We start from the raw sequence: 57671 nt of genomic DNA, 5'->3' as shown, positions 1-57671 counted from the left end.
TCAAGTCGTAACCATCAAGCCATGGGAGATTGAGCGGGTCCATCGTGAATTGGAGCTTCATGATTATGACAAGCTTTATCAGCAATATCAGCACCTCAATCAAGCGTTTCAGGAGGAAGTCAATGACTCAACCACAGAAAATGATTCCGATCTTCTTCGGGATCGATGATAAATACGCGCCGTACTTATCGGTGACCCTGCAGTCGCTGCTGAGTAATCGCGGCGCGGACACGAGTTATCAAATTACGGTTTTGTACCAGACACTGTCTCTTGAAAATCAAGAGAAATTGCGGGCCTTGGTGCCGGCCAGTTGTACGATTGAATTCGTTGGGTTGGCCGCCGATCTGTATGATCGCTTTGACGGCGACAAAAACACATTACGGGCGGATTATTTCACCCTTACGATCTACTACCGCTTGTTCATCGCGGATCTCTTTCCGCAATATCAGCGGGCCATTTATTTAGACGCCGATACGATCGTGACTCAGGATCTGACGCCGTTGTTTGAGACGGATCTGGGCACAAATGTGATCGGCGCGATTCCAGATGCCTTTATTTGTAATCATCCTGAGCCGCGGCGTTACGCGGAGCAAGCCATCGGCGTTGATCCCGATCATTATGTCAATTCCGGCGTGCTGTTGATGGACCTGGCCGCTTTGCGGGCGCAGCATTTTAGCGCCAAGTTTCTCGCGTTACTCAATCAATATCATTTCGAATTGATCGCGCCTGACCAAGACTACCTCAATGCCATCTGCGCTGGCAAAACCCTGTATCTCTCACCAAAGTGGAATGCCCAGACTGAATATATTTTGGCGGAAATCAAATTAGCGTTGCCGGCGATTATTCACTTCAATTTGTTCGGTAAACCTTGGTGTTATGACGAAATTCCGTTTGAGGATGAGTTTTGGAAATACGCGAAAATGAGTCCCTACTACGAGGAAATCGCGGCGTTCAAGGCGAACTATGCCGCCCAGAAGATCAAGCACGATCAAGCCAAGAAGTCACTCTTAGTTGAACGGATCAGCAGTATTCCCGCCACCCCTGTGACCTTCACGAAAGTTGCCGCAGAGGGAGGCGCGATTCGATTATGATTATTGGCGGAAACAAACAGGCGGTGATCAATAATATCGAGCAAGCCGTGGCGGAAGGTCGGTTCAACGATAAGGTCGAAGTCGATGATCCCCAACTAAGTCCGGCCGCTGAGAATCAGCTGCTTCAGGATTATCTCGCCGCCTTACCCACAAGTAAATATCATTGGAAAAACCATCTAGGCCGTGCCTTCATGCGTTTGGCGACAAATTGGTTGAATCGGCAGACAGAAGTCGTTGGTCTCGCTAATCTCAAACAAATCAGCGGTGGGGGCATCATCACTAGCAATCATTTCAATCCTTTGGACAACACCGCGGTGCGCAAGGCGGTCTATCGCGGTAGTCACGCTCGCTTATTCGTAGTCAGCCAACCGACCAATTTGCGGATGACTGGCCTGATCGGCTTCTTAATGAATTATGCCGATATTCTACCGATTGGCCAAAGTTTGCACTATATGGGCCGCACGTTTCCTGGCTTGTTGCAGCGGATCTTTGAACAAAATAACCTGGTCCTGATTTATCCTGAGCAGGAAATGTGGTTCAATTATCGGCGCCCGCGGCCGTTGAAGCGCGGGAGCTATTACTATGCGGCGCGCTTTCAGGTGCCGATTATTTCGCTCTTCGTTGAAATGCAGGATTTGGGCAAACCAGATAATGATGAATTCAACCAGGTCCGCTATGTGGTTCATGTGTTACCGCCAATTTACCCCGATCCCGCCAAATCCATTGACGAAAATAGTCAGGCGATGATGGCCGAAGACCACCGTCAAAAAGTGGCTGCCTATGAACGAATCTACGGGGAACCCATTGACGCGCCATTTACGTCGGCCGACATTGTCGGGTGGCGTGGCGAAAAATAATTTTTCCTCCGTGTCGTCCTTGCTAGCCTTTATTTTTTTGAATCGAACCTCATTTTGAATCTTATTGTGATTGCACTTATTCGATCAGCGGCTGCGTCCGCTGGTTTTTTTATTCGTGTGACAGGCGACTGACTGCCCCACTTTGTTGGTCGCGGCGTGATGCTGTCAATAGTCGGCTCTTCGTTGCGGGAAACCTGGCCACTTTGTCCGTTGGTAAAGTTTTGAGTGGGGGCGTGCAATTCGCTGACGACGAGGACGCTTCATCATCTGGTCACGGCGTCCCCTGTTTTAAGCGGGCGTTTTATGGTAAAATTGAACGTATTATAGAAAGAGGCAAAAGCGATGCGAGTCATATTTATCGGCGATGTCATGGGCGAAATCGGCCAACAAATGCTGACAACTTATTTACCGAAATTGAAGAGCAAGTACCGGCCCCAGTTGACCGTTGTCAACGGGGAAAATATCGCGCGTGGTAAGGGAATCACCCGCGCGCTTTACAAACTGATCTTACAGGCAGGCGCCGACGTGGTGACCATGGGTAACCACACGTTCGATAAGGATGAGATCTTTGATTTTATCGACAGTGAGCCCAAATTGATCCGACCGGCCAATTATCCGGCGCAGACCACGCCCGGACGTGGCTTTACGACGATCAAGGTCAATCAAACGACCGTGGGCGTGATCAATTTGCAGGGGCGGGTCTTCCTCGACAATATTGATGATCCTTTTGCCAAGATTGACACGATTTTGGCAGAACTGCAAGCAAAATGTCAGGTGATTCTCTTAGACTTTCACGCGGAAACGACCAGTGAGAAATTGGCGATGGGCTGGTACACGGATGGGCGCCTGTCCGCTGTCTTGGGGACGCATACTCATGTTCAGACCAATGACGCGCGGATTTTGCCGGAGGGGACCGCTTATTTGACCGACGCTGGTATGACGGGGCCTTACAATGAAATCTTAGGGATGCGTCGTGACCGCGTGATCGAGCGTTTTCGCACGAATTTGCCAACGCGTTTCGAAACACCGACCAGCGGACCAGGCCAGTTGAATGGCTGTTATTTGGAGATTGACGAACAAACGGGTCACGCTAAACAAATCAAACTGATCAGCATTACACCTGATCGACCACTGATGGACTAGTTAGGGGAGTGTCTATGCCACAGAAAACCAAAGATACGCCAATGATGCAGCAGTATTTGGCGATCAAGAAAGATTATCCGGATACGTTTTTATTTTATCGGATCGGTGATTTTTACGAATTGTTTTATGATGATGCGATCAAGGGCTCGCAGATTCTAGAATTGACGTTGACCGCCCGAAATAAGAGCGCTCAGGATCCAATTCCCATGTGTGGCGTCCCCCACCACGCAGCCCAGAACTATATTGATATTCTGGTCGATAAAGGCTATAAAGTCGCAATCTGCGAGCAAATGGAAGATCCTAAATTAGCTCAAGGCATGGTCAAACGTGAAGTCATTCAATTGATCACGCCGGGGACCATGATGGATCAGGATCCCAGCGCGGCCAAACAAAATAATTATTTGGCCGCGCTCCACGTTGCCAACGGTCATTACGCGTTAGCTTATGCGGATCTGACGACGGGCGAAGTGCGCGTGACCCAGCTGCGCCATTTCAACGAAGTCCTCAACGAGGTCCTTAATTTGAATTCCAAGGAGATCGTGATCGATGCGACGGTGCCCGCCGCTGATCAGGCCACGTTCACCAAATTAGGTCTCTTATTATCCGAGAATACTCAGGTCAAGAATTCCAGTGAATTTAGTTATACGGCCCAGCGCTTGACCCTGCCGGCGGAAAAAAGTGCGCTTAAGGCGTTGATCAGCTATTTATTAGCGACGCAGAAACGGTCGTTAGGGCATTTGCAGATTGCCGAGGCCTATCAGGTCGATCAATTTCTGCGGATGGATCACGCCGTCAAGGCCAACTTGGAAATTTTTCAATCCCTGCGCACAGGTAAGCGGGATGGCACCTTGCTTTGGTTATTGGACAAAACCAAAACAGCCATGGGAGGGCGCCTGCTCAAACAGTGGCTGAATCGGCCCTTGTTGGACGAGACCGAGTTGAACGCGCGGCAGGATGCAGTCCAAGTGTTGATCAATCATTATTTTGATCGGATCGCCTTGCAGGAGGCGCTCCAGAAGGTTTACGATCTGGAACGTTTGGCTGGCCGCATCGCCTTTGGTAGCGCCAACGGTCGGGACCTGATTCAATTGCGCAATTCTTTGGCGCAAGTACCGCTGATCATTACCCAGTTGCAAAAGCTTCGGGGGACAGCGTTGGATCATTACCGCGACCAGTTGGATGACTTGCCCGAGATCCGGGGTCTGATCACCGACGCGATTGATGAGGATGCGCCAATTTCAATCACGGAAGGTCATGTGATCAAGGCGGGCTATAATGACCAATTGGATCAATATCGTGACGCGATGGAAAACGGCAAAGGCTGGCTGGCTGAACTTGAGGCCAAGGAACGCAAGGCCACTGGAATCAGCACGCTGAAGGTCGGTTATACCCGCGTTTTCGGCTACTATATTGAAGTGACCAACGCCAATAAACAGTTGGTGCCAACGGATCGCTATCAGCGTAAGCAAACCTTGGTCAACGCCGAACGCTACATTACGCCTGAACTAAAAGACCACGAAGCTTTTATTTTGCAAGCGCAGGAGCAATCGACACAATTGGAACATGAACTCTTCGTCGATGTGCGTGAGCAGGTCAAAGCCGCGACAGAGCAGATCCAAGATTTGGCTAAAGTTTTGGCTGCCTTAGACGTGTTACAGAGCTTCGCGGTCGTGAGTGAGCGGGAACATTATGTGCGGCCCACGTTGACCATGACGGATCAGAACATCAACATCGTCAAAGGCCGGCACCCGGTAGTTGAGAAAGTACTGGGCGCCAATGGTTTTATCCCCAATTCTTTGCAAATGGATGAGGCCACCACAATTCTTTTGATCACGGGGCCCAATATGTCCGGAAAAAGCACCTATATGCGCCAAGTTGGGCTGATCGTGATCATGGCCCAAATCGGTTGCTTCGTGCCGGCAGATCAGGCGGAACTCCCCATTTTTGATCAAATTTTTACGCGGATCGGCGCGGCGGATGACCTGATTTCCGGGGAAAGTACCTTCATGGTCGAAATGAAAGAAGCTAATCATGCCCTGAGCCAAGCCACATCGCGCAGTCTTTTGCTGTTTGATGAACTGGGCCGCGGCACGGCGACTTATGACGGCATTGCTTTGGCTGACGCGATCATTGAATATATTCATGACCATTTAGGCGCGAAAACACTATTTTCAACGCATTACCATGAACTGACTCAGTTGGCCGAGCGGTTGTCGCGCTTGCGCAATGTCCATGTTGGCGCCACTGAAGATCACGGTCGCTTGATTTTCTTGCATCAAGTGCTGCCAGGACCTGCGGATAAATCCTATGGGATTCATGTGGCACAGTTGGCCGGTCTGCCAACGGCGGTGATCAAACGTGCCAGTAAAGTCTTGCAAGTGTTGGAGGCGGAAGGCAATGACTTGGGCGGCGACGGTGTGGTGGCGACCCAGATCCCGCTCTTTAATTTGGCCGATACTGTCGCCGAGCCAGTGGTTCAGCCGCAACCAGCGGCCATTCCAGTCGCGCTCCAGAACTTGCAAGCCGAATTAGCGGCGGTGGACATCAGTGAGTTAACACCATTAAAGGCGCTGAATCTAGTTGATCATTGGCAACAATTGGTGGCCACACCCAACAACGATCAGGCTGAGACCACGGACGGCGACGGATCTCACCACTGATCATTAGCCGATGTTGCCGATAGTTTCGGCGGTCCAGCTACAATTTTTTCGAGAAAAGTCATTTTAGTAATCGTCATCATTTTAGCAATGCGGCAATACGGCAACACGAATGAAGCGAGGGGTGTAAATGGGAAAAATCCATCAATTATCAGCCTTATTAAGTAATCAAATCGCGGCTGGTGAGGTTATCGAGCGGCCAGCGTCGGTCGTTAAAGAATTGGTTGAGAACGCCATTGACGCCGGCGCTACCAAGGTTCAAGTTTTCTTAGCAGAGTCAGGTTTGAAACAGATCCAGGTGATCGATAATGGCTCGGGTTTCGATCCAGAAGACTTGCAGATCGCCTTTTTGCGACACACCACCAGTAAAATCAGTTCTCGCGAAGACCTGTTTAAGATCCATTCGTTGGGCTTTCGCGGTGAGGCCTTGGCCAGTATCGCTTCAGTCGCCCGCGTGACTTTAACGACCAGCAACGGTGCGGTTGCCGCGGGCCGGCGGATGACGATCACCGGTGAAGATGGTCAAATCGAACCGGCGAGCCATCCTCAAGGAACGACGATGACGGTGGCTGATTTGTTTTACAACACGCCGGCGCGCTTGAAGTATTTAAAGTCACTGGCGACGGAATTACGTCATTCCGCGGATATCATGAATCGGATTGCCTTGAGTTACCCCCAGGTCGCCTTCACCTTGGTCAATGACGGCCGTGAGTTGGTGACCACGACAGGCAGTGGTGATCTTCAACAAGTGATCGCCGGACTTTATGGGCTGCCCGTCGCCAAGGAATTACTGCCGATCCAAGGCAAAAATCTCGATTTTACTATCAGTGGGTACATTTCGCGACCGGCTGTGACCCGGTCGAGCAAGAATTATTTGTCTTTTCTGATCAACGGTCGGTATATTCGCAATTACGAATTAAATAAAGCCCTGATCAAAGGCTACGGTTCAAAATTGATGGTCGGTCGTTATCCGGTGGCGGTGATCGCGATCACGATGGATCCGCTCCTAGTCGATGTCAATGTTCATCCGACCAAGCGTGAGGTCCGGCTCAGTAAAGAACCTGAGTTGACTAATTTGGTGACGCAAACCGTTCGCCAAGTTTTAGGGTCGGTCGACTTGATTCCCGATGCTTTGACTAATTTGCGGAGCCATCAGCCTAAAGTTGACCTTGAACAGTTACAAATCGATTTGCAGCGCGCTAGTCAAACCACTGGATTCGAAGACCGCGGGAAGGCATCAAAGACCCAACCAACAGATTTCCCGTCAGTCACGCCAGCAATGCCTTCCACGCCAACGGCATTGCCAACGGGCAGTTCCCGGCAAGCGGATCAAGTTGACCCCACCAAAACGGACAAATCTGAGCCACAGGTTTCTGAGAGCGATCCGGCTTATCAAGCTGATCAGGATCAAGTGCCCTCGACCGAAGCGACCAGCGCGGCCACGACGCCGGCGGATCCCGCACCGACCAGTTTTGGCGCGGCAAAATTAGACACCAGTGAACCGGTCAGCAATATTTTCCAAAATCCAACGGCATTAGCGCGTTGGGATGCTTGGCTCCAAGCAGATGAGCAGCCGCGAGCGTTCGCGGCGACAGGAACGCAACCGAACCAGCGCCATCAGAACTCAACGGCGGCGGCGTTTGTGCCAACAACTGAGGAAAATAGCGGACACACCACCGACACACCACCAGTATCCGCAACGATTGGCGCCAAATCAGCGCAAACAGTGCCCACAGAACCACCGGCTGCTACTCAGCGTCGTTTCCCGGAGTTGCGTTATTTGGGGCAGATCCATGGCACCTATTTAGTGGCGGAAAGCGATGATGGTTTCTATTTGATCGACCAACACGCCGCCCAAGAACGGATCAAGTACGAGCAATTCCGAGTCAGTTTCGGGCAAGTGGCGCAAGACCAACAGAATTTGTTGGTCCCACTGGTGTTGACTTACCCCGCCAGTGATTATGTTCAGATCAAGGCGCATTTAGCGCTGCTGGCGGATGTTGGGCTAGCGCTGGAAGATTTCGGTGAAAATACCTTTATTTTGCATAGCCATCCCGTCTGGTTCCAATCAGGTCAAGAGGAGAAGTTGATTCGGGAAATGATCGACTACTTCTTAGGCGATGGGCAGATCAGCGTCGCCCATTTTCGGGAGAAGGCCGCGATCATGTTGTCTTGCAAGCTGTCGATCAAGGCCAACCATCATTTGGAGCCGATTCAGGCCAAGCAACTGCTTCATGACCTGGCGCAAACGGAGAACCCCTTTAATTGCCCACATGGCCGCCCCGTCCTGGTCCATTTCAACAATCAAGATCTCCAGAAAATGTTCAAACGAATCCAAGATCCACATCAATCCTGGTCCGGTGATTAGCCAAATCCGACTGGACCGGCTGGCAAGTCGCACCCCAGGTTGCGCAGGTGGCGACCAAGCTGCTTTTGCCAGCAGTCTCAGAAATCGACGCCCACATCCTCACCACGACTGGGCTTGTGGTCACGATTTCTTTTGTGCTACAATGCTAAGACTAGCAAGGTCAACAGAAAAGTAGGGATCACATGTATGAGTATTTAACTGGCCAGGTCACCGTGATCAAGCCGGAGTATTTAGTTTTGGAACTGGGCGGCGTGGGCTATCGCTTGTTAGTCGGCAATCCGTTCAAGTATCAGTTGCAGCAGACGGCGACAATTTACGTTCAGCAAGTCATTCGCGAAAGTGAACAAGTTTTGTACGGCTTTGTGGATGAGGCGGAAAAGAGTTTGTTTGAACGGCTGACCAGTGTTTCAGGTATCGGTCCGAAAAGCGCGATGGCGATCTTGGCGGCGGATGATCACAGCGGTTTGTTGAACGCTATTGCCAATGAGGATGTCAAATTCCTGACGAAATTCCCTGGTGTTGGCAAGAAGACCGCGCAACAGATCATTCTGGATCTGAAGGATAAAATCAAGATCACGCCAGAAATGACCACTGATTTGAATCAGGACTTGTTTGCACCCACCAATGATCAAACTTTGCAGGATGGTTTAGCCGCCTTACAAGCGTTGGGCTACTCCGCCCGTGAGTTGCAACGGATCGAACCTAAATTAGCGTTACTTAATGCGAAAACACCGGATGTTTACGTACGCGAAGGACTCCGGCTACTCAGCAAATAAGAAATGAAATGAGTTTTGTAGAAAGGAGTTGGCGCTAGTGGGAGATGAACGCTTGGTCGATAGTCAAGCCGAAGATGCTGTGGAAGCGGCAACCGAATTATCATTACGCCCCCATTTTTTGAACGAATATATTGGTCAGGACAAGATCAAACGCGAGCTGACGGTTTATATCGAAGCGGCCAAAAAACGTCAAGAGGCCCTGGATCATGTCTTACTGTTTGGTCCGCCGGGGTTAGGGAAGACGACATTAGCCTTTGTGATCGCCAATGAGTTGCAAGTCCACCTGCGGACAACTTCCGGGCCGGCCATTGAGAAATCTGGCGACCTGCTGTCCGTGTTAAGTGAACTGCAACCCGGGGATGTTTTGTTCATTGATGAGATCCATCGGCTGCCGCGGGCGGTGGAGGAGACCTTATATTCCGCCATGGAAGACTTTTACGTGGATATCATTGTCGGGCAGGGACCGACGGCGCACCCTGTCCACTTCCCGCTACCACCGTTCACTTTGATCGGCGCAACGACGCGGGCGGGCTTGTTATCAGCACCATTGCGTGATCGTTTCGGGATCTTAGCGCCGCTGGACTTTTATCAAACGGCGGCCTTACAGGAGATCGTGACCCGGTCGGCGGCGGTTTTGCAAACAGCGATCACTACAGATGCTGCCCATGAGATCGCCTTACGGTCACGGGGGACGCCCCGAGTGGCCAACCGTTTGTTGAAACGGGTGCGTGATTTCGCCGAAGTGGCCCACCAAACTTCGATCGACCAAACATTGGCGGATCAAGCGTTGACTCAATTAAGCGTTGACTCGGAAGGATTGGATCAAGTCGATCGCCGTCTGTTGGTGATGATGATCGAATTATATCAAGGTGGTCCAGTCGGACTGAAAACGATCGCCGCCAATATCGGCGAGGATGTTGAGACGGTCGAGACCATGTACGAGCCGTTTTTGTTGCAACAGGGATTCCTGAAACGGACCAGTCGCGGGCGTATGGTTACCCCCAAGGCGTTTCAACACTTGCACCGGCCGATCCCTGAAGATTTCAAGTAGAAAAAAGAGGCAGACAAAAGAATGTTAACAACTGAAGATTTTGATTACGATTTACCGGAAGAATTAATCGCGCAAACGCCGATTGCTAAGCGGGATGAATCCCGTTTGTTAGTTTTGGACCATCGGACTGGCGAAATGCAAGATCAGCATTTCTATCAGATCATTGATCAACTTAATCCTGGCGATGCCGTGGTCATGAATGATAGCAAAGTCATGCCCGCGCGCTTATACGGCATCAAGCCGGAAACTGGCGGCCATGAAGAAGTCTTGTTGCTGCGGAATACCGAAGGCGATGACTGGGAAACTTTGATGAAGCCGGCGCGACGAGCACCGATCGGCACTAAGGTTGTTTTTGGCGATGGCGAATTGACTGCGACGGTCACCGGCGAATTGGAACACGGCGGCCGGATGATCCATTTTGATTATGACGGGATTTTCTTAGAGATCTTGGAAAAGTTGGGCGAAACCCCATTACCACCCTATATCAAGGAGAAGTTGGATGATCCCGATCGTTATCAAACCGTTTACGCCAAGGCATTAGGGTCCGCGGCGGCACCGACAGCCGGGCTACACTGGACCAAAGAACTTTTGCAAAAGGTTCAAGATAAAGGCGTCAAGCTGGTTTATCTAACGCTTCATGTTGGCCTCGGCACCTTCCGCCCTGTTTCTGAGGATAATATTGAAGATCATCAAATGCACAGCGAGTTCTATCAATTCAGTCCTGAAGCGGCGGCGACTTTGAATGAGGTCAAGGCTAACGGCGGGCGGATCATCGCGACAGGGACGACCTCGATTCGAACTTTGGAAACGGTAGCGACCAAATTCGATGGTCAGCTCAAGGCCGATAGCGGTTGGACCGACATTTTCATCAAGCCAGGGTACCAATGGAAGGCGGTTGATGCCTTTATCACCAATTTCCATTTGCCAAAATCGACTTTGGTGATGCTGGTGGCCTCATTCACAGGTCGCGAGACAATTCTAAACGCATATCAACACGCCATTAATGAGCGCTATCGTTTCTTCAGCTTTGGCGACGCGATGTTTATCAAGTAAATAGTAAATCAACTGTCAGAAGAAACAAACGCACTTAACCCAATATAGCCAAGGGTTAAGTGCGTTTGTTGATTTGTGGGTCTTGAATTCTTGTTGTTTGTTTGGTTTGATAAAATCCGAGATTTCTGGTTCTTGATCGGAACGGCTGTGGGACCTATTCGTTTGGCATCGTGGCGCCATTCAATCACTTACGTATCCTCGCGGCATCAGTTAGAATCAATTTTATCTGAGTGTCAGCGATCAATCAGGTAGATTTAATGGCCTGCTAGTACACGGTTCCATCAATTGGTTTTTCTATTCGTTCTTGATGTTCAAATTAATTCTAAAGAAAACTGTCAAAAAATGATGGTGTTTTTTAGGTGAAGATCTTAGTCTTTATTTGAAACTCGTTCTGCGATTGCTTCAGTTAGGGTTTGCGAGAAGTTGATGCGCAGTTTCCTACCCGCCTGGTCCGCCCACTTAGGAATCGTGAGGGTTTTTTTGACGGGTTCCATATCACTGAGATATTTGGATACATCCACATAGACCAAAGAAATGAATGATTTAGAAAGATCATAGGTTGCAAAGCCAGGGTCATCTTTGAAGGGGTCATCACCAGCTAACGACAAGTTGTTGATCGTTGATGGGACTGGCAATGGCTGGTCATCTTCAATCATTGAAGCAAGCATCATGCCCAACCAATCAGACGCCATAAACATGGCGTCTGAGATATCTTTGCCTTGAGTACCAGTGCTGTCAAAATCGGGGAAGTGAACGAAGTATTTCATCAATTCTGAATCATCGTAATAAAATAAAGCGGGATAAGTTGCTAACATGATAAGCTCCTTTCTGGGCAGGAAGAAGCCAGCTTATAGGCCAGCTTCCTTTTTGATTCCACGTTCGGTATACTTGTTGAGTTCTCCGTGCGGAATCGTGATTGGTCGCTTGCCAGACTTTTCCATTTTGACATGGGAGCCCTTGCCGCCGCTCGTTTGAGACCAGCCGTGGCGAGTAAGCAACTTAATCATTTGTTTTTGTGTCATGGGCATGTGCACGTACCTCCCGACAAGAGATAGTATAACACGTGTTACACGTGCTTACAAGCAAAGGATGCGAAAAATGTCTCGAGATTTATAGGCGATTACGATTGTCAATGCAATTACGATTGAGGTAGGATTTTTTGTTTTTCTGGTATATACTATTAGTTGCGATTATTTTAGGATAGGTTGGCCCGCGTGATCGGTCAATATTACTATTTTAGTCAGTGAGAAGTAAGAGATGGCACCAAAGTAGTACTTACACTGCCTTTAGCTGAGTTATCAGCTTTGGCGACGCGATGTTTATCAAGTAAAGGAGCACTTCATGACTTCACCGATTCAATACCGATTGATCAAAACCGAAAAGCACACTGGCGCTCGGCTAGGCGAACTGATCACGCCACATGGGACTTTCCCTACGCCGATGTTTATGCCTGTGGGCACGCAGGCCACCGTTAAGTCGATTTCACCTGAGGAACTAGATGAAATGGGCGCGGGGGTGATTCTGTCCAATACCTATCATCTCTGGCTGCGGCCTGGCCCGGAAATCGTCAAAGAAGCTGGCGGTCTCCATAAGTTTATGAACTGGGACAAGGGAATTTTGACTGATTCCGGCGGCTTTCAAGTCTTTTCGTTGGCCAAGATCCGTGATATCACCGAAGAGGGCGTTCATTTCCGCAGCCACTTAAGCGGGGAAAAGTTGTTCCTCTCTCCGGAAAAAGCCATTGGCATCGAGAACGACTTAGGCCCGGATATCATGATGAGCCTTGACGAATGCCCGCCGTATTATGAGAGTTATGACTATGTTAAAAAGTCGATCGAACGGACTAGCCGGTGGGCGGAGCGTGGGTTGAAAGCCCATCGTAATCCGGATACGCAAGGTTTATTTGGGATCGTTCAAGGAGCCGGGTTCAAGGATCTGCGGAAGCAAAGCGCCGCTGATTTAACTTCGATGGACTTCGCCGGTTACTCGATCGGCGGCTTATCCGTTGGGGAAAGCAAGCCTGAAATGAATGAGATGTTGGAATTCACGACACCTCTGTTGCCGACCAATAAGCCACGCTATTTGATGGGCGTAGGTTCGCCCGATTCCCTGATTGATGGGGTGATTCGCGGCGTGGATATGTTTGACTGTGTCTTGCCGACTCGGATCGCCCGCAATGGCACATGCATGACCTCCGCCGGACGCGTCGTGATCAAGAACGCGATTTATGCCCATGACTTCCGACCATTGGATGAGGAATGCCAATGTTATACTTGTCGTAATTACAGTCGCGCTTATTTGCGCCACCTGTTCAAGGCTGATGAAACATTTGGTTTGCGCCTGACCTCATATCATAACCTTTATTTCCTGTTACACTTGATGCAACAGGTCCGGGAAGCGATCATGGACGACACACTTTTGGATTTCCGTGAAGAAGTTTTCGAGAAATATGGCTTTAATCAGAAAAATGCCCGCAATTTTTAAGTTGAAAGCGCTGGAACTTCTGGCCCAGCTTTGGTACAGTATATAGTAGTTTATTAATAACGAGGTGGAGAATTGAATAATTTACAAATTTTTGCGGCAAGTTCCGCAGGTGCTGGTGGCTCAGGCTATTTCATCATTATGATCGTTCTGATGTTCGTCGTAATGTACTTTACGATGATCCGACCAGGTAAGAAACAACAGAATCAACGTCAAGAAATGCTTAAAGGCATGAAAAAAGGCGATGACGTGGTGACGATCGGTGGCATGCACGCCAAGATCGATTCAATCGATGACGCGGCAGGCACAGTAGTTTTGGATGCGGACGGGATTTTCCTGACCTTCAATCGTTCAGCCATTCGGACAGTCACGGCGGCTAAGGCTGAAGTGACACCTGATGAAACGACAGAGGAAGCAACCGCGTCAACCGAAACGACGGTTGACAAGGAAGCGGCCGTTGATGACGCCACTAAATCAGTTGAAGATGGGTCAGACAAGCACGATGACTCAAATCCAGACGATTCCGATCAGAAGTAAGTCGATCAATAGCGTGACCAAGAATTTTTTTCTTGGTCAACGCTATTTTTTTAGTGAAAACAAAGCAAAATAGGTGTATCATCATTTTATTGATCCGCTTACAAAATCATGAATTGGCGCCAAAACAGTCGGGAAAATCTGTTTGGTGACAAACTTGAAACGCTTTATTTCCCCGTTGGTCAAACAAATTCTTTTTGCGCAATCATCGCTGAATGCCTTGGTATCACTGAAGCGACAACTCACAACCAAACTTTTTTGAAAATCGGTGAATCATTTCACAGAAATCTATTTACTTTTGGCTCAGAATAGTGTAATATAATTTTTGTGAAATGGATAACGAAAATGTGAAAAACATTAGGAGGATATCAAATGCCTACAAAAGTTGCACCTAAACCAGAAACTGAAGTTAATGAAGTTCAAGTCATGGTCGATGGCTTAGTTAAAGAAGCCAACGAAGCCCTCAAAGTCTTAAAGACTTTCGACCAAGAAAAAATCGACCATATCGTTCACCAAATGGCGATCGGTGGGTTGAATGACCATATGAAATTGGCTAAATTAGCCGTTGAAGAAACTGGCCGGGGCGTTTACGAAGATAAAGCGGTCAAGAATATGTTCGCGACTGAAGAAATCTGGAACTCGATCAAACATGACAAGACAGTCGGTATCATCGAACGTGATGAAGAACACCGCTTGGTTAAGATTGCTGAACCTCTGGGTGTTTTAGCTGGGGTTACCCCAGTTACCAACCCAACTTCAACAACAATGTTCAAGGCCTTGATCGCAATCAAGACACGTAATCCAATCATCTTCGCCTTCCACCCTGGCGCTCAAAAGAGTTCGGCCGCTGCCTTGGAAAGCTTGAAAGCTGCTGCAGTCGAAGCGGGCTTGCCTGCTGGCGCATTGGGCTATATCCCAACACCAAGCATTGAAGCGACGCAAACATTGATGAATCACCCAGGCGTTGCTTCTGTTTTAGCAACTGGCGGCCCTGGCATGGTCAAGGCAGCTTATTCAACTGGTAAGCCAGCCTTGGGCGTTGGTTCTGGTAACGTGCCTGTTTACCTAGAAAAAACCGCGAACATCAAACAAGCAGTCAACGATTTGATCTTGTCGAAATCATTCGATAATGGCATGATCTGTGCTTCAGAACAAGCGGTGATCGTTGATGAAGAAATCTACGACCAAGTTGTTGCTGAATTCAAGGCCCAACATGCCTTCGTTCCAAACAAAGCGGAAGTCAAGAAGATCTCCGATGTTGTGATCAGCAAAGAAAAACATGCGGTCAACCCAACGATCGTTGGTCATTCCGCAGTTGAGATCGCTGGCAAGGCTGGCATCAAGGTTCCCGATGATACCGTTGTGATCATCGCTGCGATCGATGGTGTTGGCGACGAATACCCATTATCACGGGAGAAGTTATCACCAGTTTTGGCTTTGTTGAAAGCTCATTCAACTGAAGAAGCCTTCAAGTTGGCTCACGAAATGTTGCACTTAGGCGGGATGGGTCACTCTGCTGGGATCCACACTCGTAACGAAGATTTGGCTGTTGAATACGGCGTGGAAATGGAAGCTTCTCGGATCTTGGTCAACCAACCAACTTCTGTTGCCGGTATCGGTGACTTATACAACAACATGATCCCATCCTTGACCTTAGGCTGTGGTTCATGGGGTCATAACTCGATCTCTCATAACGTTGGGACGTTCGACTTACTGAACATCAAAACAGTGGCAATGCGCCGGAACAACCTGCAATGGGTAAAGTTGCCTCCCAAAATCTATTTTGAAAAAAACTCCATCACCTACCTTGAAAAAATGGAAGGCTTGAAACGCGTTTTCATCGTAGGGGACCCTTCAATGGATAAATTTGGTTATGTTGACATGGTCGAACGGACTTTGCACCGTCGCCAAGAACCTGTCACAACCCAACGGTTCGTTGACGTTGAACCAGATCCTTCAACCAACACTGTTTTCAAGGGCGCTGAAATGATGCGTTCCTTCAAACCAGACGCGATCGTCGCTGTTGGTGGTGGCTCTGTCATGGATGCTGCTAAGGGGATGTGGTTATTCTACACGGCACCAGACGCATCATTCTGGGGCGCTAAACAGAAATTCATGGATATCCGGAAACGGACTTACAAGTTCCCTAACTTGGACAAGGTCAAGTTGATCTGTGTACCAACAACTTCTGGGACTGGGTCTGAAGTAACACCATTCGCCGTTATTACCGATAGCGAAACCAACATCAAGTACCCTTTGGCTGACTATGCCTTGACACCAGATGTGGCGATCGTTGATAGTAAATTCATCGAATCAGTTCCAAAGACCGTTGTCGCTGACTCTGGCTTGGACGTCCTTTGCCACTCACTGGAAAGTTTCGTTTCAACCATGGCTTCTCACTATACTCGTGGTTTAAGCTTGCAAGCCGCTAAGTTAGTTTTCGAAAACTTGAAAGCTAGTTATGATGGCGACCAAGAAGCCCGTGAAGCGATGCATGATGCTTCAACGATGGCAGGGATGGCCTTTGCCAACGCGCTGTTAGGGATCAACCACTCGATCGCCCACAAACTTGGCGGGGAATTCCATCTCCCTCACGGCCGGGTAATCACGATCACAATGCCTCACGTCATTCGTTACAACTCCTTAGTACCAACAAAACGTGCCGTTTGGGCGAAGTACAACTACTTCCGCGCTGACGAAGATTACGCTGAAGTTGCTCGTTATGTCGGCTTGAAGGGCAATACAACCGCTGAATTAGTTGATGCTTTGATCCAAGCAATCATTGAATTAGCTGAAAGTGTTGGCGTTAAGATGTCCTTGAAGGAACAAGGCGTCACGAAGGAACATATCGAAAGCGCAGCAGATCGTTTGGCTGAATTGGCTTACGAAGATAACTGTACGATCACGAACCCTAAAGAACCATTGATCGCTGATATGGCACAAATCATCCGCGATGAATATGAGGGTCCTAAATCAAGTTTCGATCCTAAATAAGTTCGACTAGCGTCAAGCTTAAGTCATTAGCATGACGAAAAGACCACCTCATCCGAGGTGGTCTTTTCTAGTGGGCTGAGCTGTCCAAGTCGCGCTGGCCATTCAGGTCATTAGTGCTGATCATTCATATTGGGACAATTGTTTGATCAGCGCCAACGGTGAACGACTGGCCCAAACACTGGTCAAGCGCTGCGGTTGAGCTTCCAAGTAATGGATCACCGCGAATAATTTACGGAACTCGGGGTCCTTGAGGTCTTGCTGTTTGATCGCCAATAAGATCACCAACTGAATTGCCTCACCCTGCCACTGAACGGGTCGCGCTAAGGTAGCGATGGACAACGTGGAAATCTTGACCTCGTGGGGGTCGCCATGGGGCAGGGTGATCAGGGGCGCGACATTGGTGCCGCCTCGTTGATCCCGTAACAAAACCGAGTGGGCAAAGGCGCTGGTGGCGTAGTTGTTGTCCACAAGGTTTTGCGCCAGCTTCTTGAGAATTTCCTCGGGCTCAGAGAGCTCAAGTTGAGGAAAAACCAAACTTGGCGCGGTGAAATGGGCCAGATCGAAAGTTTGCAGATGTTTTTGCGGGACGTGTTCCAGCAAGTATTTCGTCAAGATGCTGAGGTCCTGATCAGTGATCATGGGTGAAATTTGCACAACTGGTTTGCCTGGATCGGCTAAGGGCACAGTACTAATGATCAGATCGATCTGGTCCAGGTGAGGCCACTGTATGTGCGGCTGATTTTCTAAGATATCTTTGATCTGCAGTTCTGGTAGTTCTCGTTGTAAACGGGCCTCAATAAAGGTGGCCATGGCCTTCGAATAGCCCGTGACCAGCAGTGCCTGATAGCGATTACTTTTCTGATGATCTTGGCGTTCTACCGCCGCTTGGAAGTGAATCGTTAAGTAGGCGACTTCCTCAGCGGGTACGAACAGGTCGGACTTCTGAAAGAAGTTCTCTAAGCTTAACTGAATGACCAGAAACAGTTGGGGATAGGTGTTGAAAATCGTGGGTGTCAGGGGATTGGCAATGGGTAGGCCATAATTGAGCCGGAAATAACTGGAGGAAAGGTGATTGATCAAATTCTGGCGGAGGCTGGGATCGTCGCTTAGATCTAAGGCCAAGAGTTGTTGGACCTGGGCAATCAAATAGCTGGTCAAGGCCTGGGCCTCCGGTTCGAACCGGCCGGTTGCCGGGGAATTGGCGAAGAAATTAGCGAGACGTAAGGCCAAATAATTGATTTCATCGGGCGAGAAGGCCAGGGGATAGATGTCCGCCAATTGGGCCAGAATTTGGCCGCTGAGGGCTTGCGCCGGTGAATCAGCCACCGCCGCATTTTCTTCGGCGCTAAGTTGCACCGTCTGGCCTTGTTTCATGCGCTCCAACATGAAATAGACGTGGATATCCACGTTGGCGACTTCAGGTGGGAGCGGCAATTGCCTGGCGTTAAAGGTTTCGCGAATCACATTTTGGACCACTTGAAACTGCTCCGGGGCGAAGAAATGTTGCAAGGTTGGGGCCTGCGGATCATTGGCCTGAATCTGGCGCAAAGTTTGCACCAGTAGTTGCCGTTTCTGTTGTTCGTGACCGGCGATATAGGTGCCTAGCCGCGGCTTGGAAATGATCTCCAGCCCATTCTTTTGCGCGAAGGGTTGTAATTGGGTCAATTCGTGGCGAACGGTGCGGCGATTGGCGAAGACTTTCTCCGCCAACTCCTCGATACTGATGGGAACTTGCACGCGCAACAATTGAAAAATCAATAATTGCTGCAAACGGGCGTGATCTTGATTGTTAGTCGCGGTGCCGTTCAGGCTAGCTTGGAGTTGCTGTTTGGCGCGCGGGGTCCCGACTAAACGAATGCCGGTTCCTTGTTTACGCTCAAGGGTCAGGCCGGTTTGCAGTTCGGTCAGGTACGCGGAAATCACGTGGAGGTCGTTACGCAGGGTCCGTTCCGAACTTTGTAACTGATCAGCCAATTGTTTGGTGGTCAGAAAGTCGGGATGGTTGGCCAGTGCAGTAAGCGCAATTCTTTGACGCTGATTCAAGGGGATGACTCCTTTCCGGGGTTGAGGTCTGTCGGTCTGCTGAACGGGGATGATTGCTTGGACGCAGCCGCAAAGTGATCAATCATCGACTGAAAAAAGACTGACACCACTCTATTATGAGCGTTATCAGTCTTTTTTGCATGGGTTTAGCTATTTATTTGCAATGTGTTTTTGAACAACTTGATTGTTCGTCCAGCAAGACTGACGCTTGACCTCAGTTTTGGCAACCGCCGCTGGTATTACATTTCGCGGAGCAGATCTTGGATGGTCGCTTTATCTGGCGCGGCCATCAACGCGGCGCGGAAGTCATCGTCCATTAATTTGCGTGAAAGCTTCTGCAGGATTTTCAGGTGTAGGTCACCTTGACTGGCTTCGGGCACAGCAATCAGGAAAATCAAATGGGCAGGTTGGCCATCCAGTGATTGCCAATCGACACCTTGTTCGCTACGGGCAAAGGCCAAAGCAGCTTGTTTAACGGCGGCGGACTTACCGTGGGGAATGGCGATGCCCATGCCAATGCCGGTGGTGCTTTCCGCTTCGCGATCGTCAATGGCCTGTTTGAAGGTGGCGAAATCAGTGACATGACCGCTGTCGGTCAAGCTTTGAGCCATTCGTTGGATCACCTCATTTTTGGAAGACAAATCACCGTCCAACAAGATATTATCCGGGGTCATTAAGTCATTGATGGAGAAATCTGGTTCAGCGGCTTCTTCTGGTGCTGTTGGGGCAGCGGTTGGGGCAACCGTTGCGGGATCAACGGCTTTGGTTGCGGTCGCCGCTTCCGGTGCCGCACTAGCGGTTGCCAGTTCAGGTCCAGCGTTTAGATTGGGTTTAAGAATCTGCAGCATCAGCATTGAGATGGCGATACCGATGATCACGGCCACGAAGAACATGCCAACATGATCAACCGCGCCCAGAACAGCGACGATCGGACCACCATGGGCCACGTGGTCAGTGACGCCAGCCAGCATCGCGACGACACTACCGGACATGGAGCCAACCATGATGCTCGGAATCACACGCAGGGGATCAGTGGAAGCAAATGGAATCGCGCCTTCAGTGATCCCGAAGAGTCCCATAGCCAAGGAAGCTTTCCCGGCTTCGCGTTCTGCGGCTGAAAATTTGTTTTTCAAAACCAGAGAAGCTAACCCTAAACTGAGTGGGGGAATACAGATTGCGACGGCGATTGGGCCCATGATCGAAAAGTTGCCTTCAGCGATCATGCCGGAACCGAAGAGGAAGGCCACCTTGTTGAAAGGACCACCCATATCGAAGGAAATCATCGCGCCTAAGATCAGAGCCAAAATGACTTCACTGCCACCTTGCATGCCCGCCAAGAAATGACTGAGAGAGGTGAACAGCCAAGCGACCGGTGAGCCAATCACGTAAATGAAGAATAAACCGACGATCAATGAGCCGAGAATGGGGATAACAATGATCGGCATAATCGATTGTAAGGCTTTCGGAACCGGGATTTTCTTGATACCCAGCGCGACAAAACCGGCGATGAAGCCGGTGATGATCCCACCTAAGAACCCAGCGTTGGCATTACTGCCATACAGAGAACCGTTGGCTGCCAGCATCCCACCGACAAAACCAGGCACTAAGCCAGGTCGATCGGCGATGTTTTGCGCGATGAATGCTGAAAGAATCGGGATCATCAAGTTCATGGCGATGCCGCCGATGGTGTTGATCGTCGCCCAAATCGTGCCTTCAGGAATCTTGATCCCAGACGCTGTTGGGGTGCCTCCCAGTGTGAGCGAGATGGCGATCAGTAACCCACCAGTGACCACGAAGGGTACCATGTAGGAAACGCCACTCATCAGGCTCTTGTACATCTTTTTGCCCCAGCCTTCTTGCTCTTCAGGGGCGGTTGCCGCAGTTGCGCTGGTGGCGGCGCTGCCTTGATAAGGGCGCGCTTGGCCAGCTAAAACGTCTTGGACCAGCTCGTTAGCTTTGCGGATGCCATCTTGAACGCCGACCTCGATCAAAGGCTTCCCGGCAAAACGCGCCTTGTCAATATTTGTATCGGCGGCGATGATGACCCCAATCGCCTCGTTGATGTCCGCCGCACTTAATTGGTTTTCGACCCCAATGGAGCCGTGGGTCTCGACTTTGACCTCAACGCCTAAAGCTTGCCCAGCTTTCGCTAAACTTTCGGCGGCCATGTAGGTATGCGCGATGCCCACAGGACAAGATGTAATGGCAACGATTTTTTTCACCATAGTTCCTCCTCATATCCTCAAACTCAAATCCTCAAAGTTGGTCAAGACCCTTGCTTCGACCATTCATTAACTGACTAACCTCATCATAACGAATCTGTTCGCCAAGATTAAGGTCAGAATTTTGCCGGAGTAGCCGCAACTTCTGCTTTTATTCGGAAAGGCGCTCATTGAGTCTGCTGCGCCTCTGAAAATCCGTGGTGATAAGTTGATTTTGTTACCGGTAACAGAATCGGTTGGCGTCGGCAAAACAGCGCTTCTAGGTGCTTGCCGCCACTTCCGGATGATTGCCTAAAAAAGGCCGCGGGAATTTGTGCAGTTTTTGTAGCAGGGATGATTGACTAAAAAATTTCAACATGGTAGGGTCATGAAGGTAAACGTTGTCATCAGGAAAAACAGTTGGTCGGCGGCGTTGTTTATCGTTAAATCAATGAAGGAGTTTATTCAATGAGTAATCGCTTACTTGACCATCAAGTTGACGGTCAAAAAATTCAATTCCAATTCCAAACTGGGTCACTCCAGTTGACGATCCTGACCCCAGAAATCATCCGTGTCTTGGCGGATGCGACCAGTGGGGATCATTCTTACGCTATTGAAGGAGATAAGACTCAAAAAACGAGTTTCACGGTGACCGCGACAGCCGCTGACGTCACCCTAACCACAAGCGGGTTAACGATCGTGGTCGGGGCTGATCAGCGCCTAGATGTTTTCAACGCGGCTGGGGCGCCCCTGGTTCAAGATTATTTGGGCCAGCGACGGCCATTAGCGCGGGGAATGGACGCCCAACAAGCGGCCTTGGCCAGCGCTGAAGGGCATGAGTTGACCGGGCAAGGCGCGCCTGGTCACGGCTATCACGAGGTTTTGAAGCAATTGGCCCCTGACGAGCAATTCTTCGGTCTCGGTGACAAAACTGGTTTCATCAACAAACGTGGTTATGAGTTTGATAATTGGAACACTGATGATCCCGCGCCGCAAATGGAGAACTTCACGCGATTATATAAAAGTGTCCCCTTCCTTTTGGGACTGAAAAACGGCGCACCTTATGGGCTATTCTTCGATAATACCAACCGCAGTCATTTCGATTTGGGGAAGGAAAGCGAAGACTATTATTTCTATTCAGTTGAGGCGGGAGTCTTGGATTACTATGTGATCGGCGGCGCTAGTTTGGCGGCGGTGATCCAGAATTACACTTATCTGACCGGTCGGACGCCTTTGCCACAGAAGTGGACTTTGGGCTACCAACAATCACGCTGGGGCTATCAGGACGCGGCGGAAATCGCCTTGATCGCGCAGAAAATGCGGGACTATCACTTGCCGATGGATGTCATTCATTTGGACATTGATTATATGGACGGGTATCGCGTCTTCACTTGGGATCCGCACAAGTACCCCAACATGAAACAATTCTTAGCGGATCTAAAGGCCCAGGGCGTCAAAATCGTCACGATCATTGACCCGGGTGTTAAGGAAGATCCTGGCTATCCGATTTTTGATGCGGGGGTGCGCAATAATTTCTTCGTGAAAACACCGGAGGGCTTCGATTATGTCAATCGGGTCTGGCCAGGCGAGTCGGTCTATCCTGACTTTGGTCGTCAACAAGTGCGTGATTGGTGGGCTGACAATCATCAGAAGCTGACGACTGCTGGGGTCGCGGGAATCTGGAACGATATGAACGAGCCCGCTTCTTTCAATGGGCAAATTCCGGATGAGATTATTTTCTCGGATGAGGATCGTGCCGCGACCCATGGCAAGATGCATAATGTCTACGGCCACAATATGTCCCACGCTACTTACACTGGCTTGTTAGCGCAACAGGCGCGCCGACCGTTTGTGATCACACGGGCCGCTTATGCCGGGACCCAGAAATATGCGACGGTTTGGACGGGGGATAATCACTCGTTGTGGGCGCATTTGCAAATGATGATCCCGCAGTTAAGTAATTTAGGCTTGAGCGGCTTTGCCTTCGCCGGGACTGATATTGGTGGTTTTGGTTCGGATACCACCCCAGAACTCTTGATTCGTTGGCTGGAGGCGGCGATCTTTAGCCCCTTACTGCGGAATCATAGCGCAATTGGGACGCGGTTCCAAGAACCGTGGGCGTTTGGTGAGCCGACCTTGTCGATCTATCGGCGATATTTGCAACTCCGCTATCATTTGATTCCATATCTGTATGACCTCTTCGCTGCTGGGGAAACCACTGGACTGCCAGTGATGCGCGCCATGGTTTTGGCGGATGAGCAAGATCCGCGTTTACGAGAAATCAGTGATCAATATATGGTGGGCACCGCGCTTTTGGTTGCGCCGATCGTGCAAAAAGGGCAAACAAAACGGTTGGTTTACTTGCCAGCAGGCCAATGGATCGACTTCTGGACCGGGACTCGTTATCAGGGCCAACAAGATATTGTGGTGACGGCGGAGTTGGCGCAATTACCAATGTTTGTCCGTCAAGACAGCTTGTTGCCATGGGCGGATGAGCGTGAATTTGTTGCCGAGGCGCCCGAGCAACATCTGACCTTCCGCCTCTTCGGAGAGACCGGACAGTATGATCATTATCAAGATAATGGGTTGGATCTGGCCTATCGTCAAGGCGAATACAATCGTTATCAAATTGTGGTCAAGGCGGATCAAGCACAAGTCATTTTGCAGCATCATGGCTTTGCGCCGGTTTATCGAACGATTGATGTTGAAACCACCGCGGGTCCGCAGCGTTTTGTTTATCAAGCGGCCACGGAATCTTATCAAGTTCTCAACTAAGCACTTTGGTCTCAGTGCAAGCTATTAAAGTCGCCGTAATGGCGGCTTTTTTAGTGTTACTTGGCGGTGAGCTACTTTGATCCCACAACTTTTTCCCATATTTTCAGCCAAATCGGCGAGATTGCGATCGATTCACAAGGAAAAATATTTAAGGTTTGGCCTGAGATAGTGTAGAATAACAATTAGTAAGTTGAACAGGTCATAATAATGAGGAAGAGGTCTAGGCCTAACATGAATGAGAATGAAAAACGTGTTTTAATGGTTATTTTCGGTGGGTCGGGGGATCTAGCTCATCGGAAACTTTATCCAGCTTTATTTGAGCTTTACTTAAAAGGTCAATTGGACCAACATTTCGCTGTGATTGGCACGGCGCGGCGTCCATGGACCCATGACTATTTCCGCCAAACCGTGGCGGAGAATCTACAAGCGGGCACGGCGGCGCAGCAGCAGGCGTTTGTGGCCCACTTCTATTATCAATCTCATGATGTTCAGGACGCGGATCACTATATTATCTTAAAGAAGTTAATAGATACGCTTGATGAGCAGTATCAATTACAGGGGAATCGAATCTTCTATATGGCGATGCGGCCGGCCCTATTTGGTACGATCGCGGCGCATTTGAAGTCAGAACATCTGTTGAGCGCTAGTGGTTTCAATCGCTTGATCATCGAGAAACCTTTTGGTCACGATTATCAATCGGCGCTGGCGTTGAATGACGCGGTGATCAGCACTTTCGCGCGGGATCAAGTTTACCGGATCGATCATTACTTAGGAAAAGAAATGGTTCAGAACATTCCCTACCTGCGTTTCGATAATCCACTGATGGCGGCTGTTTGGAATCATGATTACATCGATAACATTCAGATCACTTTGGCGGAAAAGCTTGGTGTGGAAGAACGGGGCGGATATTATGAAACCGCTGGCGCGTTGCGGGATATGGTTCAAAATCATATCATGCAGATCATCGCGATGTTGGCCATGCCACGTCCCGCTGATAATACGGATCAAGCCATCACCGCGGCGCGTCGGGAAGTATTCACCCACTTGCATCAATATGACGCCACGGAGATTCCTCAGAAATTCATTCGGGGTCAATATGGTCCCAGTGAGGATGGTTCAGCGCTAGGCTATCGGCAAGAAGATAAAATCGACCCGAAATCCAACGTGGAAACGTTTGTGGCTGGTGAGATCCAGTTGGATTTACCGCAGTGGCAAGGCGTGCCTTTTTACGTGCGGACAGGCAAACGCTTGCCCTTGAAGAAGACGCGGATCGATGTGGTCTTCAAGGCCGCGGCTCAAAATCTTTTTGGCAGTGAGACATTAGCGGCGCCAGTATTGACCATCGAAGTCGAACCTGAGATGGGCCTGACTTGGCACCTTAACGCCAAAGAAGTTGGTCAAAGTACCAGCGCGATCCAACGGCCGTTGCACTTTGCCTTGAGTCAGACAGAGGCTGGCCAGGTTCCTGATGCGTATGAGCGCCTGATTCTAGAAGCAATCAACGGTCGGCGCAGTAATTTCGTTAGCTGGCAAGACATGAGTGGCGCTTGGCAGTTCATTGATGGGATTCGCCAAGTTTGGGAAGAATGCCAATGCCCGCAGTTCCCAAATTACCCCGCAGGAACAATGGGACCGGCTGCTTCTGATCAACTCTTACAAGCCAGTGGTCGCCATTGGATCTTTACCAACTGAGTTAAAGTTTCAGGCAAACCCGCGGACGCGCGATTGCTAGGCGGGGCAACAATTGAAAAGGTTAGCCTAATTCAGGTCATTGATGGTGACCTGAATTTTGTCGTTTGCGGCGTCTTGAAACTTTAGGCGGCGCCGCTGGTCGAATCATCGGGCTAACAATGGTGGAGACAGTCAGGAGGTGGCTGATGACTGAGTGGTTGGAGATTCCGTTACAATATCATACCCAACGCCGAATCATTCACGTGGATATGGATGCTTTTTACGCGTCAGTGGAGATTCGCGAACAGCCGCATTTGCGCGATAAAGCGGTCGTGGTTGCGCCGGACCCGCGCCAAACAGGTGGCCACGGCGTCGTGACCACCGCCAATTACGTGGCGCGTCGATTTGGGGTTCATTCGGCGATGCCCGCCGCCCAAGCCTTGAAGCTGGTACCGCGGGAGCAACTGGTTTTTGTGCCACCTCATTTCGACTTGTACCGTGAAACTTCTGGCCAGATCCATCAACTTTTCCACCAAATCACAGATGTGATCGAGCCGATCTCGCTGGATGAGGCTTTCCTAGATGTCACCGTTAACAAATGGCATGAACGCAATACGGTCAAGCTGGCCCAGTGGTTACAACAAGAAATTTTGAAAAAAACCCGCTTGACTTGTTCTGTGGGCATCTCCTATAATAAATTCTTGGCGAAAGTGGCCTCGGATCACAACAAACCCATGGGTCGGACGATTGTACGCCCGGAAATGGCGCAAACCTTTCTGGCCAGCCTGCCCATCGAAAGTTTCTTCGGCGTTGGTAAAAAGATGCAGGCCAGTTTGCATGAACGCGGTGTCTTTAGCGGCGGTGATCTGCAAAAAATATCGCAAGCGGAGTTGATCCAACGTTACAAGAAAATGGGGTTCATGTTGTACCAGCATGCTCGCGGTGTTGACGACAGTCCCGTCTCCAATCAGCGCGCGCGTAAGTCGATTGGCAAAGAAAGCACCTATAACCCGCCTTTGACCAGCGAGGAAGCGGTAGCTCGCCAGTTGGCTCAACTCAGCCAACAAGTTGCCGCCACGTTGCAACGACAACAGGTCCACGGTAAAATCGTTGTTTTAAAAATCCGCGATCGTGAGTTCAACACCGTCACCAAGCGTCAAAGCTTCGACCATTATCTTTATTCAGCCCAAGAGATTTTGCAACAGGCGAGCTTGATCTGGCAGCGTTTCGGGGATCTAAGTCAGGGGATTCGGTTATTAGGTATTACCATTACCGATCTATTCCCGCTAACTTATGAGAATCTGACCTTACCCTTGATTTTCTAAGGTAACCGATTAGAATAGTTTTTTTATTTTTCCAATAGATTTTTGGTGGCAATAATTGTATAATTAATGTATATTGTTAGACAGAGCAAGATCAAGGCAGAAAAGATGCAAGTCGTTGACAAGCGACCTCAAGATAGTGAAAGTTGGGGCAGCGATCATCTGGCGCGGCCGGATCGACATTTTGATAGATTGTAAGAGTGGCCATTATTGGCAAGCAGAGTGGTACCGCGGGGAATCCGTCTCTAGAATTTATAGGGGCGGTTTTTCTTTGGTATCGCGGAGGAGGAAATTATGAATGTAAAAGAGAATGTGATCGCGAGCTTGCACCAAGTATTAGCGTCCGAATTGACCCCAGCGGAGATTGGACCGTTACTGGAAGTTCCGAAATCATCGAAATTAGGGGATTACGCGTTTCCAACTTTCATTTTAGCGAAGACTTGGCATCGCGCCCCTCAACAAATCGCGGCGGAACTGGTTGAGCGGATTGATGCTAGCGGCTACGAGCAGGTGGTTGCCACTGGCGCTTACGTTAACTTTTTCTTGGACAAAGGGGCTTTCGCGCAACAGACGGTGCAAACGATCTTGGTCCAGGGTGCGGCTTATGGAGATAGCACGCAGGGGCAGCAGGCGAACATCCCGATCGACATGTCCTCACCGAATATCGCCAAGCCAATGTCCATGGGGCATTTGCGCTCGACGGTCATCGGCAATTCCTTGGCGAAGATCTATGCCAAATTAGGATTTCACCCGATCAAAATCAATTATCTTGGCGATTGGGGCACACAATTCGGCAAATTGATCGTGGCCTATCACAAGTGGGGGAGCGAGGCGGAAATCAAAGCTGATCCCATTGGCAATTTGTTGAAGTACTATGTCCATTTCCACGAAGAAGCGGAGAAAGATCCTAAACTCGATGATGAGGGTCGGGCTTGGTTCAAGAAGTTGGAGGATGGCGATCCAGAAGCGACCCACCTTTGGGAATGGTTCCGGGGTTTGTCACTGGCTGAGTTCAAGAAGATCTACGACCGCTTAGGCATTACCTTCGATTCGTACAATGGTGAGGCTTACTACAATGACAAAATGGCGCCAGTCGTTGCCGATTTGGAGCAACAAGGCTTGCTGCAAGAAAGTCAGGGCGCGCAAATCGTTGATTTGACCGCTGAAGGCTTGAATCCTGCCTTGATCAAGCGCTCGGATGGGGCGACCTTGTACATTACCCGTGATCTGGCGGCGGCGATCGATCGTTATCAGAAGTTTCATTTTTCCTTGTCTTTGTATGTTGTCGGCGCTGAACAGACGGAACATTTCAAGCAATTGAAGGCTGTTTTGACCAAAATGGGCTACGACTGGGCCGCGCAAATCGTCCATGTGCCGTTTGGGCTGATTACCAAGGATGGCAAGAAATTGTCCACACGCAAGGGCAATGTTGTTTTGCTGGACCAGGTTTTGGATGAGGCCGTTAGCTTGGCGCAAGCGCAAATCGCCGCTAAGAATCCCCAGTTAGTCAACGCGGCCACTGTGGCACATCAAGTTGGGGTCGGCGCGGTTATTTTTCACGATTTGAAGAACGACCGCTTGGATAGCTTCGACTTTAACTTACAAGACGTGGTCCGCTTTGAAGGCGAGACAGGACCGTACGTTCAATACACCAATGCTCGGGCCCAAAGCATCTTACGCAAGGCTGATTTCAGCGAGGACCTGACCAGCGCGACGGTGCCGTTAACAGATCCACAGGCATGGGATGTGGTCAAATACTTGGCCGACTTCCCCAATGTGATCCAACGGGCCGCGGCGGCGTTTGAACCGTCAGTCGTCGCCAAATACGCGTTACGTTTGGCGAAAGCGTTCAACAAGTATTATGCCAATTCCAAGATTTTGGTGGCCGACGAGCAATTGGCGGCGCGTCTTGGTTTAGTTACGGCTGTTAGTCAAGTTTTACAATCAGCGTTAGCATTATTGGGTGTTGCTGCCCCAGAAGAAATGTAGGAGTGAAATCATGAAGAAAAAAGAACGTCAAGCTATTTTAACGAAAATCGTCCGTGAACATTTGGTTCATACGCAAGAGGAATTGCAGGAGTATCTGCACGAATATGGTGTGGGGACAACTCAAGCGACTCTTTCGCGGGACCTGCGGGAATTAAAAATCACGAAAATGCGGGATGAATATGGTAAGTCACGTTATATCAAACTGACGACTGAAACCCGAGGTGACGCGAAGCAACGTCTCTATTCCGCCCTTAAGACCGTGACGAAATCGATCGAAGTTTTGGAGTTCTTGGTGATCATTCATACTAGCCCTAGTTATGGCAACTTCTTGGCGGCCGCTTTAGACGAGCTACGCCACTCAACCCCAATCGAAATCTTAGGCACCCTGGCTGGTCATGATACCGTTGTCGCCTTTTGCCGTGATGCCGCTCAAGCTCAAGAAATGGCCGATTACCTTTCTTCACGCGTTTAAAATGCGCTCCAGTTTATTTGGGCATTTTGCGGATGCCAGTCAAGCCCGTCAGCGTCTGTTTAGTCCCGTAGATGGCACCGTGATCCCCTTGGAGAAGGTTGCCGATCCAATTTTCGCTCAGGGCACCTTGGGCCGAGGCTTTGCGGTGGAACCTACCGCTGGCTTACTGTACGCGCCAGTTCTCGGGCAGGTCACGCTGATCGCGACCACGCAACATGCGATCATCCTCCATCAAGCGAATGGATTGGACATTATGCTCCACTTTGGTCTGAATACCGCGCCACTTCACGGTGATCCCTTCCGCATTCATCTGCGCGATGGTCAGCAAGTTCGCGGTGGTCAGCGGATCGGCTTCATGAACCGCAGCAAAATCAAAGCAGCGGGGCAGCAACCCACGGTGGTGGTCGTGATCACGAACACGGCCGAGGCTTTAGATCGGCTAACTGTTGATTTCGGACCGACGATTGGCGGTCGACCGGTGGGTGAGCTGGTGGCGCGCTCGTAGCCCAAAATCCAACGAATTCGGAAGTCGCGGTTGGTTAAGTTTCTGAAATATCTCAATTTTTTTCGATATGGCTTACTTTTCCTCAACTCGTTGGGGAGACGTGAGCTTTTTTGATAGGCGGGAAAGCCCTTACCTGACAACGTTTGTGCCCATAGGCAGAAAAAAGTTGAAATTTATTGTTCGGATTTTGCAAAAGCAATTGACGTTCTGACCAGAAAGCGCTATCATGTTCTTAGCGAGTTAGTTGCCCTTTTCAAAAAATTGGGCCGTACCGCTTCTGGCAATGGCTGTGACTTTTCGCGATAGGTTTTCCATTTCTGACTTGTCTGGTTAACAGTTTGAAGAAAGCGCTAAAAATTTAAACGATTCCTGAGTTCTTCGGCGTATTTCATGATATACTTGTTATCAAATAATTTATTCGCAACTTCAACGAATGATCAGGCGTCATTGGTGGTAGCAGAAAGACGAATAAATCAATCATGAGGGCGCTTTCTAATTAGCAAACTTATCCTTGCGTCGCCCTAAACAAAGCGATTTCTTACGTGATTTCGGTTTGACAGAGGCTAACATTTCTGATAACTTTTAAGAGAATTGTTCGCAGATTACGTCATTTTCGCCACTTTTCCTCGGGCATGCGTTTTTGGCCCCGCTCCTGAGTTATTTCTCCTACATAACTCATGTTCAGATCGGTTTCAATAATCTCCAATTGGTTATTCTAACAAACTTTTTTAGGAGGGCTTTAGGTAATGAAGAAGGCAAAAGTTTTCACCATGGGTATTTTAGCAGCGGCAGTGGTGTTGTCGCTGGCAGGATGTTCAGGCAAGAAATCAGCGACAACGGACACTGGTAGTAAGGATTCAGGGAAGACAACGACGAAGACCGTTGCCTTGATCACTGATACTGGTGGTGTGGATGACCGTTCATTCAACCAATCCGCTTGGGAAGGCTTGGAAGCATGGGGCAAGACACATGATTTCTCACGGGGAAATAAAGGTTTCCAATATTTCCAATCAAAGAGTGAGTCTGATTATGTTGCCAACATCAACTCAGCCAAGGCAGCTGGTTTCAAGACAATTTTCGGGATTGGTTACAAGTTGCAACCAGCCATCGAGCAGTCTGCAAAGAAGAACCCTAAATTGAACTTCGTCATCATTGACGACTCAATCAAGGGCTTGGATAATGTTGTTTCTGCGACCTTCAAGGATAACGAATCTTCGTACTTGGCAGGGATTGCGGCAGCATATACCACTAAGACTAACATTGTTGGTTTCGTTGGCGGTGCTAAAGGTGACGTTATTGACCGTTTTGATGCTGGTTATGCTGAAGGTGTTGCGGCAGGTGCCAAAGAGTTAGGTAAGTCTGTTAAAGTCATCAATCAATATGCTGGTGATTTCAGCGCTCCTGATAAAGGTAAATCAATTGCTCAGGGGATGTACCAACAAGGTGCAGATATTATCTTCCACGCTTCTGGTGCGACTGGTAATGGTGTCTTCCAAGAAGCTAAAGCAATTAACCAAGCTGGTTCGAAGAAGGTCTGGGTTATCGGTGTTGACCGGGATCAATCCGATGAAGGTAAATACACGACTAAAGATGGCGATTCTGCTAACTTTACTTTGACTTCAACGCTCAAGGGTGTTAACAAGGTTACCGAAGATTTGTCCGAGAAAGCATTCAAAGGCGAATTCAAGGGTGGCCAACACATCATTTATGGCTTGAAAGACGATGGTGTTGGTTTGGCGAAGGGCCAACTTTCTGCTAAAACACAGAAGGCTGTTGACCAAGCTAAACAAGATATCATTGATGGTAAAATTGAAGTTTCAGAACATCCGGCCAAAAAATAACGGCGATCATGACGATATGGAATGCTCCTTCGCTCAGTAGGCTGGGCGAGGAGCATTTTTTCTAAAAAAGGTCGGAATTAGAAAGCGGGGATACAATGGCAAATTCAGAATATGTCATTGAGATGCGAAAAATCACCAAAGCTTTTGGTGCTTTTAAAGCCAATGATCAGGTTGATCTGCAGGTCCGCCCAGGCGAGATCCATGCCCTCCTAGGCGAAAATGGCGCGGGTAAATCAACTTTGATGAATGTGCTCTCCGGATTATTGGAACCAACTTCCGGACAGATCTATCTCAATGGAAAACCAGTGAAGATCGATAGTCCTAACAAGGCAAATAGCTTGGGAATTGGGATGGTCCATCAGCATTTCATGTTGATCGATGCCTTTACCGTTACCGAAAATATTATTTTAGGTAGCGAGCCTAATCATGGTGGTGTCATCAATATTCACCAGGCTGAAAAAGACATTCAGGAATTATCGGATCGTTACAACCTTGATGTGGATCCCACAGCGAAGGTTGCGGACATTTCGGTCGGGATGCAACAACGTGCTGAAATCCTTAAGACGTTGTATCGTGGCGCTAATGTCTTGATTTTTGATGAACCAACAGCCGTCTTGACCCCCCAAGAAATCGAAGAATTGATCGAGATCATGAAAAACTTGGTCAAAGAAGGCAAATCGATTATTTTGATTACCCATAAATTATCGGAGATCCGCCAAGCGGCCGATCGTTGTACCGTTATTCGTCGGGGCAAGACGATCGGGACCGTTGAAGTGGAAGGAGCTTCAAGTGAAGACTTGGCCACGATGATGGTTGGTCATAGTGTTACTTTTAAGATTCCGAAGCAACCAGCCAAATTAGGACCGACGACCCTGCAGGTTAAAGATCTTCATGTCAATGAGAACCGGGGGATCCCGGCGGTCAAAGGCGTTGATTTCACCGTGAAATCGGGCGAGATCTTAGGAATCGCTGGGATCGATGGTAATGGTCAAACCGAGTTGATCGAAGCGTTGACTGGTCTGCGCAAGATCGTTTCCGGCGAGATTTTGATCAAGAATCATGAGCGTGCCAATGCGACACCGCGGAAGATCACGGAAACTGGGGTGGCCCATGTACCGGAAGATCGGCAGAAGTATGGCCTGGTTCTGCAATTGAGTCTGGCCGAGAATTTGGCGTTGCAAACTTATTACCGCGCGCCAATCAGCGAACATGGTTTCTTGGACTATGGCAAGATGCGTGAACACGCGAAACGTTTGATCAAGGAATATGATATTCGGACGACTAACGAACAACTGCGGGCTGGTGAATTATCAGGTGGTAACCAACAGAAAGCAATCATTGCCCGCGAATTGGATCGTGACGCTGATCTGATTATTGTCGCGCAACCGACTCGGGGCTTGGATGTTGGGGCGATCGAGTACATTCACCGTCAATTGATTGCCCAACGTGATGCCGGTAAAGCGGTTCTGTTGATCAGTTTTGAATTGGATGAAATCATGAATCTTTCCGATCGGATCATCGTGCTTCATGATGGCAAGATCGCTGGGGAAGTTCGCCCAGAAACAACTACCGAGCAAGAGTTAGGCCTGTTGATGGCTGGCCAGACCCAAGCGGAAACAGCAAAGGAGGAGATTTAATTGATCAAAGTCAATAGTACGACTCGAAAAATCTTGATCCCGTTATTCTCGATCCTAGCTGGTTTCCTGGTTGGCGCGATCATCATGTTGTTTTATAGCTACAATCCGCTCCAAGCATACGGGTCAATGCTCCAAGGTGCCTTAGGTAGTTCCGTCAGTATTGGCGAGACCTTGCGGCAAGCGACACCATTGATTTTCACTGCACTAGGGTTCTCCGTGGCCAACTCTGCCGGTTTCTTCAACATTGGTCTTTCTGGCCAAGCCTTAGCCGGTTGGGTCGCAAGCATTTGGGTTGCTTTGGCGTTTCCTAATTTACCAACATTTGTCTTATTACCATTAGCTATTATTGCCGGCGCTTTAGCTGGCGCGATCATGGGGGCGATTCCTGGATTCCTGCGGGCTTTCTTTGGAACCAGTGAAGTTATCGTCACGATTATGTTGAACTATGTTGCTTTGTACCTCAGCACTTATTTGATGCAAGATGTCATGCCAGCACATTTCAGAACTAGCCAGGATGCAACCAAGATGATTTCGCACCATGCCACGTTACACGTTGAATGGCTGAGTCATATGTTTGGGGATTCTCGCGTCCACTTTGGTCTTTTCTTAGCCCTGATTGCGCTAGTAGTTGTTTGGGTCATCATGAAGAAGACAACTTTAGGCTTTGAGATCCGTTCCGTTGGGCTGAACCCCTTTGCTTCCGAATATGCGGGGATGAGCTCGAAAAAAACAATCATTATGTCGATGGTTATTTCCGGTACTTTGGCTGGGTTAGGTGGCGTTATGGAAGGTTTGGGGACTTATCAAAACTTCTTCATCCAAACAGCATCGATGTCCATCGGGTTCGACGGGATGGCCGTCTCCTTATTGGGTGGCGGTAGTTCCTTAGGAATCCTGTTATCGGCGTTACTCTTCAGTATCTTACAAATTGGTGGTTTGGGTATGCAGACTGGTGCCGGAGTGCCTTTCGAAATCGTCAGCATCGTCACTGCCAGCATCATCTTCTTCGTCGGGATCGATTATGTCATCAGCAAACTCTTCAAGAACAAAGATAATGCCAACAAGGAATTACCAAAAACTCCGATCGCGAAGGAAGTTGTGACCGAAGAAAAAGATGCGCAAGAAGGGGGTCGTTTATAATGAACTGGGTCAGTATCGTTGCAATCATCATTTCCTCAACCTTAGTTTATTCCACACCGTTGATCTTTACCGCACTAGGTGGTACTTTCTCTGAGCGCGGCGGAATCGTCAACGTTGGATTGGAAGGTATCATGGTTATGGGTGCTTTCAGTTCAGTTGTTTTCAACCTGACTTTTGCTGGGAGTCTAGGCAAGGCCACACCATGGATTGCTGCCTTGGTTGGTGGTGTTGTCGGGGTGATCTTCTCTTTGCTTCACGCCGTGGCGACCATCAATTTCCGTGCAGACCACATTATCAGTGGTACCGTAATGAACTTAATGGCACCAGCGCTAGGTGTGTTCTTAGTCAAAGCAATGTACGCTAAAGGTCAGACTGACAATATTGAACAGAACTTTGGCTATTTCTCCTTCCCAGGCCTGTCCAAAATTCCAGTGTTAGGTCCGATTTTCTTCAAGGACACTTCATTGATGGCCTATGTCGCGATTTTGTTCGCGGTCTTTGCTTGGTGGTTAATGTTCAAAACCAAGTTTGGCTTGCGTTTGCGGTCTGTCGGTGAGAACCCCCAGGCAGCTGATACATTGGGCATCAATGTTTACGGCTATCGTTATGCCGGCGTCTTGATTTCTGGTTTTCTTGGCGGGATCGGCGGGGCTGTCTTCGCCCAATCCATTTCTGGGAACTTCTCTGTTGGGACGATCGTTGGTCAAGGGTTCATTTCCATGGCGGCGATGATCTTTGGTAAATGGAATCCAATCGGTGCCATGGGCGCTGCTTTGTTCTTCGGGTTCGCGCAAAGCCTGAGTATCATTGGTGGTCAATTACCTGGTATCAACAAGATTCCATCTGTTTATCTTTTGATTGCCCCTTATATTTTAACGATTTTAGTTTTGGTCTTCTTCCTAGGCAAAGCAACCGCACCAAAAGCCGATGGGACCAACTATATCAAATCCAAATAAGTTCGATTTCCTCCTTCAAATCAAGTCGACAGCGTTGTTCCGGCCATGCCGGGACAACGCTTTTTTTTGATAAAGGAGTGCGGAGAGGTGCGGTTAGACCGTGAGCATTAATCTATCTGATTGACTAAGCTGCGCAGCAGATTGGGCAAGCAGATACTTTAAGGCGCAGCGGTCTGCACCGCGCAGCACGTTTCAAAACAGAGTGCGGAACGCAACGGGTTGACTTTGAGTATTAGCTTAGCAAGAATTTTTGAAGCAGGCCTAGCTTTTCAGAAGCCTTGCGTAGCTAGGCACAGAAAGCAGCCTTGCGCAGCACGTTAAAAAAAGGCAGCCGGGTCGCGGCTGCCTTTTCTGCATAAAGATTGTGGTCCGCTGGGTCATTGGTCATCGCGGCGGCGCCTGGCGGTATTGGCTTGATCGCTAGGGTCAATTCAAATCACCTGTCGGGAAATAGGTGGGCAATGGGGCAGTGACGGTCACCAAGTTAGCGCTAAATGGTTGGTAGAAATGGAGCTGGGCACCGTGAAGCAGCATGGGCGCTTGCGGGTCGGCCTGGGGGTCATACAGGGGGTCGTTGATGATCGGATGCCCCAGCGCCGCCAAATGGACTCGCAGTTGGTGAGTGCGTCCCGTGGTCAACTGCAAGGCAACCAGGCTTCGGTGCTCTTGATAACACTGGACTTGATAATTAGTTTGGGCGGGGAGTCCGGTTTTGAAATCAATCTGACGTTTCCGGCGATCAAGCGGATCTAAGCCAATTGGCAAGTCGATCGTCCCTGTTTGCGGCAGTTGATGCTGGTCGTGGACCCAGGCCAGATAGTCGCGCCCCATGGTTTTCAGACTGAGTTGACGATTGAAGATGGGCACCACCGCTGGGCTGGTGGCGACCAGTAAGGCGCCGCTGGTTTGTTGATCTAAACGATGGACCATGAGTGGTGGCACCGTTAGTTGTTGGCTGAGGATGTTCAAGACGCTCCCAGTTTCGGTGGGCTTATTGGGATGGGTCTTCAGCCCACTAGGCTTGTTGACGATCACGGTCGTTTCATCCTGGTAAAGTAGGGGGAGGTGCCCCAGACTTGGCCGATAAGGTTGCGTCTCTGCGGCCAGGAAATCGAAGTTCAAACTGATTTGATCGCCGGGACCGACTAGCTCATTGAAGTAGCGGTAACACCCATTGACTTGGACTTTCTGACCGACACGCAAGAGGTGCTGCCACTTCCAAGGAATCAGCCAATCCTGTAAGAGTTGACGCAGGGCCACGGCCGGTTGCGTTGCGGGTAGGATCATATTGAAATAATTAACGGGTGCGCTCAAAATCAGGATCACCTTTCTGGTTTGTTTGACCACCAATGATCCCAAGCCGCAGGAATGCTAAAAAAGCATTAAATGCGGCGCCAGCCTGATGGAATTTCTTGGTTTCATGGTAAAATATGGATTATTGGTGGTTGATAAATAATGAAACGTAAACACGGGACAAAAGAGGCCAAAACGCCGCGACAGCCAGAGGGTAGTCGTTTTTGGCAAGGTTTTCGCAGGTGGTGGCATCGTTGGGAATTAACGCGCTGGTTGCTGTTGATTTTATTAACGGCCTTTTTGTCATTATCCGCTTTTTACACGGTCAAAGCAAAGGTAGCCGATGTGGAGAGTCTGAAAGCCTCCTTGAAGCAAACGCGCTCGACGGTCTATGATCAAAATCAGAAAGTTGCTGGCACATTATACTCGCAAAAAGGGACTTTCGTGGAACTCAACGCAATTTCGAAGCATGTGCAAAACGCCGTCATTTCTACCGAGGACCGCTCGTTTTATCGTAACTTGGGCTTTAGCATCAAAGGAATCGCGCGCTCGGCGCTGAATTATGTGATCCATCATGGCCAGATCATGGGTGGCGGCAGTACGATCACCCAACAGCTGGCCAAGAATATGTTGCTGTCGCAGCGCCAGACGCTAAGTCGAAAAATGGCCGAGATTTTCCTCGCTGTAGAAATCAATCGTGTTTATAGCAAAGCTGACGTTCTGACGATGTACTTGAATAACGCCTATTTTGGCAACGGTGTTTGGGGCGTGCAAGATGCTTCGCGCCGTTATTTCGGGCGCAATGCCAGTGATTTAACGGTGGCTCAGGGCGCGACTTTGGCGGCGATGCTGCGTAACCCCACCTTCTATGATCCAATCAAGCAACCGAAGAACGCAGTCAGTCGGCGCAATCTGGTGCTAGATTTGGAGACCCAGACTAACATGTTGACGGCCAGCCAGGCAGCGCAAGCCAAGCAAGAACAATTGGTGATCACCAATACTTATCAACAAAGTAATGGCTATCAATATCCGTACTATTTCGATGCGGTGATCAGCGAGGCAATCAATGATTACGGACTTTCGGAAACGGATATCTTGAATAAGGGTTATAAGATCTACACCAGCTTGGATCAGAACTATCAGACCCAGATGCAACAAGCTTACGATCAAAGCTGGGCCTTTCCAGCAAACGCCGCAGATGGGACCATCGCTCAATCCGGTTCAATTGCCTTGGAGCCGGCGACTGGTGGCGTCGTGGCCGTGGTTGGTCGCCGCGGTGATCATGCCTTTCGGAGTTATAATTATGCCACGATGGCCAAACGTCAACCTGGATCGACCATCAAGCCACTAGCGGTTTACGCGCCGGCCTTGGCCAATGGTTATCATTATGATTCAACTTTGACGGATAAGGATATGACTTTTGGCAAAAATAAATATCATCCCACCAATGCGGACAATCAATATTTGGGTCAGGTGCCCATGTATCAGGCGTTGGCGCAAAGCCGCAATGTCCCAGCTGTTTGGTTATTGGATCAGATCGGCGTTAATAAAGGGGTCGATTCGGTGGAGAAGTTCGGCATTAAAGTCGATGCGGCCGACGCGAACTTGGCGCTGGCTTTAGGGGGGCTGTCTACGGGGGTTTCGCCGCTGCAAATGGCTCAGGCCTACACGGCTTTCGCTAATCAAGGCCGCATGACCAGCGCCCATTTTATCACGAAAATCGTGGATGCCACTGGCGCTGTTATTGTGGATAATACTAAGACGAAATCACGGACAATCATGAGCGCCAATAACGCGAAAATCATGACCAGCATGTTACTAGGGGTCTTCAACGAGGGGACCGGGCAAAGCGCCAAGCCTGCGGGATATGCGGTGGCTGGCAAAACCGGTAGCACTGAGGTTCCTCGAAGTTATGGTTATGGCACCAAAGACCAATGGATCGTTGGTTATACCCCAGATATTGTTGTCGCGACTTGGGTTGGTTTTGATAAAACCGACGCCAGCCATTTTCTCCAGGGAACCAGCAGTCAAGGCGCTGCCGCGATTTTCAAACTGGAAATGACCAAGATGTTGGCTTATAGTCCGAAAACCAGTTTCGGCACGGATGACGCGGCCAGTATCGCTAAGCAGAAGGAGGACACGACGACCGGTAGCGCTGATTGGTTTGATGATCTGCAAAGCGGTTTGAATGATACCTGGGAAAAAGCAAAAGATGGTCTGGGAAACGCGAAGAATAACCTCGATCAATGGTATAATAATCTCAAAGGTCTTTTCGGCCAATAAATCAGCAAAAGGAGTCTTACAATGAACCCCAATATTTATGACAACGCTAACGAAATGGCAACAGTTTTGCGCAAAACGCAGCAATTCACCGCGCTCCAAGCAGGTTTTGGCAAACTAAAAGCTGATCCGATCGCTTATGGACTGTTCCAACAAATGCAACAAATGCAAATGGAACTGAGCCAGAAACAAATGTCAGGTCAAGAACCTGGTGAAGAAGACATTAAGAAAATGCAAGACTTGAGTGCTCAATTGATGAAAATCGATGTGGTCATGGCTTTAATGGAAAATGAACGGGCGATGAATGATTTGATGGACGAAATCAACCAAATCGTGTCCAAACCGATCACTGATCTTTATCGCGGCTAAGCCAGCAGTTGGAAGTGAGCCACTATCTGAACGTTTTTTCCAGATAGGCGAAGGAGGCTAATGGCACGTGACAGTACATTTAAGTGACTTAAAAACCGGTGAATCTTTTAATATTGTGGCTTTGATCAAGCAAGCGGATGTCCGGATCGCCAAAAACGGCAAGCGTTTCATTTCGCTGACTTTTCAGGATCGAACCGGTGATATTTCTGGGATGCTTTGGGATGCTCATGATGAGGATATCGCCCAGTATAGCAGTGGGCAGATCGTCCATTTGTCCGGCCAACGGGATTTATATAATGGTCAACCTCAGGTGAAAATCACCGGATTGCATTTGGCGAAAGCTAGCGAAGGTTTTCAGGTGGGCCAATTCACCACGCAGGCGCCGCTAACTGCGGAACAAATGGCGACGGAGATCAATCAGGAAGTTTTCAATATCGACAACGCGAAATGGAATCGGATCGTCCGCTTTCTGTTGCAGAAGCATCAGGCAGCTTTTTATCAGCATCCCGCCGCTAAAAGCAATCACCATGATTTCGCCGGCGGATTAGCGTTCCACACCTTGAGTATGATGCGATTAGCCAAACAGATCAGCCAACAATATCCGCAGATCAACTATGCCTTGCTATTATCAGGGGTGCTGTTGCACGACTTAGGCAAGACCATTGAGCTTAGTGGTCCCGTCGGCACAGAATATACGTTACCTGGTAATTTGATTGGCCATATCGTGCTGATCGATGAGGAAATCGTCTTGGCCTGCACGGCGCTGAAGATCGATCCCGCTGACGAAGATGTGATGCTTTTGCGTCATGTGGTTTTGGCGCATCACGGGTTGCTCGAATATGGTTCTCCTGAGCGGCCTAAACTATTGGAAGCCGAAGTGTTGCATAGTATTGATGAGATGGACGCTTCGATCAACATGATCACCAAGGCGCTGACCAAGACCGCGCCCGGTGAGTTTAGCGAGCGCATTTTCGGGCTGGATAATCGCCGTTTCTATCGACCTACGAGCCAAGCGGATATTCATCTTTAGGCTGCTAAGGACCAGATGGAAATCACCAACAGACAAATACGGCCTTCAGCATCTTCACGCTGAAGGCCGTTTTTAGTTGTGATATCTTCGCGCTAGTCAGGTGTGGGTGCTAATTGTTGTGGCTAGACCGATTTGCTGCAATGGTCGTTTTTGAGTAAAATGAAACAGCGTCAAACTGAGGTTAGACGCTGCCAGCCAAGATTATGGATGATGGATAATTGACGGAAAAATCTTGACAAGTTATTTATACCACAAAAAGGGTAGCATTTGTTACGTCCTGCGCTTAATTTTCGTTCCCTCAGCGTGCCTAGAAATGAAATGAATAACCAAAGAGGGCTAAGAAAGCGCTTTATAAATGGCCGCGTACATGATTAGCTCGCCAAGTTTATTTGATATTTTTTCAATAATTTTAGCGGATGCCGTGGATTGGATGCCGGCTGGAGCGCCGCAGGTAATCAGATGGGTTCACAGTCGCAAAGGAAATCAAAAAAACAGGCCGAAGAAACGACCTGTTTTTGAAATTGACTGATGATTGATCAGCTTATTTTGAAGATGAGCTGGATGAGCTGCTAACGTAGGTTGACAAGACGTTTTGCAAATCCTTGTCCTTAATGTCAACGTTGGCTTTCTTGATAACCTTGGCCAAAATTTGTTGCATGACCGTGGAATCAGATAACCAAGTGGTATAAATCTGTTCTTTCAGATCTTTCGTGTGGTCAGCCATCTTACCTTTACCAGGGTTCTTGATCATCTTGATGATGTGGTAGCCGTATGAAGTCTTGACCGGTGTTTCGGTATACTTGCCTTGGGCTAACTTGAAGGCCGCTGCCTTGAAAGTGCTGTCCAATGAAGTGTCCGTGTTGTCAAAGGCGGTTAATTTGCCACCGTCTGACTTCGTCGCTGTATCCGTGGAATACTTCTTCGCTAACTTAGTGAAATCGCCGCCATCATCCAATTGCTTGATGATATCTTCAGCAGTGGCTTTCTTTTCAACTAAGATGTGAGCAACGGTAACTTTAGGTTCGTAGCTGGCCCATTGTTTCTTCAATTGCTTGTCAGAAACCTTCTTGAGATCCTTCAAAGCAACTTCAGTCAAGAAATTCGTTCGAATATTGTTCTTTAAGTCGGTGGTGGTCATGTTGTTGCTAGCCAAAACGGAAGACAATTGTGAACCGTATGACTTCTTGAACTTCTTATATTCCTTGGTGACCTTATCCTTGGAGACCTTGCTACCATATTGTTGTTCCAACGCCTTGGTAATGATCATCGTTTGCAACGTCGATTGGCCTGAAGAAGACTTCTTCATTTCGTCGTAGAATTCTGACTCGGTGATCTTACCGCCCTTCATGGAAACAACAGTCTTGCTACTGCAGCCTGCTAGTCCCACGACTGCCAGCAAACTAGCGGCCGCTAAAACAAGCTTCTTCATTGATTTTTTCATAATACTGAATCCACATCCTATTCAAAGTCCTAGATAAAAACTCAACACTCTTAGTAATATACCATAATTACCGCGCAAATAAAAACAAACCAGCAAATTTAATGGAATGTTCAAGCCTTTGTGCTAAAAAAATCCAATTCGCCACAAAAACTTCATATTTCGCGGCGGTGGTTACTGCGGTGCGTCTTGGTCAGTCGTTGTCGGGGTTCCCGTCGCGCCGGACAACTGATTCAAATCGGCCTGCAACTGGGTGGTCTCGCGGTCAAGCGCCCGCAAGCGTGGTTGGGCTTGAAATTCAAAATCGGTCATATCTTGTTTGATCGCGCTCACGGTCGGCGCCGCGTTGTCACTGAGCTCTTGATGCAGTCGCTCCAGTGACCGGCGTAATTTGCGCACACTCTGATTGACGTTATCAGTTGCGGTGGTTAAGCCGTTAAGATAGGCGCTAAATTCGTTGCGGCGCTGGGCACCGCTCTTCTTAGAGGTGAGCAGTGCGGTGGTGCCGCCGATCAAGGCGCCCCACAGCAGTCCTTTTCCAAAATTAAGGCGTTTCTTCTGTTTCCGCTGACTCATTTAGGCGTCCTCCTCGGCTAAAGCAGCCTTGATCTTCGCGGCAATCGCCGTTAGACTGGCGTTATCGTACTGATCGGCATTGTTGGCCCAGTGCATCTTGAAGCCATCATCTGTGCTGTAACGCGGCACAAAATGAATATGGGAGTGAAAAACAGATTGATAGGCCAATTCGCCGTTATTATTACAGATATTTAAACCTTGGGCATCAGGAAAAGCGGCCTTCAGCGCTCGGGCGATTTCGGGCACGTGGCCGAAGACGCGCGTAGCCAATTCGCTGTCGTAGGCGTAAATATCAGGAACGTGTTTTTTAGGCACTAAAAGGGTATGACCAGGTGTCACCTGAGAAATATCCAGAAAGGCCAGCACATCCTCATCCTCATAGACTTTGACACTGGGGATCTCCCCGCGAATGATTTTACAAAAAATACAATTATCCAATAGATTCACCTTCAATAATTATGATTGAATATTCCAAACTATCCATTTCATGCTATCATATTAGTAACTAAAAAAATAGTAAGGACCGTTGAAACTCGGATTCTTTGTCCCTACTATCTGCTGGGCTCAAGAAAGGAACTTAAACGATGCTAGAAGTCGCGCACTTAACAGGTGGCTACCAACACTTGAAAATTTTGAATGACGTTAGTTTTTCCGTCAATAACGGGGAAGTTGTCGGATTGATCGGATTGAACGGCGCCGGTAAATCAACCACGATCAAACATATTTTGGGTCTATTACAGCCGTTATCGGGGACGATGACGATCGATGGTCTGCAACAGGCCACCGACTTGGCCGCTTATCGGCAACAGATCGCCTTTGTGCCGGAAACGCCGATCCTCTATCCTGAACTATCCTTACGGGAACACTTGGAATTAACGATTTTGGCCTATCAGTTGGACCCGGCGGCGACTTGGGAACGGGCCAACGCCTTGCTGAGGACCTTCCGTTTAGACCAAATGTTGGATTGGTTTCCCGTTCATTTCTCCAAAGGGATGCAGCAAAAGGTGATGATCGTCAATGCCTTTATGACCGATGCCAGCTTGTTGATCATCGACGAGCCCTTCACCGGCTTAGATCCATTGGCGGTGCATAACTTGCTGGATCTAATCGCCGCGAAAAAGGCCGCTGGTACTGCTGTCTTGATGACCACCCATATTTTGGCGACGGCGCAAGCGCAAGCGGATCGCTTCATCTTGTTGAATCAGGGCCAGATTCGCGCCAGTGGCACTGTGACAGAATTGGCGGCGGATTTCCACGTGACGCCAGATCATTTGGATGATATTTATTTGACAATGGCAAAGGAGAATGGCGATGTCTGATTTTGCGCAAATGTGGGCGCAACGTCGCCGTAAATATCTGGTCAAGCAAAGTAAGTACTTACAGTATGTCTTTAATGACCATTTGATTCTGGCGTTTGTTTTCTTAGCGGGCGCCTTGGCCTACTGGTATAGCAACCAGTTGAAAACAATCAAAACACCATTGACTTGGGCGCCGTTGTTACTCGGTGTGATTCTGATCGCGATGGTGACAGTAGGGCAGTTGTCAACCTTGGTTGTCAATGCGGACCAAGTGTTCTTGTTGCCACGAGAAACAGAAATGAAAACCTATTTGCGCCGGGCCCGCTGGTTCAGTTTGATCTTGCCAGGGGCGTTGATCCTAGCAGTGGGGGTCGTCTTGATGCCTTTCGCTTTGCGCGCGACCAGGTTCGATCTCTTACAGTGGTGGCTCTTGGTGATTACCGTGTTGATTTATAAGGACTTAGATCTTTGGCGCCAATATTTAGCGAGTTTCGCCATTGTGACCGAGAAATTGCAGCGCGATCTGATGGGCGTCGTTTACTTGGGATTATTGCTTAGCCTGGCTTTGGCCTTTCTGCTGTCAAGTTGGTGGGGCCTGCTGGTGGCCATCTTGCTTGAAGTGGGACAGATCTTGGTGCAGCGCCGCTTGTCTTTACAATCGCTAGCCTGGTATCAAGTGATCGCCAAAGAAAACGTTCGCCAGGTCCGGCTTTTACGCTTTTACAATTTGTTTGTGGATGTGCCGGAAATTGGGGGCCACGTGGTGCAACGTCGGTGGCTAGATTCGCTGATCCGTTTCTGGTCCCAACGCCAACCAGGAGCCTACCATTACCTACTGATCCGGGCTTTCCTACGGCGCACCGATTATAGCAATATTTGGTTGCGTTTCGTGGTGATTGGCGCCGTTTTATTGGCGTTGATCAAACAACCGGTACTCTTGCTGATCCTGACGCTGTTGTTCTTATATCTGACTGGCTATCAGCTCCTACCGCTGTACCATCATTTCGATCACAACGCCTTGGTGAAGTTGCTGCCGACCACGGTGAAGCAACGCCAACAGCAGTTTAACGGGGTGTTGGCACCACTTTTAGCGATTGAATGGCTGGTGGATAGTGTGACCATTTTGTTCAGTTTGGGTCTTTCCGGTTTGCCTTGGTCCCTGCTGATTATCGTGGTATCGTTCGCGTTCCTAGTCCTATTTACAAAAATTTACGTACCCCAGCGCCTGAACGCTGGTAAGAAGGGGAAGAAATAAATGCGTCTGCGCAACAAACCCTGGGTGCCAGAATTAATGGCCACCCATCCTGAACTGGTTGTTTCAGCTCAATCTGGCCTGAAGGGGCACTGGGCCCAACGTTTCACGCAACCACAATTGCCGATCCAATTAGAGATCGGTTCCGGTAAAGGCCAGTTCATTATCGGCATGGCTCAGGCTCATCCTGAATTGAATTTCATTGCCATGGAGATCCAAGCCTCGGCGTTAGGCATGATCTTGCAAAAGCAGGTCACCTTACAATTACCGAATCTGCAACTATTCTTGGGCGATGGCGCCGCGGTCACTGAGTATTTTGCGCCCCAGGAAATCAGCAATCTCTACTTGAACTTTTCCGACCCGTGGCCGAAAACAAAACATGCGAAACGCCGTCTGACCTATCCAAGTTTCTTGGCGCAATACCAACAAATTTTGGCGCCAACCGGTCAATTACGTTTCAAGACGGATAATCAAGGCCTGTTCGAATACTCCTTGATCAGCTTGAACGCCAGCGCTTGGCAATTTGATTTCATTTCATTGGATCTACATCGCAGTGAACGCGCGGTGACGAACGTGCAAACAGAATATGAACAGAAATTCGCCGCGAAGGGTCAGGTGATCTACGCCCTGGATGCTCAACCCCAGACAATGGCGGGTACTTCTGAATAATCCAAAAAACCATCACCCATGTTTGTCGAGTGATGGTTTTTGCTTAGCTGTTTGAAGTCGCTTGGTTTTATCCCAGGTCTAGGCGAGGGCTTCTTTTTTCAAATCAAGTAATTCCTTGGTTTTGGCGTCGAAAATAAACTGGTATTGAACCAAACGCTGATTTTCTTCCCGGGTGATCCCGCCGAAGTAAGCCAAGTGACGGTCGCCGCGCCAAGTAATGGTCCGCGGTGTTGCTTCGATCCAAGAACCCTCAATTGGTCCTTCTTTCAAAAACAATGATTTGATTTCATCAAGTAGGCTTTCCGGTAATTGCTTTTCCTTAAAGTGCCAGCTAAAAGCCGCGGCTGCCCCGACCGTTAAGCCACTTGCGAAACCAATCAAGGTATATTTGAGAAATTTCTTCGATGCTTCTGTCATGGTTACTCCCTCACGATCACCAAATTTTTTGCAAAATACTCCTGTAATCACTAGGATACCCCGTTTTGCGGCGAGGGGCAAACAAAATGAGTAAATTCTTTTCGGAATGGCAGGTTTTCATTCTTGATCTTGCGCTTAATTGCGGGATTGGGTGGGTTTAGGTGGTAACGCAACCGGCTGGGACTGCTGTTGCGGACTGGAACGTGGTGGGCATCGTTTGAAGCCAATCCGCAAAAAGCGCGGCTTGTCTTCAAATCGAGCCTTGTCCTAAGCGGCCAAGCCGCCAAGGACAATTTCACCACTGAGCCGCGCAGTCCCAGCCGGTTGCTGGGCAGAATTGAGCTGATCTGCAATTGAAGCGAAGGATTTGACGAAGTGCTTTTGCGAGCAAGAGAGCAAAACAATCGCCCCTTTTTTGGTGGTACGGCGACATCAATTGATGCGGATTATAGCTGGTTGGTACAGTTTGCGTAAGCCAGAAATCTTTACCTGTTCCCTCGACAATTCTTGGGGGAAATCAACAAATTCAGCCGATTCATCTAGAACTTGCCTCAGTTCATCTGACAGACTGAACTGGTGTCGCCAATTTAAAATTTGTAACCTCTAACCACGGTCGTCATTTGCGTGTCACCCCATCAATTGGCAATAGCTTGTCGAATGGCGTGAGTGCTCAAACGGCTGTTAAAACGTTGAGCGGCTGGAGCGGAGAAATTCGGGGTGAGATCGCCGTGTCGTTATTCTTAGCGGCCTTGCCGCTTAGAATAAGGCTCAGCTTTGAGATTTTCGGTGGTTTTCCGAAAAGCTCAAAGTGACGCCCACAGCGAGCTCACCCCGAATTTCGCAGCGCAAGCTGCGGCCGAAATATTTTAGTCAACCAGTCAACCAATCATCAAGAAGAAGCTAATTCAGTTGACGCTTACTAAAAGATAGCATATAGTACAAGTAGTTGAATTGAAACTTTTTTGGAGGCACGATCATGAAGCAATTATCAGAGTTAGCACAACAAGATCTTAAATCAATTACGGCTGAGGGCAAAACAATGCTGTTCTTCACCGCGACTTGGTGTGGCGATTGCCGGTTCATTAAGCCAAGTATGCCTGCCATCGAAGCGGAATACCCCGACATCAATTTCATTGAAGTGGATCGGGATAAATTCATGGATTTGGCCGTTGAATTGAACATTATGGGTATTCCCAGTTTCGTTGCTTATCAAGATGGACAAGAAGTTGGTCGCTTCGTCAACAAGGATCGCAAAACTAAGGCAGAGATTGAAAAATTCATTAATAATCTTGCTTTTGCGATCTAAGACTTTAAAAAAGACCCCATCTAGCTTACAATAATAAACGTGCAACCAAAGCCAGTTGCTTCTGCGTTTTTTGCAGAACTGCTGGCTTTCTGTCGCTAACGACGATATTTTAGTTGCCATTAACAATAAAATAATAACAATAAAAAAATGATGGGAAGTTTTTTGATTGCTGATTACAAGCTATAATCCGGTCGCGTTAGGCGACGTTCTTATTATGACCACTGCTCAGGCGACGGCTTCCGAACAAAAGGCTGTCCGGTTTGGCGATTTGATCCAAATTCAACGCCGTGACAATGACCAAGTTGTTGGTTACAACTTATTTAACGCTTCTAAACATTTGACTGCGTTAGCGGGCTCAGGTCAAGTGACATTAACTGAGGAACAAGTGGCCCAGATCAATCAGTTACTCAGCGCCGCGCAGCAACCCGCGACACTGGAAGCAGACCGCGCGCCAAAATTTGTCGTTGGCCACGTTCTCGAGATGAAGGCGCACCCTGATTCTGATCACCTGCAAATTACGCAAGTTGATGTGGGCCAAGGGGAACCGTTACAGATTGTTTGTGGCGCGCCAAATGTCCAAGCGGGTCAAAAAGTTGTGGTTGCTTTGGTGGGCGCGATGATGCCTAGTGGCAAATTGATTTGGCCTGGGAAACTGCGCGGCGTCGCAAGTTTCGGCATGATCTGCAGTCCGCGGGAATTGGCCTTGGCCAACGCGCCAGCACGGCGGGGCATCATGGTCTTACCTCATGACGCGGTTGTTGGTCAGGCCTTTGATTTTCAGGGGCAGTATCAATTTGCATAAGCGCTACAGCTTTACTAAATTAATTTGACATTAGGGTGAAAATGATGCAAACGAAGAAATACTTTTTTATTGGAATCAAGGGTTCGGGGATGAGCGCGCTGGCCATGGTTGTCCATGACTTAGGTTATCAGGTGGCTGGTTCGGATATTGATCAATACACCTTTACCCAAAAGAATCTGGAAGCGGCGGGCATTCCGATTTATCCGTTCGACCCAGCTAATATTCGCAGCGGCTGGACCTATATTGCCGGGAACGCTTTTCAAGATGATCATCCGGAAATCAAGGCCGCCCATGAATTAGGCGCGGAAGTGATACGTTATCATGATTTTCTGGGCCAATTGATGGGGCAATACACCAGCATCGGGGTCGCGGGGACTCATGGCAAGACCAGCACGACTGGACTGTTGGCTCACGTGCTCAGCGGCGTTGATAAAACGGCGTATTTGATTGGCGACGGTACAGGCAAGGGTGAGGCGGATGCCAAATTCTTCGTCTTTGAGGCTGATGAATATCGGCGACACTTCTTGGCCTATCATCCTGATTATGTGATCATGACCAATGTGGATTTTGACCATCCGGATTATTATCACGATTTGGCCGATGTTTTCAGCGCGTTTGAGCAGGAAGCTCGGCAAACAGCGAAAGGCATTTTCGCTTGGGGTGATGATCCTAGTTTGCGGAAACTTCAGGCGACGGCGCCAATTTACTACTATGGTCTGCAGGATGATGATGATTTCCAAGCCATCAATCTGAAGGAATCACCTGCGGGCTCTGAGTTTGATGTTCGCTATCACGACCAGATCATTGGTCATTTCGTGATTCATTTATATGGGCAACATAGCATTTTGAATAGTTTAGCGGTGATCGGCGTCAGTTATTTGGAAGGCCTGGCAATGGATGAGGTCGCGGCGGAATTGTTGACTTTTGCTGGGGTGAAGCGCCGGTTTGCCGAGAAGCATTTCGGTTCTGTGACAGTCATTGACGATTATGCGCACCATCCGTCCGAAATCAGAGCCACGATTGATTCCGCCCGGCAAAAATACCCAGAGCGTCAATTAGTAGTGGTTTTCCAGCCGCACACCTATTCACGGACGCAGGCGTTGATGCCAGGGTTTGCCGCAAGTTTGGACTTGGCCGATCAGGTTTATTTGACGGAAATCTTCGGTTCGGCGCGGGAACAACAAGGTCAAGTTTCCAGCGCGGATCTTGGCGCGTTGATCAAACATGGCGGTGAAGTGCTACACTTGGATCAAATGCAAACATTGCTGCAATATTCCGACGCGGTGGTCGTTTTTATGGGTGCCGGGGATATTCAAAAGTATGAAACTGTCTATGAGGATCTGCTCAAGAATTAAGAGTGGAAATAAGACGGTGCGGCGTTCCGACTCTGGTTTGGTGGACTTGCGGGTATCTTGACGGTCAAGTCGATCTGGTGCCAGCGTTAACGTGGGAACAAAAGATGGAGGACTGATGACAACGGAAGCACAACCAAATAAATTGCTACTTCTCGATGGAAATAGTTTGGCTTTTCGAGCCTTTTTTGCCCTGCACAACTCGCTGGATCATTTTACAAATAGTCAAGGGCTGCATACCAACGCTATTTATACCTTCAGCAATATGCTGGATTCACTGTTGGCCGCGGAGCAGCCGACCCATGTCTTGGTCGCTTTTGACGCGGGTAAAACAACGTTCCGGACGGAATTGTTTCCCGATTATAAAGGTAATCGCTCGAAAACGCCGACGGAATTCGCGGAACAATTGCCTTATATCAATCAACTGTTGGATGCCTATGGTTTGACGCATTATCAGCTACCGAACTATGAAGCTGATGATATTATTGGCACGCTGGCGCAAGCTGCCGCCGACAAAATGCCGGTAACGGTGGTGACCGGAGATCGGGACCTAACCCAGTTGACCACGGCCAACACCACGGTTAAAGTCACAATCAAAGGTGTTAATGAGTTGGAAACCTATACCCCAGAGCACGTCCGGGAGAAACTGGGGATCGATCCTGAACAAATCGTTGATCTCAAGGGATTGATGGGCGACACCTCTGATAATTACCCCGGGGTGACCAAAGTTGGGGAGAAGACCGCGCTGAAACTTCTAACTCAATATGGTTCAATCGCCGGCTTGTACGAGCACGTCGCAGAAATGAAGCCCAGCAAGTTGAAAGAAAACCTGATCAATGATCAGCAGGCGGCGCTGATGTCGCAAACGTTGGCGCGCATCAACACGGACGCGCCGTTGACAATCGATTTGGCGGCAACGAATCGGCGGCCGGTAGATCAGGCGGCGTTGATCGCGTTCTATCAAGAGATGGATTTCAAGTCGAAATTAGCCAAAATGGATTTGGGCGATTTAGCGGATGAAAATGAAGCCGACGCGGCGGAAACACCGATCAAGTTGGTCGAGTTGACGCGGGCTAATTTAGCGACCGCCTTGGCCAATGAGGAACCTCGCGCTTTTGATTTGGATATTCTGGGCGACAACTATCACGTTGACACGCCAGTAGGCTTTGCCCTGGGCACGCCACAGCAATGGTATTACAGCGATGATCTTAGTTTGTTGCAGGAACCCGCCCTGAGTCAGTGGCTGGCTGATAAAAATCAGCTCAAATATGTTTTCGACAGTAAGAAGACAGATGTTTTGCTGGCCCGACTTGATCTGAACATTGCGGGCATGAGTTTTGATCTTTTATTGGTTTCATATTTGTTGAACACGTTTGATAATAGCAATGATTTAGGCGTGATTGCGCATCTTCACGGTTACACCGGCGTCCAAACTGATTTGGATGTTTACGGTAAGGGCACCAAGCGGGCGATTCCGACGGATTACACGGTTTTAGGCGAGCATTTAAGTCGAAAGGCGCAGGCTATTTATCAACTTCAGGATCAGTTGACGGAGAAATTACGGGCTAACGATCAGGATCAACTCTATGATGAGATCGAGGCTCCCTTGGCGTTGGTTTTGGCGCAGATGGAGTTGGCGGGGATCACCGTGGATACTCAGCGTCTGAAGGTGATGCAACAGGACTTCAGTCAGACGTTGACAGAAATTGAGACTTTAATCTATCAAGATGCGGGTCACGAATTCAATATCAATTCACCCAAGCAATTAGGGGTGGTGCTCTTTGAAGAGCTCAAACTGCCTGTGATCAAGAAGAATAAAACAGGCTATTCCACTTCGGTTGAAGTTTTGGAACAATTACAGAAGAGCCACCCGATCATTGAGCGGATTCTGACCTATCGGCAAATCTCGAAGTTGCAGTCAACTTATATCAACGGCTTATTGAAAGTGATCCATCCTGATCACAAGGTCCATACGCGTTACTTGCAAACATTGACGCAAACGGGGCGGTTATCGTCAGTTGACCCTAATTTACAAAATATTCCGGTGCGCTTGCCGGAGGGACGCAAGATTCGTCAGGCCTTTGTGCCCAGCCATCCTGATTGGGAGATCTTCTCCAGCGATTATTCCCAGGTGGAATTGCGGGTCCTGGCCCATGTTTCTGGGGATCAGAATATGCAAGCCGCCTTCAAAAACGGGTTGGATATTCATGCCAATACAGCAATGAAGATCTTCGGGCTGACCGATCCAAGCCAAGTAACGCCAGATATGCGGCGTCAGGCGAAGGCCACCAATTTCGGGATTGTTTACGGCATCAGTGATTACGGCTTAGCGAAGAATATTGGAATTTCCCGGCCACAAGCGGCGGCGTTTATCGCGGCTTATTTCGAGCAGTATCCAGATGTTCAAGCGTATATCAAGGAGATTGTAGCGACAGCACGGCAACAAGGCTATGTGGAAACCATCATGCATCGCCGCCGCTATTTGCCGGATATTAACGCGAAGAATTTCAATTTGCGGTCTTTTGCTGAACGAACGGCGATGAATACGCCGATCCAAGGCAGCGCGGCGGATATCATCAAGGTCGCGATGATCAATATGCAGCAGCGCTTGACTCAAGAACACCTACAGGCGAAAATGCTTCTGCAAGTTCATGATGAATTGATTTTCGAAGCGCCAGCAGCGGAAGTCCCGATTTTGGCGAAAATCGTCCCGCAAGTGATGGACTCTGCGGTTAGTTTGGATGTGCCTTTGGTGGTCGATAGCGCCCACGGAGCCACTTGGTATGACGCCAAATAATTTGGGTTGAACGGTTCAAACAGACAAACGGCAGCAATCAGACAAATAGCATCAATCAGACAAATAGCATTAAATGGACAAAGAGGGGGATCATTGTGCCAGAATTACCTGAAGTTGAAACAGTTCGGCGCTCACTGATCACCTTGATCCAAGGCAAGCGGATCAAAACGGTGACGGTGCTCTACCCGAAAATCGTAACGAATGATCAACCGATTTTCGTTGATACGCTGACTGGTCGGCGGGTGGAGACGATCCAACGGCGCGGTAAGTACTTGCTGTTTCGGTTTGACCATGAATTAACGATGGTCAGCCATTTGCGAATGGAAGGTAAATATTTCTTGGAACCAACATCGGCGCCGGCGAACAAGCATGTGCATGTGGTGTTCACGTTTACCGACGGCACCAGTTTGCAGTATCAAGACGTTCGCAAATTTGGACGGATGACCTTGGTGCGGACGGGAACCGAGGACCAGTTATCTGGGATCAAAGCGTTAGGGCCTGAACCACTAGGACCCGACTTTACCGTCGCTGGTTTTTATGCCGGGCTGCAAAAGCATCATAAGGCGTTGAAGCCGACTTTGCTGGATCAGCATGTGGTCACCGGGTTGGGCAATATTTATGTGGATGAGGTCTTGTGGTTAAGCCGGTTGAACCCGTTGCTGCCGGCAGATCAAGTTACCCTGACCCAGGCGCAGACGCTGCACGATCAGATTATCGCGGAATTGAAACAAGCGGTAACCGCTGGTGGCACGAGTATTCGCAGCTATGTTGACGCTAATGGCCATCAAGGTCATTTTCAGTTCGCGCTCCACGTTTATGGTCATGAAGATGATCCGTGCCCGCGGTGTCAAACTCCGATCAAGAAAGTCAAAGTCGGTGGTCGAGGCACGCATTTCTGTCCGCAGTGCCAGCCACTCCCCCAGGGGGTTGTGCTTGATGGCTGAGCTAGGCACGAAAGTTTTGGGAATTACCGGAGGGATTGCTTCCGGGAAATCGGCGGTCGCGACTTGCTTCGTCAACTGGGGCGCTTACTTGGTGGATGCTGATCAAATCGCACACGAAATCCTGGCGCCTGATTCACCAGGCTTAGCGGCAGTTCAAGCCCAATTTGGTCCGGCATATTTGCGGGCGGATGGCAGTTTGGATCGGGCCAAATTAGGCCAATTGGTTTTCAGTGATCCCCAAGCGCTGGCGCAGTTGAATCAACTGACGCAACCGCTGATCCGCACCGCGATTATGGCGGCGATCGCGCGTGGCCGAGACAGCAGCGCGCCGTTAGTGGTGGCAGAGATTCCTTTATTGATCGAGGAGAATTATCAAACGCTTTGTGATGGCATTCTGGTGGCGGATCTGCCCGAGGCGCTGCAATTGGCACGGGTGCAAAAGCGTGACGGTCTCACTAAGGCGGCGGCCCAAGCCCGGCTTGCCGCGCAAATCGGGCGCACTCAGCGGCTAGCTGCCGCGGATTTCATCTTGGATACTAGCCATGACTTGGCTACTCTGACCGCCAACTTTCAGCGTTTTATCCGTAGCGCCGCGTTTCAGTCGTGGTTACGCTCCTAAGATTAAGCGCAAGTCTAATTCTGAGCCGACTTGGGCGCTAGCAAGTTGGCCTGCTCTGCCTAATAATATGCGACAATCAATCTTGAATGGTCTTGGGGCCGTTCGAGATTTTTTTGCTGGTCCGCGGCGTTGGTGAGGCAAACAGCCGCCTGTCAGCAAGTGAAATCCCGGGATGGAAATTGGTTTCACCGCGGGTTTAAGGTATAATATAAAGCATAGCAAATGCGCTTGATTTAGTCGGGGGAACTGAAACCTCTGCGGTCAAGGTTAACGAAATTATTAAAGAGGTGTCAAATTATGCAATGTCCACGTTGCCATCACAATTCCCTGAAGGTCGTTGATAGTCGACCAGCTGATGAAGGACGCGCGATTCGTCGCCGCCGGGAATGCGAAAATTGCGGCTATCGGTTTACAACTTTTGAACGGATCGAACAAACACCATTACTGGTTATCAAGAAGAATGGCACTCGGGAGGAATTCAACCGAGAGAAGATCATGCGCGGACTGGTTCGTGCGGCTGAGAAGCGGCCCATTTCCATGGATCAAATGACCGCCGTGGTGGACAAGGTCGAGCGAGATATTCGTCAAAGTGGCGAAGGTGAGATTCACTCGGAGGATATTGGCGAATTGGTCATGAAATATTTGGCCAAGCTCGACGATGTGGCCTATATTCGCTTTGCCAGTGTTTATCGGCAATTTAAAGACATGAATGTTTTCATGCAAGAGGTCCAGGAACTGATTGCCAAGGAGAACCGTTCGCTGAAGCACGACGCGGGCCAAGCAGGTCAGGGAGATGACCATAGTAATGGTTGAGCCAATCCAACTTGATCCAGCCAGTGGCTATTTCTTGGTTCGCGGGGGGATTCTAACGGATCTCGATCAACGGGTGCTGGCCCAGCTGTATCAGCCGTTACTGAATCCCAACGCCTTTACACTCTACCAGGCGCTTTGGGCCCAAGTTGACGATCAGGCGTTGCGCTCACGGCGGTCGTCTCATTTCACATTACTGGAATTAATGGGGATCAATCCACAGGAATTCATGCAGGCGCGGCGCCAACTGGAGGCAGTCGGTTTGGTCCGCAGTTTTCAAACGACCGATCAAATCGGGGATTATGCCCTTTATTTCTTATACCCACCATTAGCGCCTGCAGACTTCTTCCACGAAGAGATCCTCGCAACTTTTCTACTAGAAAAAGTGTCCCGAAAACGCTACATGAGCTTGGTCGCCGCCTTCGCCTTACCGCAAGTTGACTTATCCAAGTCGCAAGAAACCACGGCGGGTTTTTTGGACGTGTTTAATTTGCCTAGTAGCGCCTTATTAACACCACCAGAGGAAGTGCGTCAAGGGGTGCAAGCGTTGCGCGTCAAGGGGCCAACGCAAATGATCAGTGAGATCAGTCCGGCGCAGTTGGCGACGTTTGACTGGGAGACCTTGATTGCCTTAGTGGGGCAAAAACAGATCAAGCGAAATGAGATCATGGATCATCAAAGTGAGATTTTTGGGTTGCATGAATTTTATGAGTTTAGTTTGACGGATATTGCTCGTCTGATCAGTAAGAGCTTGGATCAGGCCACTAATCAGATCGATTTCCGAGTTTTGGAGGAGCGGGCGCTGACCCTTTATGATCAACTCAACCCTGAAGAACCGTCGACCACGGCCACACCCACAACCGGTACGGCGGTGACCACACCGCCGTCAACTGCGGTGGTCGCGCCTGCAGCGCGGGCGCAAGCGTTTAGTCAGGCGGATCAAGATCTGCTGCAAGCGGCCAAGTCGTTAAGTCTGTTGCCTTTTACTCGGTGGGTCAAGAAGCAATTGGGGTCGAAACTCTATGTGGGTAATCGGGAGAAGTTCAATTTAAAGACACTGCAACAGCGGCATATTTTCTCTGCGGATACCTTGAATTTATTGGTTTGGGTTTGCTTACAGGAGAACCCAACCGTGACTGTGGCGCCACTGGATCGGATCGCTCAGGACTGGGTGGCGCAGAAAATCACCACCCCTGAGGCTGGACTGACGTATTATCATCAACGGCAAGATGGCACGGCGCCAACGAAATCAAACCAACGTCGCTCGGCAAAGAGTCAAGGGGTTGTGCCAAGCTGGTTGCGTGATGGTGACGCGGCGGCGCCGGCAAAGGCGGTTCCCGATAGCGCGACCAAGGCGCCAACTGGACCAGTAGATGATCAGCTTCAACAGAATTTAGCATGGCTCAAACAAAAGCGGCAACAGCGAGGTGACGAACATGCACAGTCTTAATGAATATTTGGATAAGTTTTTGAAAGAGAAGAAGTTGGATCAGAGCTATCAAGCTTTGATGACCACGGCCTTGCACGATCCTGATGTGCAGGCCTTCTTAAGCGCTCATCAGGCAGTCATCACCACAGCAGAATTAGAAAAATCGGCTTCGGCAATCTATGAGTTTTACCAGGTGAAAACCAATCAAGATCCCAATAGTGCCTTATCCCAGGCGGGTTATGAGCCGTATTTGTTGCTCAATAACGGGTTGATTGAAGTCGCCTATCGACCAACGGCGCAGTTGGCGGCGGCCCGTTCGGCTCAAGCACGGCGGGAGCGGGTCACGATGGTCAACTTGCCCCATGATCTGCGCGCCGCCGATCTGATGACCTACCAGCAATCGGCTGGGCGCAAGGATGCAATCAACGCGGCGCTGCGGATGTTACAGGAGTTGAGTCAGCCAGGGCCGCATCCCTTTGCCAAAGGTTTGTATTTGACCGGTCCTTTCGGGATCGGCAAAACCTACTTAATGGGAGCGGTGGCCAATGAGTTGGCCAAACAAGGTATCGCCACAACTTTGGTTCATTTCCCGACTTTTGCCACCCAAATCAAGCAGGCAATCGGTGAAGGTCAAGTTTGGCCGCAGATCCAAAAAATCCAAAGCGCGCCAGTCTTGATTCTGGATGATATTGGTGCGGATAGTAATGGACCGTGGGTTCGTGATGAGGTGTTGGGCGTTATTTTGCAGTACCGGATGCAAGAACGGTTGACCACCTGCTTCACCTCGAACTTAGCGATGGCCGAGCTGGAAACATTCCTGGCGGACACGCGGCAAAAGACGGACGTACTCAAAGCCAAACGGTTGATGGAGCGGATTCGCTTCTTAGCGGTCGAGTTACCGATGCAAGGGCCCAATTTGCGACAAACCGGTGGCATCGCGCCTTAGTCGGATTGCGAGGAGAGTTGCTTGATCAGAAACTTGAATCAAGTGCTTTAAACAATAAATTGCACCAGAAATTAAGGCCGAATCTTTCAGCCGCCTATTTCTGGGTGCCAAGATTCCATCGGAAAATAGCGAACGGCCCTCCAGTCATTGATTTGGCTGGAGAGCCGTTCGCTATTTGCCGTTTGCCGCTGTTTGCTGGTGACGGTATTTTTGCTGGCAGCAGCGGCGTAGGTGCGGCGGTTGGGTGGAACTTAGCCGCACCTGGGAACTAAAGTTGTCTAGCTGTGATCAGTTCCGGCGGCGATGTTTCAAGGCGTCCAAACTAAGACCGGCTAGTGTCAGAATCAAGCAGGTACCACCGAGAACTGCCATGAAGTTGGTTGAGTGCTCGTCATTTTGCGGTAAGCGATTTTGATTTTTTGACGTGGACTGATCTTTCGTTTCTTTCTGAGCGGCGCTTTGACCCGGTTGTTTGGGCTTGGTGGTG

The 57671-nt window shown here is 49.2% G+C and carries 50 protein-coding genes (2 of these 50 cut by a window edge); 40 read left to right on the top strand and 10 right to left on the bottom strand.

The window, feature by feature from the left end; genetic code table 11:
* From ACYVSB_RS07955 to queA, 9 genes are all read left to right on the top strand, one after another.
* On the top strand, positions 1-169 hold the 3' portion of the coding sequence (locus tag ACYVSB_RS07955) for a glycosyltransferase (protein WP_461219049.1). It extends 713 nt beyond the left edge of the window; the window shows 169 of its 882 coding nt (coding positions 714-882); the start codon falls outside the window, past its left edge; its stop codon occupies positions 167-169.
* On the top strand, positions 123-1091 hold the full coding sequence (locus tag ACYVSB_RS07950; protein ID WP_461219048.1) for a glycosyltransferase family 8 protein: 969 nt from the start codon (positions 123-125) through the stop codon (positions 1089-1091). The genes ACYVSB_RS07955 and ACYVSB_RS07950 overlap by 47 nt, the downstream gene beginning before the upstream one ends.
* Entirely contained in the window at positions 1088-1948 is an 861-nt protein-coding gene (locus ACYVSB_RS07945; RefSeq protein WP_461219047.1) for a lysophospholipid acyltransferase family protein, read from the top strand. The genes ACYVSB_RS07950 and ACYVSB_RS07945 overlap by 4 nt, the downstream gene beginning before the upstream one ends.
* A gap of 342 nt (positions 1949-2290) precedes the next feature.
* Positions 2291-3091 carry a TIGR00282 family metallophosphoesterase gene (locus ACYVSB_RS07940; protein ID WP_461219046.1) on the top strand — a complete coding sequence of 267 codons (801 nt, stop codon included), beginning with the start codon at positions 2291-2293 and terminating at the stop codon, positions 3089-3091.
* Between the two features lie 14 nt (positions 3092-3105).
* Complete coding sequence (mutS, locus tag ACYVSB_RS07935; RefSeq protein WP_461219045.1) at positions 3106-5751, top strand: DNA mismatch repair protein MutS; 2646 nt, start codon at positions 3106-3108, stop codon at positions 5749-5751.
* A 127-nt stretch (positions 5752-5878) separates the two neighbouring features.
* Positions 5879-8116 carry a DNA mismatch repair endonuclease MutL gene (gene mutL / locus ACYVSB_RS07930; RefSeq protein WP_125597925.1) on the top strand — a complete coding sequence of 746 codons (2238 nt, stop codon included), beginning with the start codon at positions 5879-5881 and terminating at the stop codon, positions 8114-8116.
* 182 nt (positions 8117-8298) lie between these two features.
* Positions 8299-8892: a Holliday junction branch migration protein RuvA gene (gene ruvA / locus ACYVSB_RS07925; protein WP_125597928.1), complete on the top strand. Its 594-nt coding sequence runs from the start codon at positions 8299-8301 to the stop codon at positions 8890-8892.
* Positions 8893-8920: 28 nt separating this feature from the next.
* Complete coding sequence (ruvB, locus tag ACYVSB_RS07920) at positions 8921-9943, top strand: Holliday junction branch migration DNA helicase RuvB (RefSeq protein ID WP_461219044.1); 1023 nt, start codon at positions 8921-8923, stop codon at positions 9941-9943.
* 21 nt (positions 9944-9964) lie between these two features.
* Positions 9965-10996: a tRNA preQ1(34) S-adenosylmethionine ribosyltransferase-isomerase QueA gene (gene queA, locus ACYVSB_RS07915; protein ID WP_125597934.1), complete on the top strand. Its 1032-nt coding sequence runs from the start codon at positions 9965-9967 to the stop codon at positions 10994-10996.
* A 368-nt stretch (positions 10997-11364) separates the two neighbouring features.
* On the opposite strand, the gene ACYVSB_RS07910 is transcribed toward queA, so the two are convergent.
* Both ACYVSB_RS07910 and ACYVSB_RS07905 read right to left on the bottom strand, forming a co-directional pair.
* A complete protein-coding gene (locus tag ACYVSB_RS07910) occupies positions 11365-11811 on the bottom strand; it encodes a type II toxin-antitoxin system HicB family antitoxin (RefSeq protein ID WP_461219043.1) in 447 nt (148 codons plus the stop codon).
* A gap of 33 nt (positions 11812-11844) precedes the next feature.
* Complete coding sequence (locus ACYVSB_RS07905; RefSeq protein WP_461219042.1) at positions 11845-12024, bottom strand: type II toxin-antitoxin system HicA family toxin; 180 nt, start codon at positions 12022-12024, stop codon at positions 11845-11847.
* Positions 12025-12337: 313 nt separating this feature from the next.
* Here ACYVSB_RS07905 and tgt point away from each other — a divergent pair, with 313 nt between their 5' ends.
* From tgt to adhE, 3 genes are all read left to right on the top strand, one after another.
* The gene (gene tgt, locus ACYVSB_RS07900; protein WP_125597937.1) at positions 12338-13480 is read left to right on the top strand and encodes a tRNA guanosine(34) transglycosylase Tgt; all 1143 of its coding nucleotides are present in this window, start codon (positions 12338-12340) and stop codon (positions 13478-13480) included.
* A 72-nt stretch (positions 13481-13552) separates the two neighbouring features.
* A complete protein-coding gene (gene yajC, locus ACYVSB_RS07895; protein ID WP_461219041.1) occupies positions 13553-14014 on the top strand; it encodes a preprotein translocase subunit YajC in 462 nt (153 codons plus the stop codon).
* 369 nt (positions 14015-14383) lie between these two features.
* A complete protein-coding gene (adhE, locus tag ACYVSB_RS07890) occupies positions 14384-17005 on the top strand; it encodes a bifunctional acetaldehyde-CoA/alcohol dehydrogenase (RefSeq protein WP_461219040.1) in 2622 nt (873 codons plus the stop codon).
* Positions 17006-17125: 120 nt separating this feature from the next.
* On the opposite strand, the gene ACYVSB_RS07885 is transcribed toward adhE, so the two are convergent.
* A complete protein-coding gene (locus ACYVSB_RS07885; RefSeq protein WP_461219039.1) occupies positions 17126-19048 on the bottom strand; it encodes a BglG family transcription antiterminator in 1923 nt (640 codons plus the stop codon).
* A gap of 239 nt (positions 19049-19287) precedes the next feature.
* Entirely contained in the window at positions 19288-21270 is a 1983-nt protein-coding gene (locus ACYVSB_RS07880; protein WP_461219038.1) for a fructose-specific PTS transporter subunit EIIC, read from the bottom strand.
* A 447-nt stretch (positions 21271-21717) separates the two neighbouring features.
* Between ACYVSB_RS07880 and ACYVSB_RS07875 the strand changes: the two genes are divergently transcribed.
* The 10 genes from ACYVSB_RS07875 (at position 21718) to ACYVSB_RS07830 (ending at position 35557) form a co-directional block, all read left to right on the top strand.
* Entirely contained in the window at positions 21718-24024 is a 2307-nt protein-coding gene (locus tag ACYVSB_RS07875) for a glycoside hydrolase family 31 protein (RefSeq protein WP_461219037.1), read from the top strand.
* 231 nt (positions 24025-24255) lie between these two features.
* Entirely contained in the window at positions 24256-25716 is a 1461-nt protein-coding gene (gene zwf, locus ACYVSB_RS07870) for a glucose-6-phosphate dehydrogenase (protein WP_461219036.1), read from the top strand.
* Positions 25717-25901: 185 nt separating this feature from the next.
* On the top strand, positions 25902-27020 hold the full coding sequence (dinB, locus tag ACYVSB_RS07865) for a DNA polymerase IV (RefSeq protein ID WP_461219035.1): 1119 nt from the start codon (positions 25902-25904) through the stop codon (positions 27018-27020).
* Between the two features lie 291 nt (positions 27021-27311).
* Positions 27312-29006 (top strand): arginine--tRNA ligase, encoded by a 1695-nt coding sequence (argS, locus tag ACYVSB_RS07860; RefSeq protein WP_461219034.1) that lies wholly within the window; start codon positions 27312-27314, stop codon positions 29004-29006.
* 10 nt (positions 29007-29016) lie between these two features.
* Complete coding sequence (locus ACYVSB_RS07855) at positions 29017-29478, top strand: arginine repressor (protein ID WP_125597961.1); 462 nt, start codon at positions 29017-29019, stop codon at positions 29476-29478.
* A 1-nt stretch (position 29479) separates the two neighbouring features.
* On the top strand, positions 29480-29983 hold the full coding sequence (locus ACYVSB_RS07850; RefSeq protein WP_461219033.1) for a PTS sugar transporter subunit IIA: 504 nt from the start codon (positions 29480-29482) through the stop codon (positions 29981-29983).
* Positions 29984-30729: 746 nt separating this feature from the next.
* Positions 30730-31824 (top strand): BMP family lipoprotein, encoded by a 1095-nt coding sequence (locus ACYVSB_RS07845; protein WP_461219032.1) that lies wholly within the window; start codon positions 30730-30732, stop codon positions 31822-31824.
* A 95-nt stretch (positions 31825-31919) separates the two neighbouring features.
* Complete coding sequence (locus ACYVSB_RS07840) at positions 31920-33461, top strand: ABC transporter ATP-binding protein (protein ID WP_461219031.1); 1542 nt, start codon at positions 31920-31922, stop codon at positions 33459-33461.
* Positions 33462-34601: an ABC transporter permease gene (locus tag ACYVSB_RS07835; protein ID WP_461219030.1), complete on the top strand. Its 1140-nt coding sequence runs from the start codon at positions 33462-33464 to the stop codon at positions 34599-34601.
* The gene (locus tag ACYVSB_RS07830; protein WP_461219029.1) at positions 34601-35557 is read left to right on the top strand and encodes an ABC transporter permease; all 957 of its coding nucleotides are present in this window, start codon (positions 34601-34603) and stop codon (positions 35555-35557) included. Before ACYVSB_RS07835 ends, ACYVSB_RS07830 begins: the two co-directional genes overlap by 1 nt.
* Before the next feature lie 426 nt (positions 35558-35983).
* Here the strand turns inward: ACYVSB_RS07830 and ACYVSB_RS07825 are convergent, their stop codons facing one another.
* Complete coding sequence (locus tag ACYVSB_RS07825; RefSeq protein WP_461219028.1) at positions 35984-36871, bottom strand: RluA family pseudouridine synthase; 888 nt, start codon at positions 36869-36871, stop codon at positions 35984-35986.
* Between the two features lie 141 nt (positions 36872-37012).
* Between ACYVSB_RS07825 and ACYVSB_RS07820 the strand changes: the two genes are divergently transcribed.
* The 3 genes from ACYVSB_RS07820 (at position 37013) to ACYVSB_RS07810 (ending at position 40529) form a co-directional block, all read left to right on the top strand.
* Positions 37013-39133, top strand: coding sequence for a PBP1A family penicillin-binding protein (locus ACYVSB_RS07820; RefSeq protein ID WP_461219027.1), 2121 nt, complete (start codon positions 37013-37015; stop codon positions 39131-39133).
* Between the two features lie 21 nt (positions 39134-39154).
* Positions 39155-39499, top strand: coding sequence for a YlbF family regulator (locus ACYVSB_RS07815; protein WP_461219026.1), 345 nt, complete (start codon positions 39155-39157; stop codon positions 39497-39499).
* A gap of 67 nt (positions 39500-39566) precedes the next feature.
* Entirely contained in the window at positions 39567-40529 is a 963-nt protein-coding gene (locus ACYVSB_RS07810; protein WP_461219025.1) for a 3'-5' exoribonuclease YhaM family protein, read from the top strand.
* 541 nt (positions 40530-41070) lie between these two features.
* Here ACYVSB_RS07810 and ACYVSB_RS07805 read toward each other — a convergent pair.
* The 3 genes from ACYVSB_RS07805 to ACYVSB_RS07795 all read right to left on the bottom strand — a co-directional run bounded on the left by ACYVSB_RS07805 (position 41071) and on the right by ACYVSB_RS07795 (position 42981).
* Entirely contained in the window at positions 41071-41958 is an 888-nt protein-coding gene (locus tag ACYVSB_RS07805) for a peptidylprolyl isomerase PrsA (RefSeq protein ID WP_461219066.1), read from the bottom strand.
* A gap of 183 nt (positions 41959-42141) precedes the next feature.
* Positions 42142-42543, bottom strand: a complete 402-nt coding sequence (locus ACYVSB_RS07800) for a YtxH domain-containing protein (protein ID WP_461219024.1) — start codon at positions 42541-42543, stop codon at positions 42142-42144.
* Positions 42544-42981 (bottom strand): HIT family protein, encoded by a 438-nt coding sequence (locus ACYVSB_RS07795; protein ID WP_461219023.1) that lies wholly within the window; start codon positions 42979-42981, stop codon positions 42544-42546.
* A 146-nt stretch (positions 42982-43127) separates the two neighbouring features.
* On the opposite strand from ACYVSB_RS07795, the gene ACYVSB_RS07790 reads away from it, so the two are divergent.
* Genes ACYVSB_RS07790 through trmB form a run of 3 tightly spaced genes read left to right on the top strand, consistent with a single transcriptional unit; the run spans position 43128 to position 45762 of the window.
* The gene (locus tag ACYVSB_RS07790) at positions 43128-43862 is read left to right on the top strand and encodes an ABC transporter ATP-binding protein (RefSeq protein ID WP_461219022.1); all 735 of its coding nucleotides are present in this window, start codon (positions 43128-43130) and stop codon (positions 43860-43862) included.
* Positions 43855-45096, top strand: coding sequence for an ABC transporter permease (locus ACYVSB_RS07785; protein WP_461219021.1), 1242 nt, complete (start codon positions 43855-43857; stop codon positions 45094-45096). Before ACYVSB_RS07790 ends, ACYVSB_RS07785 begins: the two co-directional genes overlap by 8 nt.
* Entirely contained in the window at positions 45097-45762 is a 666-nt protein-coding gene (trmB, locus tag ACYVSB_RS07780; protein WP_461219020.1) for a tRNA (guanosine(46)-N7)-methyltransferase TrmB, read from the top strand. It abuts the gene before it with no gap.
* A gap of 78 nt (positions 45763-45840) precedes the next feature.
* On the opposite strand, the gene ACYVSB_RS07775 is transcribed toward trmB, so the two are convergent.
* Positions 45841-46179: a hypothetical protein gene (locus tag ACYVSB_RS07775; RefSeq protein ID WP_461219019.1), complete on the bottom strand. Its 339-nt coding sequence runs from the start codon at positions 46177-46179 to the stop codon at positions 45841-45843.
* A 189-nt stretch (positions 46180-46368) separates the two neighbouring features.
* Between ACYVSB_RS07775 and ACYVSB_RS07770 the strand changes: the two genes are divergently transcribed.
* The 12 genes from ACYVSB_RS07770 to ACYVSB_RS07715 all read left to right on the top strand — a co-directional run bounded on the left by ACYVSB_RS07770 (position 46369) and on the right by ACYVSB_RS07715 (position 57456).
* Positions 46369-46536 carry a hypothetical protein gene (locus ACYVSB_RS07770; RefSeq protein ID WP_461219018.1) on the top strand — a complete coding sequence of 56 codons (168 nt, stop codon included), beginning with the start codon at positions 46369-46371 and terminating at the stop codon, positions 46534-46536.
* A gap of 263 nt (positions 46537-46799) precedes the next feature.
* The gene (locus tag ACYVSB_RS07765; protein ID WP_461219017.1) at positions 46800-46991 is read left to right on the top strand and encodes a hypothetical protein; all 192 of its coding nucleotides are present in this window, start codon (positions 46800-46802) and stop codon (positions 46989-46991) included.
* A gap of 164 nt (positions 46992-47155) precedes the next feature.
* Positions 47156-47485 (top strand): thioredoxin family protein, encoded by a 330-nt coding sequence (locus tag ACYVSB_RS07760; protein WP_461219016.1) that lies wholly within the window; start codon positions 47156-47158, stop codon positions 47483-47485.
* Positions 47486-47651: 166 nt separating this feature from the next.
* On the top strand, positions 47652-48287 hold the full coding sequence (gene ytpR, locus ACYVSB_RS07755) for a YtpR family tRNA-binding protein (RefSeq protein ID WP_461219015.1): 636 nt from the start codon (positions 47652-47654) through the stop codon (positions 48285-48287).
* A gap of 41 nt (positions 48288-48328) precedes the next feature.
* Complete coding sequence (gene murC, locus ACYVSB_RS07750; RefSeq protein WP_461219014.1) at positions 48329-49642, top strand: UDP-N-acetylmuramate--L-alanine ligase; 1314 nt, start codon at positions 48329-48331, stop codon at positions 49640-49642.
* Positions 49643-49757: 115 nt separating this feature from the next.
* Positions 49758-52436 carry a DNA polymerase I gene (polA, locus tag ACYVSB_RS07745; RefSeq protein ID WP_461219013.1) on the top strand — a complete coding sequence of 893 codons (2679 nt, stop codon included), beginning with the start codon at positions 49758-49760 and terminating at the stop codon, positions 52434-52436.
* Between the two features lie 95 nt (positions 52437-52531).
* Positions 52532-53380, top strand: coding sequence for a DNA-formamidopyrimidine glycosylase (mutM, locus tag ACYVSB_RS07740; protein ID WP_461219012.1), 849 nt, complete (start codon positions 52532-52534; stop codon positions 53378-53380).
* A complete protein-coding gene (coaE, locus tag ACYVSB_RS07735; RefSeq protein ID WP_461219011.1) occupies positions 53373-53999 on the top strand; it encodes a dephospho-CoA kinase in 627 nt (208 codons plus the stop codon). The genes mutM and coaE overlap by 8 nt, the downstream gene beginning before the upstream one ends.
* Positions 54000-54296: 297 nt before the next feature.
* The gene (nrdR, locus tag ACYVSB_RS07730) at positions 54297-54812 is read left to right on the top strand and encodes a transcriptional regulator NrdR (RefSeq protein WP_461219010.1); all 516 of its coding nucleotides are present in this window, start codon (positions 54297-54299) and stop codon (positions 54810-54812) included.
* Positions 54793-56259, top strand: coding sequence for a replication initiation and membrane attachment family protein (locus ACYVSB_RS07725; RefSeq protein WP_461219009.1), 1467 nt, complete (start codon positions 54793-54795; stop codon positions 56257-56259). The genes nrdR and ACYVSB_RS07725 overlap by 20 nt, the downstream gene beginning before the upstream one ends.
* Entirely contained in the window at positions 56246-57184 is a 939-nt protein-coding gene (dnaI, locus tag ACYVSB_RS07720; RefSeq protein WP_461219008.1) for a primosomal protein DnaI, read from the top strand. The genes ACYVSB_RS07725 and dnaI overlap by 14 nt, the downstream gene beginning before the upstream one ends.
* 17 nt (positions 57185-57201) lie before the next feature.
* Complete coding sequence (locus ACYVSB_RS07715) at positions 57202-57456, top strand: hypothetical protein (protein ID WP_461219007.1); 255 nt, start codon at positions 57202-57204, stop codon at positions 57454-57456.
* Between the two features lie 16 nt (positions 57457-57472).
* On the opposite strand, the gene ACYVSB_RS07710 is transcribed toward ACYVSB_RS07715, so the two are convergent.
* Positions 57473-57671, bottom strand: the 3' end of a protein-coding gene (locus tag ACYVSB_RS07710) for a Cna B-type domain-containing protein (protein WP_461219006.1). 2567 nt of this gene lie beyond the right edge of the window; 199 of the gene's 2766 nt are visible here — the last part of the coding sequence; the start codon falls outside the window, past its right edge; it ends in the stop codon at positions 57473-57475.

This window comes from Lapidilactobacillus salsurivasis, assembly GCF_054785215.1.
This window is presented reverse-complemented; position numbering and strand designations above follow the sequence as displayed.

Excerpts from the sequence above, each read along its gene's own strand:
- ACYVSB_RS07910 (WP_461219043.1), bottom strand. The coding sequence starts at position 11,811 with ATGTTAGCAACTTATCCCGCTTTATTTTATTACGATGATTCAGAATTG.
- ACYVSB_RS07950 (WP_461219048.1), top strand. The coding sequence starts at position 123 with ATGACTCAACCACAGAAAATGATTCCGATCTTCTTCGGGATCGATGAT.
- dnaI (WP_461219008.1), top strand. The coding sequence starts at position 56,246 with ATGCACAGTCTTAATGAATATTTGGATAAGTTTTTGAAAGAGAAGAAG.
- mutS (WP_461219045.1), top strand. The coding sequence starts at position 3,106 with ATGCCACAGAAAACCAAAGATACGCCAATGATGCAGCAGTATTTGGCG.
- ACYVSB_RS07760 (WP_461219016.1), top strand. The coding sequence starts at position 47,156 with ATGAAGCAATTATCAGAGTTAGCACAACAAGATCTTAAATCAATTACG.
- tgt (WP_125597937.1), top strand. The coding sequence starts at position 12,338 with ATGACTTCACCGATTCAATACCGATTGATCAAAACCGAAAAGCACACT.
- ACYVSB_RS07785 (WP_461219021.1), top strand. The coding sequence starts at position 43,855 with ATGTCTGATTTTGCGCAAATGTGGGCGCAACGTCGCCGTAAATATCTG.
- ACYVSB_RS07815 (WP_461219026.1), top strand. The coding sequence starts at position 39,155 with ATGAACCCCAATATTTATGACAACGCTAACGAAATGGCAACAGTTTTG.
- coaE (WP_461219011.1), top strand. The coding sequence starts at position 53,373 with ATGGCTGAGCTAGGCACGAAAGTTTTGGGAATTACCGGAGGGATTGCT.
- ACYVSB_RS07905 (WP_461219042.1), bottom strand. The coding sequence starts at position 12,024 with ATGCCCATGACACAAAAACAAATGATTAAGTTGCTTACTCGCCACGGC.
- zwf (WP_461219036.1), top strand. The coding sequence starts at position 24,256 with ATGAATGAGAATGAAAAACGTGTTTTAATGGTTATTTTCGGTGGGTCG.
- dinB (WP_461219035.1), top strand. The coding sequence starts at position 25,902 with ATGACTGAGTGGTTGGAGATTCCGTTACAATATCATACCCAACGCCGA.
- ACYVSB_RS07875 (WP_461219037.1), top strand. The coding sequence starts at position 21,718 with ATGAGTAATCGCTTACTTGACCATCAAGTTGACGGTCAAAAAATTCAA.
- ruvA (WP_125597928.1), top strand. The coding sequence starts at position 8,299 with ATGTATGAGTATTTAACTGGCCAGGTCACCGTGATCAAGCCGGAGTAT.
- argS (WP_461219034.1), top strand. The coding sequence starts at position 27,312 with ATGAATGTAAAAGAGAATGTGATCGCGAGCTTGCACCAAGTATTAGCG.
- trmB (WP_461219020.1), top strand. The coding sequence starts at position 45,097 with ATGCGTCTGCGCAACAAACCCTGGGTGCCAGAATTAATGGCCACCCAT.
- polA (WP_461219013.1), top strand. The coding sequence starts at position 49,758 with ATGACAACGGAAGCACAACCAAATAAATTGCTACTTCTCGATGGAAAT.
- ACYVSB_RS07790 (WP_461219022.1), top strand. The coding sequence starts at position 43,128 with ATGCTAGAAGTCGCGCACTTAACAGGTGGCTACCAACACTTGAAAATT.
- mutL (WP_125597925.1), top strand. The coding sequence starts at position 5,879 with ATGGGAAAAATCCATCAATTATCAGCCTTATTAAGTAATCAAATCGCG.
- ACYVSB_RS07850 (WP_461219033.1), top strand. The coding sequence starts at position 29,480 with ATGCGCTCCAGTTTATTTGGGCATTTTGCGGATGCCAGTCAAGCCCGT.
- ACYVSB_RS07830 (WP_461219029.1), top strand. The coding sequence starts at position 34,601 with ATGAACTGGGTCAGTATCGTTGCAATCATCATTTCCTCAACCTTAGTT.
- adhE (WP_461219040.1), top strand. The coding sequence starts at position 14,384 with ATGCCTACAAAAGTTGCACCTAAACCAGAAACTGAAGTTAATGAAGTT.
- ACYVSB_RS07945 (WP_461219047.1), top strand. The coding sequence starts at position 1,088 with ATGATTATTGGCGGAAACAAACAGGCGGTGATCAATAATATCGAGCAA.
- ACYVSB_RS07805 (WP_461219066.1), bottom strand. The coding sequence starts at position 41,958 with ATGAAGAAGCTTGTTTTAGCGGCCGCTAGTTTGCTGGCAGTCGTGGGA.
- queA (WP_125597934.1), top strand. The coding sequence starts at position 9,965 with ATGTTAACAACTGAAGATTTTGATTACGATTTACCGGAAGAATTAATC.
- ACYVSB_RS07800 (WP_461219024.1), bottom strand. The coding sequence starts at position 42,543 with ATGAGTCAGCGGAAACAGAAGAAACGCCTTAATTTTGGAAAAGGACTG.
- ACYVSB_RS07845 (WP_461219032.1), top strand. The coding sequence starts at position 30,730 with ATGAAGAAGGCAAAAGTTTTCACCATGGGTATTTTAGCAGCGGCAGTG.
- ACYVSB_RS07840 (WP_461219031.1), top strand. The coding sequence starts at position 31,920 with ATGGCAAATTCAGAATATGTCATTGAGATGCGAAAAATCACCAAAGCT.
- ACYVSB_RS07940 (WP_461219046.1), top strand. The coding sequence starts at position 2,291 with ATGCGAGTCATATTTATCGGCGATGTCATGGGCGAAATCGGCCAACAA.
- ACYVSB_RS07775 (WP_461219019.1), bottom strand. The coding sequence starts at position 46,179 with ATGACAGAAGCATCGAAGAAATTTCTCAAATATACCTTGATTGGTTTC.
- ACYVSB_RS07855 (WP_125597961.1), top strand. The coding sequence starts at position 29,017 with ATGAAGAAAAAAGAACGTCAAGCTATTTTAACGAAAATCGTCCGTGAA.
- ACYVSB_RS07820 (WP_461219027.1), top strand. The coding sequence starts at position 37,013 with ATGAAACGTAAACACGGGACAAAAGAGGCCAAAACGCCGCGACAGCCA.
- ACYVSB_RS07725 (WP_461219009.1), top strand. The coding sequence starts at position 54,793 with ATGACCATAGTAATGGTTGAGCCAATCCAACTTGATCCAGCCAGTGGC.
- murC (WP_461219014.1), top strand. The coding sequence starts at position 48,329 with ATGATGCAAACGAAGAAATACTTTTTTATTGGAATCAAGGGTTCGGGG.
- nrdR (WP_461219010.1), top strand. The coding sequence starts at position 54,297 with ATGCAATGTCCACGTTGCCATCACAATTCCCTGAAGGTCGTTGATAGT.